Origin of the sequence: Defluviicoccus vanus (assembly GCF_014672695.1) — a bacterium.
Classification (GTDB): Bacteria; Pseudomonadota; Alphaproteobacteria; order Rhodospirillales; family Defluviicoccaceae; genus Defluviicoccus; species Defluviicoccus vanus.
The window spans coordinates 1609216-1666886 of record NZ_CP053923.1; the positions used below are offsets into that span (position 1 = coordinate 1609216).

Sequence of the window (57671 nt, forward strand, 5' to 3'; positions counted from 1 at the left end):
TGGATGATGGAAGAAGGCCTGCGCAGCAAAGCGCTGGCGGCGGTGATTGGCGAAGGCGTGACCGCCGACCTGACGGCGTCGCGTCGGCTGCAACTTGCCGCCGAAGCCGGCGGGGCGGCGGCTTTATTGTTGCCACCGGTAGCCGCGCGATCGTGGACGGCGCTGACCCGCTGGCGGGTGACCTCTGCACCGTCGCGCGACGGACCGTTCCGTCCCCGCTGGCGGGTCTTGCTCGAACGCTGCCGGGGTGGATCACCCGCAGACTGGCTGGTGGAATGGGACGATGCGACGAGTTGTTTCTGTGTGGTTCCCCCATTGGCGGACCGACGCCCACGGCTGNNGCGGCAGTGCTCGGCTGAACGGCTTTCCGGGGGAGGAGCCGCTGGCGAGCGTGCCGCCCTGGATGGCGCGGCGCGCGATCGGCCCCTCGCCCTGGTCGAGCGGACAAAAGGCGGCGTACGGCTGGCGGCTGTCGATCCGACCGCTGCCGCGGAAGGGCTCCANCCGGGAATGAGCCTTGCCGACGCCCGCGCCGCCCTGCCGGCATTGGCCGTCGCCGCAGCCAACCCGGTAGCCGATATGGAATGCCTTGGCCGCCTCGCCGATTGGTGCCATCGCTGGACGCCATGGACGGCGACCGACGGCACCGACGGGATCGTCCTCGACGTCAGCGGCTGCGCGCATCTGTTCGGCGGCGAAGCCCGCCTGTTGGAGCAGATATGTGCCCGGTTGCGGCGGTTCGGCTTCAGCGTCCGGGCGGCCCTGGCCGACACACCGGCGGCCGCCTGGGCCTGGGCTCGCTTCGGCAGCGGTGGCGTCCTCGCTCCGGGCAGCCAGGCTCATGCTCTGGCCCCGCTGCCGGTGGCGGCGCTACGGCTGCCCGCCGCCCTCGTCTACGGCCTCGAACAGGTTGGCTTGGCGACCATCACCGCCCTGGCGACCGTGCCCCGCGCGCCTCTCGCCCGGCGATTTGGCGAGACCCCGCTGCGGCGGCTGGATCAGGTCATGGGACGAGCGGATGAGCCGATTGGGCCACGACTGCCGGCCATGGACTGGAGTCGTTGCCGGAGCTTTGCCGAGCCGATCGGCCGCACCGAAGATGTCGCCGCCGGGCTGCAGATGCTGCTCGACGACCTCACCGCCGGTCTCGCCGAGGCCGGCCGTGGGGTGCGCCGGCTAGCGTTCACGCTCTATCGGGTGGACGGCTCGACCCAGGGTTGGCGCATCGGCACCGCCCGGCCCAGCCGCTCGCCCGAGCACCTGGCCCGGCTCTGTGCCGAACCACTGCAGCGCCTCGATGCCGGATACGGCATCGAAGCCCTTCGTCTGACCGCCATTGAAACCGAGCCCTTGGCCATGTCCCAGCTCGACTGGCAGGAGGGCGATGTGACACCCGAGGCCCTGGAGCAGTTGATCGACCGGATGCAGCAGCGGCTGGGAGCGGACCGCATCGTCCGCCTCGCGCCGGTGGAAAGCCATTGGCCGGAGCGGGCGGTCGCCGGCATTGCGGCGTTGGCGCCACCGCGGCGGACCGACTGGGCGATCCCCTTGCCGCGGCCACTGCGCTTGTTGCCTGTCCCTGAACCGATCACGGTGACCGCCCCGGTGCCGGACGATCCGCCGGTGGCGTTCCGCTGGCGAGACGTCTATCGCCGCATCGTCCGCGCCGAAGCGCCGGAACGGATCGCCGCCGAATGGTGGCGAGAAGCAGCGGCAACGCCGGCGCGCGACTACTACTGGGTCGAAGACGAGGCCGGGCGCCGTTACTGGCTGTTTCGCGACGGCCCCTACGTCCCCGGCCAGTCCGCNCCGCTGGTACCTGCACGGCCTGTTCGCATGAGCTATGCCGAACTCCAGGTCACCAGCAATTTCAGCTTCCTGCGCGGGGCCTCGCATCCCCAGGAACTGGTGGAAACCGCCCGCCTCCTCGGCTTTTCGGCGCTCGCGATCACCGATCACAACACGCTTGCTGGCGTCGTCCGTGCTCATACCGCGGCGAAGGCGGTGGGCCTGCGCTACGTCGTCGGCTGTCGCCTCGATCTCCACGACGATGCGCCGCACGACACCTTCTTAAGCCTGTTGTGCTGGCCAACTGATCGTGCCGCCTATGGCCGGCTCTGCCGCCTCCTCACCCTCGGCCAGCGACGGGCCCGCAAGGGCGGCTGTCGCCTCGGCTGGGCCGATCTCTGCGGCCTCGCCGAAGGGCAGATCCTCGCGGCGTTGCCGCCCGACCGCCCCAATCCCGTCTTCGGCGAACGTCTGGCGGCACTGGCGACGCTGGCACTTGGTCGCACGTATCTGGTCCTTCAGCATCGCTACCGCGGCGACGATCGACGACGGCTGGCGATGCTCGCCAACCTCGCTGCCGAGGCCGGCGTGCCAACCCTCGCCACCAACGATGTCCATTACCACATCCCCCAGCGGCGGCCGCTGCAGGACGTGCTGACCTGCATCCGCGCCGGCTGCCGGATCGACGAGGCCGGCCTGCGGCTCGCCGCCAATGCCGAACGTCACCTCAAACCGCCGGACGAGATGCGCCGGCTGTTCCGTGGCCACGAGGACGCCGTCGCACGGACCCAGGGGGTGGTCGAGCGGTGCCATTTCTCCCTCGACGAACTGCGCTACGAATACCCCGACGAACCGGTGCCGCCAGGGCGCACNCCCCAGGCCTACCTGGAGGAGCTGACTTGGCAGGGGGCAGCCACCCGCTGGCCCGAAGGCATCCCGGCGAAGATCGCAGCCGACCTGCGACACGAGTTGGCGCTGATCGGCCGGCTCGGCTACGCAGCCTACTTCCTCACCGTTTACGACATCGTCCGTGCCGCCCGCGATCGCAGCATCCTCTGCCAGGGTCGGGGATCGGCAGCCAATTCGGCGGTGTGCTATTGTCTCGGCATCACCGCCGTCAATCCGGCCGAGCTCGATCTCCTGTTCGAGCGCTTCATCAGCGAGGAACGCCGCGAGCCTCCCGATATCGACGTCGACTTCGAGCACGAGCGGCGCGAGGAGGTCATCCAGTACATCTATGAGCGCTACGGCCGCGATCGGGCCGGGCTCGCTGCGACCGTCATCAGCTACCGCTCCCGCAGCGCGGTGCGAGATGTGGGCAAGGCGATGGGGCTGAGCGAAGATGTCACCGCTCGCCTCGCCGCCACCGCCTGGGCTTCCTCCGATGAGGGGTTGGCCCTTGACCAAGTTAAGGAAGCCGGGCTCGATCCGGCCGATCGCCGCCTGTGCCAAACGCTGGCGCTCGCCCGGGAGCTGCTCGGCTTTCCCCGTCATCTTTCCCAGCACGTCGGCGGCTTCGTGCTCACCCGCGGACGGCTGGACGAAACGGTGCCGATCGGTAACGCGGCGATGGCGGATCGCACCTTCATCGAGTGGGACAAGGACGACATCGACGCTCTCGGCATCCTCAAGGTGGATATCCTGGCGTTGGGCATGCTGACCTGCATCCGCAAGGCTTTCATCTTGATCCGCGACCATCATGGCCGTGATCTGAGCCTCGCGACACTGCCGCGCGAGGACCCCGCCGTCTACGACATGCTGTGCCGGGCGGATTCGCTCGGCGTCTTCCAGGTGGAGAGCCGGGCACAGATGAACATGTTGCCCAGGCTGCGCCCGCGGATGTTCTACGATCTCGTCATCGAGGTGGCGATCGTCCGGCCGGGGCCGATCCAGGGCGACATGGTCCATCCCTACCTGCGTCGTCGCCAGGGGGTAGAACCGGTCAGTTATCCCTCCGAAGACCTGCGTCGGGTGCTCGGCAAGACCCTGGGCGTGCCGCTGTTTCAGGAGCAGGCGATGCGCATCGCCATCGTCGCCGCTGGCTTCACGCCGACGGAAGCCGACGGGCTGCGCCGGGCGATGGCGACCTTCCGCCGCGCCGGGACCATCCACGGATTCCGCAGCAAGTTCATCGCCGGTATGATCGAACGCGGTTATGCGCCCGAGTTTGCCGAGCGATGCTTCCAACAGATCGAGGGCTTTGCCGATTACGGGTTTCCGGAATCCCATTCGGCCAGTTTTGCCCTGCTGGTCTACGTATCGGCCTGGCTGAAATGCCATTATCCCGCCGCCTTCGCCGCGGCGCTGCTCAACAGCCAGCCAATGGGGTTTTACGCGCCTGCGCAGATCGTCGGCGATGCGAGGGTGCACGGCGTCGAGGTACGTCCGGTGGACGTCAACCATTCCGCCTGGGACTGCGCGCTGCAGCCAGGCGAGAATAGGCAGATGGCGCTGCGTCTCGGTTTCCGGTTAGTGGATGGTCTTGGCAAGGAGATGGCGAGCCGGCTGATCGCCGCGCGGGCTACGGGCTATCCCTCGGTCGGCTCCCTCAACCGGCGGGCCGGGCTGACGGCGGCGACGATCGAAAGGCTGGCTGCCGCCGATGCCTTTCATTCCCTCGGCCTCGATCGGCGGGCAGCGCGCTGGCAGACCCGGGCGATCGGTGAGAGCCCGCTCCCACTGTTTGCCGCGATCGAGGATCAATCGACCGAGGGTGAGGCCATGACCGAGCCGACGGTTGCCCTGCCGCCGTCGGCGCCATCCGAGCAGGTGCTCGACGACTATCGTGCCCTCGGCCTGTCGCTGAAGGCGCATCCGATGAGCTTCCTGCGGGCGAGCCTGACAGCCGAAGGGGTGGCGTCGGCCGCCACGGCGCAGAGAGCCGGCGATGGTTCCCGACTGGCGGTGGCCGGCGTCGTACTGGTGCGCCAGCGGCCCGGCAGCGCCAAAGGTGTGATCTTCATCACCCTTGAAGACGAAACCGGGGTAGTCAACCTGGTGGTCTGGCCGGCGGTGCTGCAGCAGTTCCGCACGGTGGTGATGACCAGCCGGCTCCTCCTGGCTCGCGGCCGCATCCAGCGCAGCCCTGAAGGCATCATCCATCTGGTCGCCGAGCGCCTCGTCGATCGCACCGCCGACCTCGACCGTCTCGGTGTCCGGCGGCCGTCCCCGCTCACCCATCTCGACGAGGTCGCCCGCCCCGGCCGCAACGACTACGTCGCCCCGCCGTCCCATCCCCGCCATGTCCGGGTGATCCCCAGATCGCGGGATTTCCGCTGATGGAAACACCCAACCGACTGACCTGTCACGCTTGAACCGCCGTACGTAGAAACGCCGAGATGGGTCATTGAGCGTCGGCGATGGGGCCGCGGATATCGACCCGCAGACCTCGGTTGCTTCCGACGGCCGGCGTGTCAGCTTCACTTCGGCCGCCCTGCTCGCAGTTTTCATGGTGCGTCAGTGATGGGGCTGCCCAGAGCGACCAGCGACCTTCGGGCTGCAGCCGGTTCCCCGGGCCGGAGCGTCAGCTTCCCACCGCCCGCGACGGCCGCAACTTTTGCCCACGGCCGTGACGAGGCGGCTTGAAGCGGACCTTTACCGCGACCGGAATTGCCGCCAAAAGCCTCGCTTCCGACCAGCGTCGATATATGCATGGCATTGATTGTAAGCTATTGATATGGAGCGATAAAAGGCAGAGAAGGTTCGATCCCGGTTCGGTTCGCTCCGCCAGTTTGGCTCTTCCGGCCCGTCGCGCCTGCATCTGGGAGCGTGCAGTCGGATCGAACGCCCGGGCGTCGCCTGTGTCCCACCCATCCTCCCCCGGGCAGCGACTGAGGCAATTATTTGCCCTTCTTGCCACTTTTTCGCTGGGCATTGACGGAACCTGACGCCAGGCTGGGCGTTGAGTGTTCAGAGCCCTACTCTGACGGATGGACACGCGATGAATCTGCGCGCGTTGGCCTTTGTGCTTGCCGGCGGTAAGGGGACACGGTTNAGCCCCCTGACCAAGGAGCGCGCCAAGCCGGCAATCTCCTTTGCCGGCCAATATCGCATCGTCGATTTCGTCCTCAGCAATCTGGTCAATTCGGGCATCTGTTCGATCTATGTCCTGGTGCAGTTCAAGAGCCAGTCGTTGCTGCTGCACCTGAAGGAAGGCTGGCAGTTCGCCAACATCCTCGGTAGCCAGTTCATCATTCCGGTGCCGGCGCAGATGCGCTCGCCTGGCGAAACCTGGTACCGCGGCACCGCGGACGCCATCTTCCAGAACATCAACCTGATCGAGCAGTCGAAACCGGACGTGGTCTGCGTCTTCGGCGCCGATCACGTCTACCGGATGAACATCCTCGAGATGGTGGAATTCCATCGGCAGATGACCGCCGACGTCACCATCGCGACACGGACGGTGGACCGCCGCTTTGCTGCCGACTTCGGCGTCGTCGAGGCGATGGCCGACGGCCACGTGGCCGGCTTCATCGAGAAGGACCCCGACGCCCCGGGGCTGCCGGACGACCCTAGCCAAGTGCTGGCGTCCATGGGCAACTACGTCTTTTCCACCGACGCCTTGCTCAGCATGCTGGCGGAAGACGCGGCCGATCCAAAGTCCAGCCATGACTTCGGCACCGATGTGCTGCCGCGGCATGTTGGCCGGGCGTGGATGTATGCCTATGATTTCAGCCACAATAAAATCCCGGGCGAGTCGCTCGACGGCAACAATTACTGGCGCGACGTTGGCACGGTGGATGCCTATTACGAAGCCAACATGGAGATCCTCGGCCCGCAACCGCCGCTCAATCTGTTCAACCGCCGCTGGCCGCTCCGGACCGCCACATACCCCGATCCGCCGACGCGGTTCGACATCGGCGCCGACGGCGCGGCAGGAGCGGCGGTGCACGCCATGGTCGCGTCGGGCTGCATCATCGGCGGGCGGATCGAACGTTCGGTGCTCGGCCGCAAACGTCGGGTGCATGCGCAGGCGCAGATCAGCGACAGCGTCGTCCTCGACAACTGCGAGATTGGCCCGGGCGCGGTGATCCGGCGAACGATCATCGACAAGAACGCCCGCGTCCCGGCTGGGGCACAGATCGGCGTCGACCTGGAGCGCGACCGGCAGCACTACCACGTCACCGATAGCGGCATCGTCGTCGTCCCCGGCGCCCGTTCCTCGATCGACCTCTGTAACATCGGCATCTGACCGGCGGCATTGGACTGGCGGCCCGCAAGACCTTCTCGTCCGCCTCGACCACACCGCCGAGGTTCGGGTCGCCTAGCTCCAACGCGATGTCTTGTCGTGCTTGCAATGCGGGCAACTGGCATCGGCGTCTCGACGCTTCTCGATCGTGACTCCAGCCAAACGTCGCGCCAATCCCGCGCGCACCATTCAGCTAGCAGAATAAAGAAGGAACAAAATGATTTTCGGACACGGCGGCACACCCGCCAGCGGCCAGCGCCTGCGGCACTGACGCCAAAGTGCGCCGCGACCACACGATGGCTCGCCCCCACAGCGACCGCGTCGCCATGTTTCCTCCACCTTAATGCCTGGGAGGTTCACTCCCCGATCGGAACAGACTGCGCCATCACGCCACAGATACCCGCAGGACTTCGGCGACGCTCCACGCCTGGGCGATACAGCCGCGCGGTGCAAACGGCGGCTCGGCATCGAAGATCTCGCTGATACTGCCGATACAGCCGTCGTCGAGATGCGCCCACATGCCGTCCAGCAAGGCGCGCACCTCGTGGCGACGTTCGGGATGAACCTTCAACCAGGCATCGACGTAGGGGCCAATCAGCCAGGCCCACACCGTTCCCTGGTGGTAGGCGGCGTCGCGCGCCCGCAGATCACCGTCGTATTTCGCCTTGTAATCCGGATGCTCCGCAGACAACGAACGCAGCCCCAGCGGCGTCAGCAAACGCTGCTCTACCACATCCAGCACCTGCTGCCACCGGTCGCCGTCCAGCACCGGATGCCGCAGGGAGATGGCGAAGACCTGGTTGGGACGGCAAGCGGGATCATCGCCATGCTCGCCGTCAACGACGTCGAACAAATAGCCCCCGTCGGCGTACCAGAAGCGCCGGTTGAAGGACGTCCGCGTTCGTTCGGCACAATCGGCCAACGGCGGCAGCGGGCCGGGAAGCTGATACTCCTCCACCCAGCCGGCAAGGAGGCGCAGGGCGTTGTACCACAGGGCATTGATTTCCACCGCCTTGCCCCGTCGCGGGGTCACCACCCAGTCGTCCACCTTGGCGTCCATCCAGGTGAGCTGGTAGCCCTCGGCGCCCTGACGCAGCAGGCCGTCCTGCGGATCGACGCCGATGCCGAAGCGGGTGCCATCCAGGTGATGCCTGACAATGTCCACCAGCTTCGGCAGCAGCGAGCGGACGAGGTCATGGTCGCCGGTGACAGCGTCGTAACGGTCGATGGCATGGAAGAACCACAGCGTCGCATCCGCGGTGTTGTAGAGGCCGGTGTCCTCGTGTTCGAGAAACAGGTTCGGCAGCAGACCGTCACGGATGTGCTCGGCGAAGGTGTGCAGAATGCGCGCCGCCTCCGCATGCCGACCGGTATGCAGCGTCAGCCCCTCAAGGCTGATCATGGTGTCGCGCCCCCAATCGGTAAACCAGTGATAGCCGGCAATCACCGTGCGTGCCCGCTCGTCCCGGCCGTCCAGATCGCCCGGATCGGCGCGCGGCGGCACGATGATGAAGGAGTCCGCAGCCAGCACCAGTTCGTTGGCCGGGCTGTCCCGCAAGGCCGGGTCGGCCCGCTCGATGAGCGCCGCGCGGCGGTTGCGCTCGTCGCGTAAGGCATCTGCGGGGCGCAGGCTGGCGAGAGAGTCGTCCCAGGGCTCGGTAGTCGCCAGGAGGATGACCTCGGTGGTGTCCTTGAGCGCTGCACGCAGCAGGCCCGGGCTCCACAGGGTACCGCGATAGTCGTAGCCTCGCTCCGCCTCACGCCTATAAATATTCTCGCAGCGCCGCCCGCCATCGAGGGTGAAGGACGTCCGGGTGCTGAGCAGACGCAGCCGCAAGGTCGGTAGGTCCGGGCCGCCGGTGATCTCATAATGGTTGCCGGTGGAGATGACTTGGTAAGGCGTACGAGCATCTTCGCGTACCGGGCTATCGTGCAAACGGAATTGCAGATAGGGCCGCAACTGTAGCTCCACCTGTGCCGCACCGGCGAGGAGGTGCCAAGTGATCAGTACGGTGTTCTGGCCGTGCAGCATCGCCAGACTGCGTTCGACGACGATGCCCTCGCCTTCGAAGCGCCAAATCGGCAAACCGAGGTCGAGCCAGAACGCGGTCAGTGGCAACGACTGCACCGTGTCGCCATCGCTCCGCAACACCCTGGCGCCGAGGCTGAACACCCGCCCATCCTCAAGCTGCAGGCATTCGTCGAGAGCATTCAACATCACCACCCGGCCGGTGGGTACCGGCGCCGCCGCCACAAGGTTGGCATGATAGCGCCGGGTCAGGGTGCCGCCGATGGTGCCGCTGGCATAGCCGCCAAGGCCGTTGGTCACCAGCCACTCCCGCTCGTTGCCGTTAGCCGTCGGCGCAAGCGGCACGTGACGCACCACGTGGCTCGCCGTCATCGCTTCGCTCCCCTCAGGAGCGGGGCAGTCGTGGCCGCTTCGGNNCATCGGCATCCGGTGCCAACAGGATCGCCGCCCCGCCGGCCAGCCGCCAGTTGCCTTCCGAATAGACGGGAGGAATGCCGGTACCGCCATATTGCGGATCCTCGCTCGACCAGATGACCCGCCACGTATGGCCTGGGAGTGGCGCCAGCAACGGCTCGGGCGCCGGCGAGTAATGCAGCTCAACGTCGAGGTTGATCAGCAGCAACCGATCTTCTCTTTCGCCAAAGAAGCGCAGGACGAAGGCGCTGGGTCCAATCACCGCACCGTCAACGCAGCCGATTTCGTGACGCCGCAACACCGCATCCTCGCGCCGCAAACACAGCAGGTCGCGATGAAGGGTGTAGATTTCCGCATGGCTTTCCCGCTCGCTGAAGTCGAGCTTGCAGCGGCTGAAGGTTTCGCCGTCATCAGGGCGGAGGATGGAGTCCTGCATCTCCGGCGTCGCCAGATTGGCAAACTGGCGCAAGAACTCCTTGCGTCCCGCATGGACAAGATCCGCCAAGTCCCGCTTATGATCGGCAAAGTAGAAGAAGGGAGCGGACGCACCGAACTCCTGCCCCATGAACAGCATCGGCGTCGCCGGACCGAGCAGCAGATAGGCTGTCATCGCCCGGTACTGCGCCGGACTGGTCAGCTTATGCAGGCGCAAGCCGTTGCCGGAATTGGCCACCTGATCGTGATTCTGGAGAAAGTTGACCAACCGCTCCGGATGCAGGTTCCTCGAGGGCGTGCCGCGTGGCTGCTGCTGCCAACTGTACCATTGCCCCTGGTACAGGAAGCCGTACTTGGCGGCGGAAACAAACTCCTGTGGTCGGCCGTGATAGTCGGTGTAGTAGGCTTCCCGCCGCCCGGTGAGTGCCACCATCGCCGCATGGTGCAGATCGTCGTTCCACAGGCTGTCGAGACCGCAACCGCCTTCGGCCGCCGGCAGCAACAGCGAGACATCCTGTGGTTCGTTCTCACCAACGATGAAAATGTCCCGCCCAACCGCGGCAGCACGCGCTTGGCGGCAGACTTCCGCCAAGATGTGATCACTGCTGGCGTCAAAGTCATAAATATTTTGCGTCGCATCCAGGCGCAGACCATCAAGATGGAATTCGCTGATCCAGTAGCCGGCGTTGGTGATAAAGAATTCCCGCACCGGCTCGCAGTTAGCGTCACTGAAGTTGATCGCCTGGCCCCAGTCAGTTCCGTGTTCCTCACTGAGGTAATAGGGCGAAAACTGTGGTAACATGTTGCCGACAGGTCCGAGGTGGTTGTAGACCACGTCGAGAATGACGCCCAGTCCGCAGGCGTGCGCCGCATCGACGAAGGCGCGGAAGTCGTCGGGGCCACCGTACAATCTCGTCGGCGCGTACATGTTGACCCCATCGTAGCCCCAACCGAAGCTACCGGCGAAATCGGCCACCGGCATCACCTCGAGGATCGTGATCCCGAGCGCAGCCAGCGCCGGGAGTTGCGGGATGGCATCGCGCCATGTGCCGGCTTGCGAAAAGGTGCCGATGTGCATTTCGTAGATGACGTCACCGCGGCCGGTCACCCCCTTCCAGGGGGCGTCGGTCCAGGTGAAGGTAGAGGGGTCGATCACCTGCGACGGTCCGAGCGGACCTTCGGGCTGAAAGCGCGATGCCGGATCGGCCAGCAGGTCAGCCTCGCTGTCGAGACGGTAATGGTAAAGGCTGCCGGTGCGTGCTGCAGCACTGACCCCACTGAAGTAGCCGTTACCCTCCGCCTCCAGAGTGACGGGCAACAGCTGCTCCAGGCCATCGGCGATCACCACTTCGACGCACTTTCGCTGCGGAGCCCAGACCCGGAAAGAAACACCGGCGGGCGTCACCTCGGCGCCAACCGGCAACCGCCGTCCCTGCAGCCCCCACTTCGTCGCGGCAGGTCCGCTGGCGTTTGCCGCGTGGCAAGCGGTCTTGGAAAGGTAACGGTTGGGCAGGCCATCTCGTCGCTGGCAAGTGCGGTCGATGTCGGGTCACCGTCTGGCATCGTAGGTCCCTTTTTACCAGGCCGAAGCGAAGTCAGAACGCCAACCTGCCTGTCCGGTTCCTCGCGCGGGCAGAGTGGGCGACCGCCGAGCCGACGCGTTCTGCCTATCCCTATCCAAACTTACTTTTCGGTTTTCGCGGGCTTGCTCGGCATCTTTTCCGTCGCTAGGCCGTCAGCGACGAAGGGCGTCCGCTGCTCCTTTTCGACAATTCTGGCGGCGACGCCTTTGGCCTCCTCCTCGGAGTCTTCGCTGGTCACATAGACCGTCCGCAGCGGCACCTTGTGCGGCCGACCGGAGGAGTCGGTTTTCTCCTTGTATGCGGTCACCTTCAGCGGCTTTTTCTGCGCTTCCTCTTTGTTTTCCAGCGACGCCAGCGACAGGATGCCGAGTGGCTGATGCTCACGATCGACCACAGGCAAGCGAGTGATGCCGTATTCAGCAATCAGCTCTTTCGCTTCCTCAACCGTCTGGTCGCCGAAGGCAGTGACGACTTCGACCGACATGATGTCGCGCACGCGGGCGCTCCGCATCAACTCGTCGGCCACCGACCGGACAACAATATCGCGATCGGTGATCACGCCGGCCAATCGACCGTCGGCGACGACGAACAACGCCCCGGTATCGTGATCCCGCATCAGCCGCGCCGCTTCGACGACGTCAGCGTCAGCACTCACCTTTTCAACCGGCTCGGTCGAGAGCAGTTCGATCAGCTGCATGTTTCCGTCCTCAATTGGTCGATCTGAACCGAATGAACGTGACAGCGCGTGAGCAGGTTCCCGAGTAGGGCGGACCAGCTTGCGCCGTGCATCGTCAATGCGGATTATGTCTGCTGAGGTGCATCCATTGGACCGACTTGGGGGTAGATATCTTCGTCAGCTACACGAGCAGCGACCGGGACTGGGCTCACTGGATCGCGCCGTCGAAGCGGAGGAAATGGAGACCAGAGCCGCGGCAATCCGGGCCAAGCAGTAGCTCCACCGTTGCGGCGGCAAGGGTCGTTGTTAATCTGGATGCTGCCAGCGCGAGGAAGGAGGCTGCCATGCGCTTATCGCGATGCATCCGGTTGCCGGTGGGCCTGGGGGTGGTCGCCTTGGCAATCACCGCCTCCCCGGCGTTCGCCGATCCGGCGGCGTCGCCAAGCTCGCCGGGCGACGGCGGGCGCGCCTGCGTCGAAGTGGAGATCGCCGGCGAACGGACGCCCGATTACGCCTGCCTGAGCGACGCCTTGCGCGGTGCGGTGGCGGCAGCCAGGCCGGTGGCCAACCTGCCAACCGTCGGTCGCCAGCCCGGCCCGAACGCCGTCGGCCTGATCACGCCGACGGAGGTGCGCCAGCAGTACGGACCCAACTTTGGCACCTCGGTGGTTCCCTATCGGCCGGTGGTACCCCGGCCATAGCGCCTGCACAAGCGCGGGAGCGCTGGGGGCCATTGCCGACCGATCGTGCGTCGCAGAATAATTCTCCATGGATAGGCCCTCTTTGCCGGCGCCTATGGTAGTAATTTCCCGCCAGTAAATCACCTTTGCCGTTCACTCGATAATGCGTCTCCAGGACAGAATGGCGGCAGCAGCGCGCAGGTATTTAAATACTGGTAAGGTATATTATATTTGTCACCAGACATTCATGATTAATTAACATTTACTCGTGCCATCCGTCTGACATGTTGCGCCGCGCCAAAGCAAAGCGACGCACTGGGACGAATGGGCAATGACAAGCTCGCTGACGCGCCGACCCACGGCCGACGACGCGGCAAGTCCTGCTGCGACGCATCGATCAGCACCTGCTGCGGGTACCGCCGCCGCGGCATGGCCGAATGTTCGCCACCTCGCCGCTTTCGTTGCGCTGGTTGTGACGATCCTTGGGCTGGGCGCGGTCCCCTCAGTGCAGGCGTCGAGTGAACCCGCGGCGACGACCGCGGCCAGCGCCCCCAGCCCTGCCACCTCGGCCGCCCCCGTCCCGTTCGACGCGGGCAAGGCGGATGCGGGCATCACCGGGAAGGAAGCCAGTGGGCGGGTCTTCACGGCGATGGAGTTCGACATTCGCGGGGCCACCCTGCTCGAGCGCGGCGAGATCGAAGAGGTGGTCTACCCCTTCCTCGGTCCCGACAAGACAGCCGACGACATGGAGCAGGCACGCGCGGCGCTGGAACAGCTTTACCAGCGCAAGGGCTATCAGACCGTCGTCGTCAGCGTCCCGCCGCAGAACCCGGACTCCGGTGTCATCCGGCTGCAGGTGACGGAGGCAAAGGTCGGCCGGCTGCGCGTCCGCGGCGCCCGCTATCACTCGCCGGAGCAGATCAAGTCGGAGGTTCCCTCCCTCGCCGAGGGCCAGGTGCCGAACGTGACCCGGGCCGAGCAGGAACTGATCGCCGTCAACCAACAGCCCGACCGCCGTGTCTTTCCCGTCATGCGCGCCGGCATCACCCCCGGAACGGTGGATGTGGATCTGCAGGTGGAGGACAGCCTGCCGCTGCACGCCAGCAGTGAACTCAACAATCGCCGCAGCGAGAGCACCAAGCCGCTGCGCCTCGTGACGTCGATTGGCTACGACAACCTCTGGCAGCTGGGCCACTCGATCAACTTCACCCATCAGGTGGCGCCCGAGCGTCCCAGCGACGCCCAGGTCTACTCCGGCTCCTACTTGGCGCGTTTCCCGCAGCTGCCTGGCTACGCCTTCCTCGTCTACGGCTACACCTCCGACAGCAACGTGGCGACGGTCGGCACCACCAACGTCATCGGCGCCGGCAAGGCGGTGGGTGGGCGCGTCATTCGCACCCTGCCGGGCACCACACAGTTTTTTCAAAGTGTCAGTGGCGGCCTGGACTACAAGGATTTCGATGAAAACGTCGCGCTCGGCGGCAGCGAGATTCAGACGCCGATCACCTACTACCCATTCACCATCGGCTACTCGGCGCAAGTCTTTAAGGAAAGATCCACCGTCAACCTCGGTGCTGATGTGGTGTTTTCCTTCCGCGGCCTTGGTAGCGACAACGCAGAGTTCGATCAAAAACGCTATGAAGCCAGCGACAGCTTCATTTACCTGCGCACCACCGCCGACTATACGCAGACCCTCCCCTACGACCTGGCCTTGTTCACCCGCTTTGAAGGCCAGATCGCCAACGGGCCGCTGATCAGCAACGAGCAATTGGCGGTCGGTGGTCTGGACACCGTGCGCGGTTTCCTCGAAGCGATCGTTCTTGGCGACTATGGGGTCGTCGGCAGCCTTGAGCTGCGTAGCCCGTCGGTTGGCAAGTACATCGACCCACGCGTTAACGACTGGCGATTCCACGCCTTCCTCGACGCGGCGAGCGCCAGCATCTACCAGCCCCTCCCCGGACAGCAGCAGACCTACGGCCTGGCCAGCGTCGGCGTCGGCACACGGCTCAAACTCCTTGAAGCCCTCAACGGCTCCGTGGATCTGGCGTTTCCGATCCTCTCCAACGGCGTCAACGCCAACGACGGCGAGAGCGTGCTGTTCCGTGTCTGGGGCGAACTCTAGTGCGCCGGCCACTGACAAGAGCGGTGGCGAGGCAACCCAGGCCATGACTCCTGCGGCGGAGCGACCAATGAGGCAAACGAGATCATGAACCGGCGGCTGGCAATCCTCCTCGCCCTTGTCCTGTTGGTGGTGCCGAAGCTCGCTGCCGCCTGGTGGAACGACGACTGGACACAACGCAAGTCGGTGACCATCGATGCCAGTCCGTCGGGTGTACCGCTCACCGAGCCAGTGGGCCGGTTTCCGGTGCTGGTGCGACTGCACGATGGCGTGTTTCCCTTTGCACAGGCGATGGAACGCGGCCAGGACATTCGCTTCATCGCCGACGACGATCAGACCCCACTGGCGTTTCACCTGGAGGGGTTCGATCCCCTGCTGGGTCTCGGCTTCGCCTGGGTCGACGTTCCCGGTCTGAAACCGGGAACGAAAACCAACATCTGGCTCTACTACGGCAATCCGAAAGCCGCCGACGTCGCCAACGCCGCCGCGACCTACGATGCCGACACACTGCTGACCTATCACTTCGGCGAGCGCAACACCCCTCCCACCGATGCCAGCGCCTATCACAATGCCGCCACGACGGCGGGCAAGTTCGTCGACGCGGCGCTGATCGGTCACGGCTTGCACCTTGACGGCGCAACGCCGGTTACGCTGCCGGCATCGCCGTCACTGGCGATTGCCGAAGGCGCCGCGATGACGCTGTCGCTGTGGCTGAAGATGGAGGCGCTGCAGTCGAACGCCATCCTCTACAGTCACCGCGATGGAAGCAACGCATTGACATTGGGCATCGATCAGGGCGTTCCCTTCGTCCAGGTGTCCGACGCCAGCGGTAGCAAGCGCTCCAGTGGTGGCACGCCGCTGACCGCCGGCAGCTGGCAGCATATCGCCTTGGTGGGAACCGGAAATCAGTTCCGGATCTTCGTCGACGGGGTATCAGGAGCCAGCCTCGACGCGGTCACGCAGGCCCTGGCCGGCAGCGCGACGCTCGGCACGGATGCTGCGTCGACCACCGTTCCATCCGCCGTCGACGCGACGCCGGCAGTCAAGGCCGCGCATGCCCCCTCGCATGCCCCTGGCGCGACCGGAGCCAGCAACCCGGCCCACACGCCCACCATACTCGCACCCGTTGGCTTCATCGGCGATATCGACGAGTTGCAGATTGCCAAAGTGGCACGGTCGGAGAGCTATCTGAAGGCGCGGATGGCCTCGGAAGGGGCCGGTCCTGATGCCCGGCTCGTCGCCCTCGGCGCCGACGAGGAAAGCTCCAGCTGGCTTACTGGCTATTTCGCGATCCTCATCAACGCCGTGACCCCCGACGGCTGGGTCGTCATCGGCGTTCTCGCCGTTATGTCGGTGATCAGCTGGTTGGTCATGGTTTCCAAGACCGCCTTCGTGAACCGTCAGGCTAGGGCCTGTTGAGATTCACCGTGAGTTTATGACGGCGGCGACGAGATAGATATTGGCGCTGAAGCTTTGGTCTGTTTTGTCGGCACGCATGGCGATGCGCTTGAACTCTTTGAGCTTACAGAAGAAGTTTTCGATGAGATGGCGCCATTTGTACATCTCGGCATCGAATGGGAGAGGCTTGCTCCGGCGCGGATGCTGGGAGATGACGATCTTGGCGCCGCGCTCGTTGAGCTCAGCGACGATGTCGTTGCTGTCGAAGGCTTTGTCGGCGATGAAAGCGTCGAATTGGAGGCCGTCGATGAGCGGGGCAACGCCGACGGTATCGAAGCGGTGGCCCGGCAGGAGTGCGAAGCGCACGAGATTGCCCAGGGCATCGGTCAGGGCCAGGATCTTGGTCGTCATGCCGCCTTTGGAGCGCCCTATGGCCTGGCTCTGAGTCCCCCTTTTGCGCCCTGGCCATGGCGGTGAACCTTGACGATGGTGGCGTCGACCATGGCGTACTCCATATCGGGATCATCCGAGCAAGCCTCGAAAAGCCGAATGAAAACATCGGCTTTGACCCAGTCTCGGTAGCGCTTGAAGACGGTGTTCCAGTTGCCGAAAAAGGCCGGCAAATCACGCCAGGGACTGCCCGTGCGAACCACCCACAGAACCGCCTCGACAAAGAGCCGATTGTCTCTGCCGCTGCGACCCGCGTCCGTTGGCTTGCCCAGGCAGTGCGGTTCCATTCTCGCCCATTGGGCGTCTGTCAGTACAAAACGTTCCATCCATAGCTTGAATCACAATCAAGCCAAGGATGGAATCCTGAATCTCAACAGGCCCTAGGGCAAACCAGCGCTTCCAGCACCTGTTTGATCGCGTCACACACCGCCTTGACGCCGTGCACCGCGAGGAACCTGAAGTGCTGCTGGCCAACGGCGGCACGATCAGCGCCCGCGAACGTCGGGCCTTGCACGCCTCACCGCTGTTCCGCCTGTTTGCCTTGGGTGCCGCAGAACTGCGGGGACGATTTCCGGCGACCGACAGCGAGGCGCCGTCGACGGTGCGCCCGATGTTGGAGAGCCACGCGAGCGCGACGCTGCGGTCACGCATGGATGCCCAGGTGCTGCGGGAGACGCAGGCGCTCAATCGCTCGATGGTCCTGCTGACGATCGCCATCTCCGGCGGCCCCTTCCTTGGCCTGCTGGGCACCGTCATCGGGGTGATGATCACCTTTGCCGCGATAGCAGCAGCCGGTGACGTCAACGTCAACGCCATCGCCCCCGGCATCGCCGCGGCGCTGGTAGCAACCGTCGCCGGGCTGGCGGTGGCGATCCCGGCACTGTTTGGCTACAACTACCTTTTGACCAGAATTAAAGATCTGACCGCTGATATGCGGGTATTCGTCGATGAGTACACAACACGGTTGGCAGAAGTATACCGCACATCTCCTCGCCAGATCGAATCACTACTTGCCGCTGAGTAATCGTTTATGCAGATTCAATCCGAAGATAAGCCCTACGATGACATCAACATCACACCGATGCTTGATTTGGCGTATGTCCTTCTCGTGATGTTCATCATTATGACGACGGCGGCAGTGCAGGGCATCAGGGTCGATCTGCCGAAGGCAAGCGCGACGCCAAGCCTGGCCAAACCGTCGACCAAAGCGATCAGCATCAACCAGGAAGGCAAGATCTTCCTCGATACCTTTCCGGTCACGATCGGTGAGCTGGAAGACCGCCTTCGCCAGGCGAAAGCCCAGGACCCGGACTTTCCGGTGGTGGTCAAGGGCGACGGCAAGACGCAGTACCAACTGGTCATCGACGTACTCGACCTGTTGTCGCGTCTCGACATCACCAAAGTCGGCTTGGCGACGAAAGCGCTGACTGCGGGCGGATGAGACGATGCACGACGACGAACCCGGCTGGCTGCAGCGCAATCTCGCAGGCGTGATCGCCACCGCGGCTATTTGCACCGCCATCGCGACGGCGGTGCACCTGGTACGCAATGTGGGCGACGCCAAACCGACGCTGAAGCAGGTGCAGCAGGTCACCCTTTTGAAGCCGCCACCACCACCGCCGCCGCCGCCGGAACAGCCAAAGCCCGCGGTGGAGGAGCGCAAGATTGCGGAACCGGAGATGATCAAGCCGATGGAAGCGGTGAAGGAAGTGCCACCGGCCCCCGACCTGCCGCCGCCACCGGGACCGCTTGGCCTTGACGCCACAGGCACCGGGCCCGGTGACGCCTATGGCCTCGTCGGTCAGCCGGGTGGGCGAGCCCTGGGTGAAGCCGGCTCGGGCGGCGGCGGTGCCAACGGCCCGGCCGGCTGGAGATGGTATGCCAACGCCGTCCAGGCCGAATTCATCGAGGCACTGCGTACCAACGAGAAGACCCGCTACGCCGATTTCGCCCGCACCCAGCTGGCGGTGTGGGCAACACCAGACGGACGCATCAGCAAGATCCGTCTTTATCAATCCACCGGCAATCCCGAGGTGGATGCGGCGATTGAGCAGGAAATCCCCCGTCTGGTCGTCCTGCGCCAGCCGCCACCGAAGGACATGCCACTACCAATCCGCTTTTACCTAAGCTCGCGAACGCAACGGCAGGGCTAGCAACCGTAACGTGCCGGCGAACAAGCCGGCCAAGGGATGAGGTTATACCGTGGACAGTTCACGCCATCATCTCCGCCCTGGGGACCAAGGCCTGCGTGCGCCTGTTTCAACCCTTACGCTCGCCATCGCCCTCGCCTGTGGTGGCGGCGACATCGCCGCCGCCACCACAGCGCCGACTGCAGTGCCGTCGGGGGTGGCTGCGGTGGGGGCAGCGAACGGCGGTGTCCTTGCCAATCTCATTCGCATGCTAATCCGCCAGGGCGTGATTACCGATGAAGAGGGCCATCAACTGCTGGAGGAAGCGCGCGCCGAGGCAGCCGCCAACGCCGCCAATGCCGCCGCCGCATCCGCCGCTGCGCCAGCGGCGGCCGGCGCGGCAGGAGTGGCAGGAGTGGCAGCCGGCGCGGCACAAGCGAGCGAGGACGCGGGGGCGGTGCGGGTTCCCTACATTCCGGAACCGGTGCGACGGCAAATTCGCGAAGAGGTGAAGAAGGAGGTTCTGGCGCAGGCGCAGGCGGAGAACTGGGCCGCACCCAACGAAGTACCAAGCTGGGTGCACCGCTTCACGCCCTACGGCGATATCCGCCTCCGTTACGAGCACGACGCCTTCGCCAACAACAACGCGTCGATCGTCAACTTCAACGCCATCAATACCGGACAGCCCTACAACATCGGCGCCAACCAGACGCAGAACCCGCCCTTCTTCAATACTGACGAGGATCGCAACCGGTTCCTGCTGCGCACCCGCGTCGGCGTCGAGGCGAATGTCGCCGAGCACGTCAATGCCAACATTCGCATCGCCTCGGGCAACGAGACAACGGCCCGGTCTCCACCAACCAGACGTTGGGTGCGGCGCCGACCACCGGCCAGGGAAGCAACTTCAGCAAGTACAATATCTGGCTCGACCTCGCCTACTTACGCTTTACGCCGCTCAACGGGCTGACCATCGACGCCGGCCGGTTACCGAATCCTTATTTTCATACCGATCTTATTTGGGATCCCGACCTCAACTTCGACGGTGTCGCTGCGAGCTACACCTTTGAGGCGGCACGGGGCATCAACCCCTTCTTCGTCGTCGGCGGCTTTCCCGTCTACAACACCGACTTCAACTTCTCCACCTACAACCAAGCTAAGGATTCCAGTCAAGACCGGTATCTGATGGGGTTGCAGGCGGGCCTGGACGGCAAGCCGCATACGGACCTGAGCCTCAAGGGGGCGATTGCCTACTATCAGTTTTTCAATATGCGGGGCCAGGAATCGAACCCGTGCGATGTGCTGAATCAGAGCGATCAATGCGATACAGACACCACACGACAGCAATATCAGCAGAAAGGCAATACATATTTCGCCTTGCGGAACATTATTCCGAATGCAGCGAACAACTTTGGCGCCGATAATCAGTACCAGTACTTTGGACTTGCCTCAAAATATCAGGAATTAGTCTTAACGACACGCGCCGATCTGTCTACATATGATCCGATCCACATCATCTTTGACGGAGCATTTGTCGCCAATCTCGGATTCGACAAGAATGAGATGCAAAAGAAGCCTCCGGTCAATAATACGGACAGTAATGGCAACATTGATGGCGGCAATCTCGGCTTCCAAACCAAGGTTACCGCTCATCAATCCCCTCATTTAAGCTATGTTCGTCAGTTGGGCGGTGATTGGTTTGTTTTTTAGCATTTCGAGGAACCTTTCGATCAACGGCCGGAGGCGGGGTTCGGGCATGGCCGGGATGAGGTCGTAGAGCATGCAGCCCTGGCGGAACAGGGAATGGGTTCGGCGTTTGGCGGTGTTGACCTTGAGGTGGCGGTCCATGCCGAGCGCTTCGCCGGCCTCGCCGAGCAGGGTGAGGAACAGCACGGCGAAGGCGTTGAGCAGGAGCAGGCGGTCGCGGCGCTGCGGATCGCCGATGCGCACGGCGCCGAGCCCCATGCCGAAGCGCAGATCCTGGTGTCGCGGAAGCTGGGCTCGATGGTCCAGCGTCTGGCGTAGAGGTTGACGATTTCGCGGGCCGATGCGTCTGCCTTGCTCGTCGCCAAACACCAGGGCTCCTTCATCGCCTTGGCGTGGACACAGACGACGGCGCCGACCGGTTGCGCGGCGGCAGTGACCGAGGCGCCGCGCAGATGGCGCGCCCGGCCGCCCTTGCCGACCCACTCGGGCCAGTTCGCGCTTCAGCTGGCGGATCTCGGCATCCTTGCTGGCATCGCCGGACACCACCTTCGCCAGTCGCCGCTTCCAAGCATACAGCGAATGCTGACTGACGCCGAGCCGCTCGGAAACCTCAGCTACCGGATACCCACGCTCGGTGATCTGGGCCACCGCATCACGCTTGAACTCATCACTGAAATTGGGCTTCCCCATCGTCGTCTCCTGTCCTCAAAATTAGGATAGAAGGCGTCCAGAAATCTAGGGGCTATTCAACCGCCAGCGCCCCTTATTTTATGCTCGACGGTGACAGTGCTCACTCGACGATCGGCTTCGGCGCTTTCCGTCGCGAGCGCTTGCGTCGTGTCGCAGCCGTCGCCGCCTGTCGCATCGTTTCCTGGACGAAGGCGAGGTGCGTATGCGCTGCACTTCGGGCCTCCTCCGGCTGGTTCGCAAGCACCGCATCCAGGATTTGGCGATGCTGCGCCCGAATGAGATCCATACGTCCCGCCTCGGCGTTGAGCTTGTCCAGATTATCCTTGATCGTCGAACGGAGCAGGTTGAAGAGGCCGCGCATCACCAGGGCCAGGGCGAGGTTGTGCGACGCATCTGCAATAGCCATGTGAAATTCAACGTCGGCTTCGGCGTTCAGGTCCAGATCGTCGCTTGCGTAGCTTGCTTCCAGGGCATCCCAACGACGCTGCAGCGTCTGTCGATCGCCATCACTGCTGCGCAGTGCGGCATGATAGGCGGCGACTTCTTCCAGGGCGAGCCGCAGTTCGAGCACATCAAACGTGGACTGGGCGCGCCGCTTGAGGAGATGCACCAGTGGATCGGTCACAATCTGCGCCACCACATCGCAGACGTATGCNNCGCCGCCGCCACGGCGGACCTGCAGTAGCCCCTTGGCTTCCATGATGACGAGCGCCTCCCGCAGCGACGGCCGCGAGACGTCCAGTTGCTGCGCTAGATCGCGTTCCGGCGGCAGCTTGTCACCAGTCTTCAGCGCCCCATTGAGAATCATCTCCTCAAGTTGTTCGACAATGGACTCCGAGACCTTCGACGTCTTGATACGCTTGAACTCCATGGCGGCTCCGCCAATAGCTGTCGTCAATGCCTGTACCATAACCGATAACGGACAGCCGGCAGCAATACTACCGCCACTCGTTCTTGGGTTACCGCTGCAGCGAGGCTGCGGCGAGTACAGAACCCGCTTGACACCGCCGCAGGGCGTGCGTTCATTTGGTCTGACCCTTTTACCGCTCTAGCCTCATGACGACCGGGTAAGGGTTGAATGCTATCTCCCAAACTGCGACGAGGTGACTTTATGCTTCGGCGTCGGTGGGACAATAAGAGACGATAACGTCGATCAAGAACCATCCACGAAGATGGATTGATGGGAGGTTACACGAATGAAAGTCGCACTCTTTGTGCCCTGTTTTGTCGATGCCTTCTTTCCGGAGGTTGGCATCGCTACGCTTGAGCTGCTGGAACGGTTCGGCATTGATGTCGAGTATCCACTCACGCAGACTTGCTGTGGTCAGCCCTTAGCCAATAGTGGCTGCCAGGTCGAAGCTGCTCCGGTCGAGGCGCTGTTCGTTAAGAACTTCGCCGACTATCCCTACATCGTCACCCCGTCCGGCAGTTGCACCCATCATGTGCGCCACTATCTGGACGCCATTCCTCAGACGGACGCGGTGCGCCATGTCCGGACGCACACCTTCGAGCTGGTGGAATTTCTTCATGACATCCTCGAGGTTGAGGCCTTTCCCTGGGCCGAGTTCCCGCACAAGGTGGGGCTGCACAACAGCTGCGGCACCCTACGCGGTCTGCGTCACGCGTCCATGTCGGAGCTGGGTGAGCCCTTTTTCTCCAAGCCGCTGGCGCTGCTGGGCAAGGTCAAGGGGATCGAGTTCGTAACGCCGCAGCGGCCCGACGAGTGCTGCGGATTCGGCGGCACCTTTTCCCTCTTCGAGGAACCGGTTTCGGCGAAGATGGGCCACGACAAGGTGTCGGACCACAAGGCAGCGGGCGCGGACTACATCGTCTCCGCCGATTCATCGTGTCTGATGCATCAGAAAGGCTGCGCCGAACGTCTCGGTCTTGATCTCAAGTTCGTTCACATCGCGCAAATACTCAACGGAGCGCGGGCATGAAACGCATCGATCACGCCGAGGCCGCCTCGCACTTCATCGCCGCCAAGGACAATGAAGCATTCCACGACAAGCGCTTATGGGATTTGCGGCAGAAGCGGGACCGCATCCGCGACGAGATCCCGGAATGGCAGGCGCTGCGCGACCTCGCTTCGGTGATCAAGGAACATGCGCTGAGCCACCTTGCCGGCTACCTGGAGCAGTTCGAAACGCAGGCGAAGCTGAACGGAGCGCAGGTACACTGGGCGCTGGATGCGGCCGATCACAATCATATCGTCGGCGAGATTCTCGCCGCCCGTGGCGTCAAGACGCTGGTCAAATCCAAGTCGATGCTGACCGATGAGTGCGAACTGCGTCCGCACCTGGAACGACGGGGCATCACCGTCGTCGAGACCGATCTGGGTGAGCGCATCCAGCAGCTCGATGACGAGCCGCCGAGCCATATTGTCGTGCCGGCGGTGCACAAGCTGCGCGGCGACGTCGCTGAGGTTTTCGCTGACACCATCGGCACCGACCGCAAGAACGACGACCCGCACTACCTCAGTGAGCAGGCGCGGCTCAATCTCCGCCCCTATTTTCTCGACGCCGAGGCCGGGATGACCGGCGCCAACTTCATCGTCGCCGAGACGGGCAGTGTCGTCGTCTGCACCAACGAGGGCAACGCCGACCTGAGCGCCAACCTGCCGCCGCTGCACATCGTTTCCGTCGGCATCGAAAAGGTAATCCCTCGCCTGGCGGACCTTGCGGTTTTCATCCGCATGCTGTCGCGCAGCGCTCTTGGTTCGCCCATCACCCAGTACACCTCGCACTTCCGCCAGCCACGGCCAGGCAGCGAGATGCACATCATCCTGGTGGACAACGGCCGCAGCGAGCGGCTCGGCCTAGCCGACTTCTGGACCTCGCTGAAGTGTATTCGCTGTGGCGCCTGCATGAACACCTGCCCGGTCTACCGGCGCAGCGGCGGTCTCAGTTATGGTGCCATTTACTCCGGGCCAATCGGCATCATCCTCAATCCCACCCAGGACCTGCGCAAGTACAGCAACCTCCCCTATGCGTCGACGCTCAACGGCAGCTGTACCAACGTCTGTCCGGTGAAGATCAATATCCATGAGCAGATCTACAAATGGCGACGGGTGATGAGCGAGCATGACCAGCTGCCATTCGCCAAGAAAACGGCGATGAAGATTGCCAGCCGGCTGCTGTCCGACCCCAAGGCGTATCGACGAACGATCGCTGCTACCGATGCTGCGCTCGAATACCTGCCGCGCTTTCTGCTTTACACCCGCTTTAACGCCTGGGGCAAACAGCGGGAAAACCCGGCCACCCCTGACCAGACCTTTTACGGCTGGTATCTCAAGCACCGGAGCAAGCCCAAATGAACGCTCGCGACACTATTCTCGACACGGTGCGGCGCAACCAGCCAGCGGCAGTAGAACTGCCAGTGGTCCCCATGTTCGATGCCGACCTGCCGGCGCTGTGGCCGCAGTTCATCGCCGGCCTGGAACGCATGGGCGGTAAGTTCGTCGAGCCGGCGCCGAGCGCCGATCTCAACGCCCTCCTTGCCACACTGTTTCCGCAGGCGGCGGTGATCTGCTCGGCAACGCCGGAGGTGAGCGGCAACCGCCCACTGAGCGCCGTAAGCGAGCCGAAGCAACTGGATGACGTGGACGTGGGTGTGCTGCGTGCCGCCTTTGCCGTCGCCGAAACCGGCTCGCTGTTTCTCAGCGAGATCGAGTTGGGGGTGAATGCGATCGCCTATCTGTCGCAGCATCTGATCTGCCTGCTCGATCCAGCCGATGTGATCGGCAATCTGCATCATGCCTATGCCCGTCCGGAGTTCCGCTCCGCCCGCTACGCGGTGCTGATGACCGGTCCCTCGGCCACCGCGGACATCGAAGGCGTGTTGATTCACGGCGCCCAGGGCGTGAGGAGCTTGACCGTCGTCGTTGCGCCACGCCTGCCAAACTGAAGGCGGGGTGCCTCCGGCTGCGGCAGTCCTCGGACCGATGCTGCCGGTGCCAGACGGCATCGGTTGACCGGTGTGACGGGGTTGCCGCGGCCGGCAGCCGAGCGCACATCTTCAAGGGAAGGACAATCGGGGGCGCACGGAGCGGCTTAACGGTTTGGCAGCCATGCAAGCGAGCATCGCGTCGTTGCTACTGCGGCAGGCACCGACTCTTCTGGCCGGTGGCACACTGCTTGTCGTGAGCGCATGCACCAGCGAACCGGCGCAGCTTGGTACGCCGCAATATGCCCTGGAACGGCTGTTCTCCACCGGGCCGGCACGCTCCATGGATCAACTGCTCGCCCGACAGCAGCCGCCCGTGGCCAGATCGGCAGCCACGGCGACACCCGCCGCGGCGACTGACGTCACCACTCCCGCGCTAACGACAGCACCGGCAGCAACAGCCCCAGTGGCATCCGGGGTGACCATCATCGAAATGAACGAGTGGCCGCTCTACACCACGCCGGCAGGCATCCTGAGTTACTACCCCCGTATGCCTATGCCTATCCGCGTGCACGCCTGGCTCCGCTGCACCCCGCCTATCGCCCCGGCTATTACGGGATGCGCGGTCCCTACGCTTACCGGCCCGGGCCATGCTTTGGCAGCTGCGGCGGGCTTTCCCTCTCGGTCGGCACGGGCAACACCCGCCTGCGGCTCAATGCCGCCAGCAGCAGCGTCTCCACCTCGACGATCTTCGTCCAGCCGCAGCTGCCGTAGCGCCCGAAGGATGTGGCACCCGCAGGTTGGCGAACAGCTATCCCCGCAACATGCGCTGTTTCTCGCGGTTCCAGTCGCGTTCCTTGATCGCTTCGCGCATGTCGCCCTTGGTCCGTCCCTTGGCCAGCGCCAGTTCCAGCTTCACCCGGCCGCGGCGGTTGAAGTAGAGCGACAGCGGCACCAGCGTCATGCCCTTGCGGCGAACGGCGCCGATCAGTTTAAGGATCTCCCGGGCGTGCATCAGGATTTTGCGCGGCCGCAGCGGTTCATGGCCGAAGGTCTTGGCGGCGTCGTAGGGGGAAATGTGGGCGTTGACGAGGAACAGTTCGCCACCCTTGTCGTGGGCGTAGGCCTCGGCCAGGGAGGCGCGCCGCAGTCGCAGCGATTTCAGTTCGCTACCGTAAAGCATGATCCCGGCCTCGTAGACCTCATCGATGCTGTAGTCATGGCGTGCGCGACGGTTGCGGACAATGTACTGCCGCGACTCCTCGGCCTCCTTGGTGCCACCCTTATTACCCATTGCCCACGCGTTCGCCCGCTGTTCCTAGCCGTCGTCCGCCCCGCCGCCTTCAGGCCATGAGGCCGACAGCGATCAACGCCTGACGCACCTTCTCCTTGCTGGCGTCGGCAAGCTCCACCAGCGGCAGCCGGACATCAGGATCGCAACGGCCGAGCAGGCTCAGCGCGTATTTCGCCGGCACCGGATTGCTTTCGCAGAACAGGTTGAGATGCAGCGGCATCAGCTGCAACTGCAAGGCGAGCGCCTTGGCCGCATCACCCTGCTGCCAGGCAACCTGCACATCGGCGCACAGGCGCGGTGCCACGTTGGCGGTGACCGAAATGCAGCCGTGGCCGCCGTTGGCGAGAAAGGCCAGCGCCGTACCGTCTTCACCCGACAACTGGCGGAAACCGGGCCCGATCGCCTGCAGCGTCCGCAGCGGCCGGGCCAGATCCTGCGTCGCGTCCTTGACGGCAACGATCAACGGCAGTTCGGCCAGTCGCGCCATGGTCTCGACGCTCATGTCAACCACCGAGCGACCGGGAATGTTGTAGACGACGATGGGCAGGTCGACCGCATCGACGATAGCCCGATAGTGCCGGTACAACCCTTCCTGCGTCGGCTTATTGTAATAGGGGCAGACGACGAGGGCTGCGTCGGCACCAGCCGATTTGGCAAACCGTGTCAGTTCGATCGCTTCGGCTGTGGAATTAGACCCAGTGCCAGCGATCACCGGCGCACGCCCGCGCACGGTATCTATACAGGCGCTCACCACCCGCTTATGTTCGTGGCTGAGAGTCGACGCTTCTCCGGTGGTTCCACATGGCACGAAGCCATGCGTCCCCTCACTCAAATGCCACTCGATCAGCGATCGATACGCTGTTTCGTCGAATCCACCGTCCTTGAACGGCGTCACCAGCGCCACAATCGACCCTGATAATCTGCTGTTTTCCACTATATCCGCCTTTAGCTTCGCGCCATTGCGCCGCCCACAGGGCGTTGCTTATAGCACCCGTTTGCCGGCATTCAACCGCCGCAGCGAACGCCACTCCTGCCTGCGGGCTTGGCGAAGCAGCAGCCGGTCGATCGTCGACATTGACCGCGGACGACTCCTGCACCAGGATACCCTCCTTCGCCCCCGCAGCAATCCGTCGTCGATGACCATCCTTCCAGCCTACCCTGGCCGTTTTCCCGCTTCACGGCTGCGTCGCCCCCGCCAAGCGGGATGGTGCCGTCGCCTCGTCGCCGAGAACCTGCTGACAGCAGCTGATTTCGTCTGGCCAATCTTCGTCATTGACGGTGAGGACCGCCGGGAGCCGATCCCCTCCATGCCAGGGGTGGAGCGGCTGTCCATCGATCTGGCAGAGGCAGCGGTCGCTGATGCGGTACAACTCGGCATCATCGCGGTGGCGCTCTTTCCCTACGTGGCGCCCGAGCGACGCACGCCGGACGCGCGCGAGGCGCTCAACGCCGACAATCTCGTCTGCCGCGCTGTCCGCCGGCTCAAGGCAACATTCCCGGACGTGGGGCTGGTGTGCGACGTGGCACTCGATCCCTTCAGCAGCTTCGGCCACGATGGCGTTATCCGCGGTGGCAAAATCCTCAACGACGAGACGGTGGACCTGCTCTGCCAGCAAGCGGTGGTACAAGCGGCAGCCGGCTGCGACGTAGTGGCGCCATCGGACATGATGGATGGCCGCATCGGCGCGATCCGCCTCGCTCTCGACGGTGCCGGACTGACTGACACCCTGATCATGTCGTACGCCGCCAAATACGCCTCGGCGCTCTATTCCCCTTTCCGCGACGCCATCGGCTCCGGCTCCTTCCTCAAGGGCGACAAGCGCGCCTATCAGATGGATCCGGCGAACACGGACGAGGCGATGCGTGAAGTAACCCAGGACATCGCCGAAGGCGCGGACCTGCTGATGGTTAAGCCGGGGGTGCCGTATCTCGACGTGCTCTACCGCATCGCCAGCACCTTCCGGCTGCCGACCTTCGCCTATCACGTCAGTGGCGAGTACGCGATGCTGCGCGCTGCCGAACAGGCGGGGGTGATTGATTACGCAGCGGTCCTGCTTGAGACCTTGCTCGGCTTCAAGCGCGCCGGTGCCGCCGGCATCTTCACCTACGCCGCTCTCGACGCGGCGCGCGCCTGCTGGCGGAACGCCCGTAAACGCTCACGGCGGCGCGGTAGCTACCGCGCCGCACTGAAACACCGCCGGCAGTCGCCCGGAGTTCACTCTTACGTGTGCGCCCCCACCAGTTCGCCGGTGGCGGCTAGTACCCCCGATCCTCCCGGGATTGACCCAGGCGCGAGATGTGCGACTGCAGATCCAACAGTTCGACGAAATTGTCAGCCTGCCGCCGCAACTCATCGGCAACCATCGGCGGTTGCGAGCGAACCGTGCTGACGATGGTAACGCGCACACCGCGCCGCTGCACCGCCTCAACGAGGCGGCGAAAGTCGCCATCGCCTGAGAACAAAACCACGTGATCGATATGCTCAGCCATTTCCATGACATCGATCGCCAGTTCGATATCCATGTTGCCCTTGATCTTGCGACGGCCGAACGCGTCGGTAAACTCCTTCGTCGGCTTCGTAACCATCGTGTAGCCGTTATAGTCTAACCAGTCGATCAGCGGCCGGATCGGTGAATACTCCTGATCCTCAATAAGGGCTGTATAATAAAATGCCCGAATGAGTCGACCCTTTGTCGCGAAAAGATCCAGCAATCGTTTGTAGTCTATATCAAAATTCAAGGCGCGCGCTGAAGCGTAAAGGTTTGCACCATCAATGAAGAGCGCGACTTTTTCTTGGGGGTAAAAAAGCATGGGGATGTCCGAACCTATACAAGCGGATAAAGACGGGTAGCGTTACAGTGTGTTCCCGCCAGCCTTCATAGCGGCCGCGGGCACTTCCCTCCCAGCTAATTACCTAGGGCGATTGTCATGACGGTGCAAGTCCATCCTTTGCAATGCAGCATTTTCAGCGGCGATGGCTAAAGTTATGAGCCTTGTAGCGATCGGTATTGGTAGTAATCTCCCTGCTGCTGGCAAGGGCGGTCCTTTGCAAGTGGCGAGAGAAGCTGTAGCAGCACTCGACACGGAGACGATTCGGGTCGTCCATCGTTCGTCCTGGTACTGGAGTGATCCTGTCCCACCCGCACTCCAGTCTTTATACGTTAATGGCATTGTGCTTGCCGAGACCGTGTTCGACCCGGGAACACTTTTGCGCCGATTGTTCCACATCGAACATCAATTTGCGCGCTTAAGAACGGCGGCGAACCAAGCGCGAACGCTTGATCTTGACCTGCTCATTTATGATGCACTCGTGATTGACACCGTTGATCGACGGCTTATCGTCCCCCACCCCCGCCTGCATCGTCGCGCTTTTGTCCTGCAACCCTTGCATGAAGTCTGGCCGGCGTGGCGCCATCCCGTTTCCGGACTGTCGGCCAGTCAACTCCTGCAGCAGCTGGCAGGCGATCAATGGCTCTGCCGCATCGGGTGCTGAGTGCTGAGATTGCGCCCTGCATCTTCCTTCGCCGCCGCTTGCCTCGCGCCGCACAGCATGACCAAATAGGTGATGGGCCGCCGTGGCGCCGGGAAACCCTCCGGGCGCGCAACGGCCCGGCGCCATCGGGGTCAAGGATCTGGAATAAACACTTCATGTCGTTCGGTTTCCTCGCGCTTTCGGTCGAACGATGATCCGCCAGTACGAACTTGTCGAGCGGGTGAAGTCCTACGACCCCTGTGCCGACGAGGACTCGCTCAACCGTGCCNNTCACGTCTATTCGATGAAGGTGCATGGGTCGCAGACACGCGCCAACGGCGATCCGTATTTTCTCCACCCACTGGAAGTGGCCGGTATCCTTACCAGCTACCGGCTCGACGTCGCCTCGATCGTCACTGGCCTGCTGCATGACACCATCGAAGACACTTCGGCCAGTTTCGACGACATCAAGCGCCTGTTCGGTGACGAAGTAGCGCGCCTGGTCAATGGCGTAACCAAGCTAAGCCGGATCGAACTCAATTCCAACCAATCGAAGCAGGCGGAAAACTTTCGCAAGCTCGTGCTTGCCATGTCGGAAGACATCAGGGTGCTGCTGGTCAAGCTTGCCGACCGGCTGCACAACATGCGCACACTGCATTTCATCCGCGAGGAAGAAAGGCGCAAGCGGATCGCCACCGAAACGATGGAGATCTATGCGCCACTCGCCGAGCGCATCGGTATGCAGGAACTGAAGAATGAGCTGGAAGACCTTTCCTTCAAGGAGTTGAACCCGCTCGCCCGCGACTCGATCCTTGCCCGCCTCACCCTCCTGCGTGAACAGGGCAGCGGCATGATCCGTCGGGTGATCTCCGAACTGCGGGCGACGATCAATGACAGTGGCCTGAATGCCGACGTGATCGGTCGGGAAAAGACGGCCTTCTCCATCTGGCAGAAGATGAAGAAGAGCAACCTGAACTTCGAGCAATTGTCGGACGTGATGGCGTTCCGCGTGGTGGTAGCCAGCCTTGAGGATTGCTATCGCGCGCTCGGCGTCGTCCATGGCGCCTATCCGGTCATTCCCGGCCGGTTCAAGGATTACATCTCGACGCCGAAGCCGAACGGCTATCGCTCGCTGCATACCGGCGTCTTCGGGCCGGAGCGGCAGCGGATCGAGGTCCAGATCCGCACCTTCGACATGCATGAGGTGGCGGAGTATGGCGTCGCGGCGCACTGGCGCTACAAGCAGAGCGTCCACACCACCGACGGCCGGCAGTATCGCTGGCTGCGCGAGNNGCTGCTGGAAATTCTCGAGCACGCCGGTGGCGCCGAGGAATTTCTCGAACACACCAAGATGGAGTTCTTCAGCGACGAGGTCTTCTGCTTCACGCCGAAGGGATCGCTGATCAACCTTCCGGTTGGCGCAACACCGGTCGACTTCGCTTACGCCGTCCATTCCGAGATCGGCGACCGCTGTGTCGGCGCCAAGATCAATGGCCGGCTGATGCCGCTGAAGACACGGCTGCAGAACGGCGACCAGGTGGAGATCATCACCTCGAAGGCGCAGACGCCCTCNCCCGCCTGGGAGCGGTTCGTCGTCACTGGCAAAGCGCGGGCGCGCGTCCGCCGCTTCATCCGCCTGCGCCAACGCGATGAATACCTGAGCCTGGGACGCGGCATCCTTGAGCGCACCTTCGGGCAGGAAGGCTACTCCCTTTCTGAGAAGGCACTGGAGGAGGCAGCGAAGAGCTTCAAGCAGCCCGCTGTGGACGATCTGGCGGTGCAGGTGGGGATGGGAAACCTGCAGGGGCGCTCGGTGCTGGAGGCGGTCTACCCGGCGGTCAAGCGCAAGCGGAGCTTCTACGAGAAGGTGGTGCCCATTGGCCGCCACCGCAGCAAACCGGAGCCGCCGAAAACCAGCAGCGTGCCGATTCATGGTCTGATCCCCGGCATGGCGATGCATTACGCTGCCTGCTGCCATCCGTTGCCAGGCGACCGCATCGTCGGGCTGGTGACCTCCGGTAAGGGCGTCACCATTCACACCATCGATTGTGAAACGCTTGACATGTTTACCGATCAGCCGGAGCGCTGGATCGACGTTGCCTGGAACGTGGATGAAGAGACAAAGGAAGCGTATGTCGGCCGGGTATTTGTTATTCTAATCAACGAGCCAGGAAGTTTGAGCAACCTGACGAGCGTGATCGCCAAGAACGATGGTAACATTACCAATCTGCGTATTGTTTCGCGAAGTCAGGATTTTTTTGATTTGTTTATCGATATTGAGGTTCACAACGCCAAGCATCTGACCGAAATCATTGCTGCGTTGCGTGCAACTGCTGCGATTCACTCGGTCGATCGAACGCGCCAGTAACCTCTTCGACGTTCGGGCCGCTGTTCACCGGACAATTTTTCCTTGCCGGTTCGTGGCGGTGACAGATCTCGCCAACCAGCCCAAAGTCGCGTGCGTTCGCACCCGCGACATCCTTGAAAGCCTGCCCAGAATGCTTAATGTAGGGCTTATTATTCGCGCGTGCGCGCAACGAAGAGAGTGTGCAACAGGGCTTTCATCCACGCTCACGCCTATCACAGGGCGCGGAGAGCGCGGCGTTAAGAATTAATTGATGTGAGGGACAGTGATGACCGCTTCAGGACCGACGAAAAACGCGAAGCTGCTCGCGTGGGTGGACGAATGGGCAGCCCTGTGCAAGCCGGATCAAGTGCATTGGTGTGATGGCTCGCAAGAAGAATACGATCGCCTCTGTGAAGAGATGGTGCAATCGGGCACGTTTATTCGCCTGAACCCCGAGAAGTATCCGAACAGCTTCTTGGCGCGTTCGCACCCCAGTGACGTCGCCCGCGTTGAGGATCGGACCTACATCTGCTCGAAGACGAAAGAAGAAGCCGGCCCGACGAACAATTGGGAAGACGCGGAGAAGATGAAGGGCATTCTCCGTGGCCAATACGACGGTTGCATGCGCGGCCGGACGATGTATGTGATCCCGTTCTCGATGGGGCCGCTCGGCTCGCCGATCGCCAAGATCGGGGTGCAGATCTCAGATAGCGCCTACGTCGCCACCAACATGCGGATCATGACCCGCATGGGACAGGCGGTGCTCGACGTCCTCGGCAATGGCGACTTCATCCCTTGCGTCCACTCCATCGGTGCACCGCTCGCCCCGGGTGAAAAGGACGTGGCGTGGCCGTGCGAACCGGACATCAGCCGCAAGTACATCTGCCACTTCCCCGAGACGCGCGAGATTTGGTCGTATGGCTCCGGCTACGGCGGCAATGCGCTGCTTGGCAAGAAGTGCCTGGCGCTGCGCATCGCCTCGACGATGGCCCGCGATGAGGGCTGGCTCGCCGAGCACATGCTGATCCTCGGCCTCGAGTCGCCGCAGGGTGAGAAGACCTACGTCGCCGCCGCGTTCCCGTCGGCCTGCGGCAAAACCAACCTCGCCATGATCCTGCCGCCGGAAGGCTTCGAAGGCTGGAAGGCCTACACCGTCGGCGACGACATTGCCTGGATCAAGCCCGGCCCCGATGGCTCCTTGCGCGCCATCAACCCGGAATACGGCTTCTTCGGCGTCGCCCCCGGCACGTCGTATTCGTCCAATCCGATGGCGATGGACACCATGAAGCCCGGCAACTGCATCTACACCAACGTGGTGCTGACCGATGACGGCGGCGTCTGGTGGGAAGGCATGGGCCCGGCACCGGCACACGGCATCGACTGGAAGGGTAACGACTGGACGCCGGAGTCGGGCACCCCGGGTGCGCACCCGAACGCCCGCTTCACCGCTCCGGCCGGCCAATGCCCGACCATCGACCCGGCGTGGGAAGACCCAGCTGGCGTGCCGATCTCGGCGTTCCTGTTCGGCGGTCGCCTGTCGAAGACCTTCCCGCTCGTCTACGAGGCCCTCGGTTGGGATCACGGCGTGTTCATGGCCGCGACCATGGGCTCGGAAGCCACCGCAGCCGCCATCGGCCAGGCCGCCATTCGCCGCGACCCCTTCGCGATGCTGCCGTTCATCGGCTACAACATGGCGACGTACTGGGGTCACTGGGTCAAGACCGGCACCAACAAAGCCCTCAAGCTGCCGTCGATCTTCCGCGTCAACTGGTTCCGCAAGGACGAGAATGGCAAGTTCATCTGGCCGGGCTATGGTCAGAACATGCGCGTTCTGAAGTGGATCGTCGATCGCGTCCGCGGCCGCTCCGGTGCGGTGGAGAGCCCCTTCGGTCTCAGCCCACGCTACGAGGACATCACCTGGGCCGGTCTCGATTTCTCTGCCGACAAATACGCGCACATCATGGACATCACCCGTGAAGGCGCGCTGGCGGAAGCCGCCGAGATCAAGAACTACTTCGCGACCTTCGGTGCAGCCTTGCCGCCGGAACTCGAAGCACAGCGTAAGCTTCTCGAGGAGCGTGCCACCAAGTCGCCCAAGGTGTGGACGATTTCCTCCGCCGCCTAAATTTGCGGTAACGCAAAGCAAAAAGAAGCCGGCCTTCGGGCCGGCTTCGTTGTTTGTGGAATAAGCCGCGCCACAGTTTGACTGGTGGCAACCGGTTGTGTGCAGTCTAAGTAGGTATCGGCGATAGCCGATGACGGGCGTGCTTCGGGTGCCCAGCATCATCAATTCCTTTCGCCTACCTGCAGCGGGTGCTGCCGTAGCATGCGTCGATCGCAGCCGTCGCGGCGACACCAGAGTTCAGCCGCGATAGTTCGCCGATAAGAATGCGAAACGGGTGCTCTCCTGCATGGCCATCAGCGCGGCATCGTACCCGTCATTAAACTGCACCATGTCGGGTCCGCTCTCTTGCTCATTGCGGGAACTGATCTTCCCCTGGAAAAGGTGTGCCGGTTGCGGACATCTGCCGCCGGGCGGGGATCAGTCAGGCGACCTACTTTAACTGGAAGAAAAGATATGAGGGGATGACGCCGCCGGAGATGCGGCGGCTGAAGCAGCTGGAGGATGAGAACGCCAAGCTGAAGAAGCTGGTGGCGGACCTGTCGCTGAACCGGGAAATGCTCCAGGATATCGTCCGCCGNAAAAATCTGAGGCCTGGTCCCAAGCGCAAGCTCGTTGACGAGACGCGGCATGAGTGGGGCGTATCGATCCGGAGAGCCTGCGGGCTCGTCGAGTTCGACACTTCGACCTACCACTATCGCTCTCGCCGACCCGATCAGGCCGCACTCAAGGCCCGCATGAAGGAAATCGCCGAGACGCGCGTCCGTTATGGCTATCGCCGCGTGCATGTTCCGCTTCGCCGNGAGAGCTGGACGGTGAACCACAAGCGAACCTATAAGCTCNNTCACAAGGCGTTGGGTCTCCAGCTCCGCAGCAAGGTGCCGAAGCGCCGGGTCAAGGTGAAGCTCCGCAAGGATCGCCAAGCTGCGGTTCGCCCGAACGATGTCTGGGCGATGGACTTCCTTCACGATCAGCTTGCCACCGGGCAGAAAATCCGCGTCCTGACGATCGTCGACACGTTCTCTCGCTTCTCGCCGGCGCTGGATGCGCGGATGAACTAGCGTGGCGAGGATGTCGTCCAGACCCTTGAGCGGGTCTGCCTGGACGTCGGCTATCCCCAGTCCATCCGTGTGGATCAGGGCAGCGAGTTCATCAGCCGTGATCTCGATCTGTGGGCCTATGCCCGTGGTGTCATCCTCGACTTCTCCCGGCCAGGCAAGCCGACCGACAACGCCTTTGCCGAGGCTGATCTATCGTCTGGCACTAACCGGCGATGGGGCGTCTCGGCTCAGATCACGCCGGAGAGCCTGCAGGGGTTCGCACTGTCCGCGCGTCGGAAGCTAAAGAACAAAGAAGGATCATATCGCAGGGACCACCTCCGGCCGCTGACGTTCGCAGTTTTATACCGAAGTGGCGCACCCGACAGGATTCGAACCTGTGGCCTCTGCCTCCGGAGGGCAGCGCTCTATCCACTGAGCTACGGGTGCCGCGCAACGCGGACGATAGCGCCACAAACCGCCTGGGGCAAGCACCAGACATCTTAGGCGGTGTCTCCGTTTGCTCCTCTGCCGCGTTTGCTTGGAACTGTAATCATCCGGCGGATTGGTGGGTACTGAACCGCGCCCGGTTTGCCGGAGGCNNTATTTGGTTTGAGTCACGCCACCAGCTTCTGCTTGTTGAGCATGGCGCAGTAGCGTGCCTCGGCTTCGGCCGGCTGGATATTGCCGATGGGCTCCAGCAGACCGCGATTGTTGAATCAATCGACCCATATCAGCGTCGCAAATTCGACGGCTTCGAAGCTTCGCTACGGCCCGCGTCGATGGAGCACCTCGACCTTGTAGAGGCCGTTGATCGACTCGGCGAGAGCATTGTCATAAGAGTCGGCGACACTACCGACGGACGGATCGATGCCCGCCTGCGCCAATCGCTCGGTATAGCGATTGCTGACGTATTGCGATCCGCGATCCGCGTGGTGCACCAGACCAGTTCTGTGGGCGGGCCGCCGTTCGTGCAGCGCCTGCTCCAGCGCATCGAGCACGGAAGCTGGCANTGCTGTCTTGTTCACGCGCCAGCCGACGATCCGGCGGGCGTAGGCGCAGATGACGAAGGCCACGTAGACGAAGCCTGACCAAGTGCTGACATTNNAGGTGAATTCAGATAGCCACAGCATGTTCGGCGCGGGTGCGTGGAACCGACGGTTCACATGGTCGAGCGGACACGGCGCCGTCTTGTCCTGCACGGTCGTCCGGACCGGCTTGCCGCAGATCACCCCTTGAAGGCCAAGCTCAGCCATGAGTCGCTCCACGGTGTAGCGCGCGACGGCAAAGCCGTCGCGCATAATTTGCCGCCAAACCTTCCTCGCGCCATCGACCTCGAAGTTCTCGGCGAAGACGCGTGCGATCTCGGACTTCAGGGCCACGTCCCGTCGCGCCCGTGCCGAAAGCTTCCCCGGATCGGCCCGCTTGGCGACATGGTCGTGGTCGGTCGGCGCGGCGATCGGCAGCACCTTGCAGATCGGCTCGACCCCATACGCCTCGCGGTGATCTTCGATGAAGGCGATCATCGCTTGAACCGGCGGTCGAACTCCGCCTGGGCNAANATAGGTGCTCGCTTTGCGCAGGATCTCATTCAATCNGAGGTCCTTCAAGCGAGCCGTCATGACGGTCGGCACGCCCACCCGCTTGCCAACATCGACCTCGGCCTTCTCCCTCCACTCGTTCAGCGTCTGTCCCGTGCAGCCGATCTTGGCAGAGATCGAAATGACCGCCGCCCTGTGCAAGGGACGCTCGTGTTCGTGATCCAGCACCAGCCGCATCGCACGCTCGCGAACTTCCGGGGAGAACTTCTTCGTCGTCTTGCTCATGATGGCTCCACCTGCTCAAAAGTTGGAACCTCCGGCAAACCCGGGGCAGTTCATGGTCCATTGGGACAGATTGCGACAAAGCTGGGCATCCCGCCGTGGGGTTCGGCACGAGCTTGCGCCCCGAACCCCAGCCGGTGAACCAGCAGGCGCAATACAACACGCCGCTGGTTCCCTAACCAACATCAAGCCACTAACAGTTCGCTATCCTGCGGGACCTTATTGAAGACCACCGCAACCTTGCCGGCACTCTGCCAGTCGAGGCCACGCAGGCCATAGGCCAGCGTATCCGCTCGGCCACCCTCGGCCAACGTCACCACCAGCATTTGGTCGGCCCGCTGCACCAGTCGGCAGGCATGCTTGGTGGAGGACAGGGGTGGTGCATCAAGGATGAGCACGTCATAGCGGGTCCGCAAGTGATCGAAGGCCTGCTCGATCGCCGCCATTGACTGGTAGTCAAGAGCGTTGGCATTGATGCCGCATTAGCTGAGAATCTGCAGCCCGTGCTCATCGGCAACCCAGATCGCGCTCTCCGGATCAATGCCCTGGCGCGCGCAATCGACGAGGCCGAGATGTCCCGTGCCGCCGAACAGCTGCGTCACCGCTCGATCGGTATTGAGCTCCACCAACAGCGTCTTGAGGCCGACCCCGCGACACATCAGCGCCAGCGACACCGCCACGCTAGTGCCGCCGTCACCCTCCTGCAGTGGGGTCACAACAACGCTTCCCATGCCACTTGAACCGATACTGAGGGTCGTCGCCAGATCGAGCAGGATGCGCGCGTAGTCCGAGTCCATGCTGACATTGTCCGGCACCACGCCTTCGCGCTGTAACGGCAATGCGGCAACGACCGGAAAGCCCGCGATCGCCTCGAAGGATTTGACTTGGTTCATGGTGCCGATCCTGCGGTCGCGGAGCGCGCGGATGGCGATGAACAGGAAAGCAAAGCCGGCACCAGCGAAAGACGCCGCCCCGGTAATCAGGCTTCTTCGGGTATATAGGTGCGTCAGGTGCGACCGCACGCGACACGAACGATGCGGCCGACTGTTCGAGACCGACAGCGGTTTCGATCGCGTCGATTTGCGTGTCGAGCGTGTTCAGCGACGTCTTCGTTCCCTCTGCTTCCGTCTGCAACCGTGCGAGTTGGACGCGGCTTCCAGTTCCTTCAACGGCTTCGCTTTGCACGTCCTGCATCCGCTGACGCAGCTTGTCCACCTTCGTCTGCAGCACACGCTCCTCATTGCGTACCGTCGAGCTCAGGCTGTTGAGCTCCTGGTCAATTGAGCGGTCGATCTTGTTGAGACTCTCCTGCTTCTTCAGATATTCGGGATGGCGTGGTCCGAACACTTCCCCAGCCTCTGCCAATTCCACATAGGCCTGTGCCCGCTTTTGCCGCAGCGCCTGAATAAGCTCTGAGAAAGCAACGTTGGTAAGCTCTCCGGCGCCAGAGCCGGCGGTTCGGGCACGGTCAATGATCTGCCGCTTCGCCGTCGCTGCGGAAAGATCGGATTCGCTCACGATCAGCTGCTGACGAATGTTGGCGTACACGTCACCGGCAACATCGCTCGTTTCGCCGAAGACCAGCTTTGAGCCGGAACGGACGCGAACGATGTTCTGTTCAAGCCCACGCAAACGATCGCTCAACTCGTCGCGTTGCATCGTCAACGCATCGAGTGCCTGCAGGCGCCGTCCACGCGCGGTCAGAATTTGCTCTTCGATAAACGCTTCGCCAATGGCATTCGCAGTGCGCGCTGCCATCCATGGATCGGACGTTCGCACCGCGATCTCAGCGACACCGGATTGTCCGAGCTGGGTGACACTGAGTGCCCCGACGAGACCGGCCAAGGTGGTCCGCTCAGCGGCGCTCATCCCGTCTTCGCTCGGAAGCACTGGCGACTGACTCTTTTGACCCGACTTGCCCGCACTTGCCAACGCGCCGTTGAACTCGGGATAGTATCGCAGACCAGCCGCATCGACCGCCGCACGCAACACCGACAGGCCGGTCAGCGCCTGCACCCAGCTCTGCACCCGCACCGGATCGACATATTGAGTCGGCGCGCGCTTGTCCTCTTCAAGGATGCCGAGGCCGTCACCATCGACCCGGACCAAGGCAACGGCCTGATATTTTGCCGGCAGCAGTGACGCGAACGCCCAGCCAAAACTACCGGCAACCAGGCCAGCGGTGACGATCGACCGCCAGTGGCGCCGGACTGCATCCAGCACCAGCGAGAGGTTGAGCGAATCGCGTTCGGTCGTTCCCGGCGGAACCACCCACGGCGTCGCTGGCAGCGCCGCCACACCACCGGCAGGATGCAGAGCCCGGAACGGGTCTGCCGGTGCGGGTGTCAGGTCATGGGTCATCGCTGTCGTGTCCTTCCTGCTTGCATCGTCTGTCAAACGGGCCGCGCCTGTCGTCGACAGATTGGTTCGGGCCATCCGTCCGGGAGATTGGTCCAGATCTACCCATCCGGGCCGTAATACGCCCGAGGCGCGCACCAGAACCATTTTCTACACCTCTCCACCTTCCCCGTATGTGACGGCCGTCATGCCCAAGCGCCGTGGAATACGTATGATCAGTCGCCGTACGAGCCCGCAGATCGCGTTCCGGTTGGACTCGAACGTTTGGAAGTGATGCGTCACTGCATCCCCGCAGCGTTCGTGCCCGGCGAAACGCATCGGCTTGGTAGTAGCCGTGAGAGACAATCAGTAACACTTGCCCAATTGAGGGGTGCCGGTCACCGTGACGTCAAAGCTCCCTGCTGTTCTGGTGCGACTTCTCGCCGCGCTCGGCGTTGAACACCGTTACGTGCTGATCAACGGTCTTGGCGTCATTCTGGCCCGCGGCGTTGGTTCTGGGCTGATTTTGCTCATCACCGTCCTGCTGATGCGTACACTTGGCGCCGAAAACTACGGTCGCTTCGCGTTCTTCCTCTCGGTTGCCTTTCTCGCTGTCCTATTCGGTGGGATGGGTGTGCCTGTCGCCGCCAATTGTCTCCTCCCCCGCTATCGACAGAAGGGACCGGCGCATCGCCGCAGCCAGTTCTTTCTGGTCGGCTTAGTCGCCGTTTTCTTCGGTAGCCTCGCCGCCGGATTGATTTCGGTTACGATCGTGCGCCTAATCCATGGCGGTACGGCGATGATCCCGTTTCCGCTCTGGGCCGCCGCCGCCTACATCACCGCCACCGCACTCTGCAACTTTCTTGCCCCTGCCTGCCGGGCAATGGACATGCCGACGACGGCAGCTCTGGTCGACAACATCTACCCCCGCGTGATCATCCTCGCGGGCATGGGGGTGCTGACGGCTGGCGGCTACCAACTGGATCTCGACAGCCTGCTGATCCTGTGGGTGATCGGCGGCTATGGCGCCGTGGCGATTGCAATATTTTCGTTGGCACGCAGAACTGAACTATCATTGCGCATCCCACGGCAACTTCGCTTCCGTCAACTGCGCGTCTGGTTGTCCTTGTCGACGACCATGATGGTTACGCCGATGTTTTACTTTGTCCTAAGCGAAACGGACATACTGTGTCTTGGCTTCTTTTCGACGCCAACGGATGTCGGTGTTTATAATGTAGCGCGCCGGCTCGCTGAATTGATGCAATTCGCTTATGTCTCGGTCAATACACTGCTACTGCCACGCATCGCCGCCGCCCATGGCGAACGAGACCGCCAGCGGATGCAGTCGATTATCGACACGATGAACGTGGTCGTGCTCGTTCCGGCGGGGGCGTGCTCNATTGCCCTGGTCGGCTTCGGCCCGCAGGTGCTGTCGCTGTTCGGCAGCTCCTTCGTCAGCGGTTACGTCGTCGTCCTGATGCTGGTGGTGCCACGCTTTATCGACCTGTTGCTCGGCCCGGCCTCGGAGGTGCTGATGATGACAGGCGATCAGAAGCTGGTTGCGCGTGTCAACATCGTCGCAGGCGTAGCCAATCTCGGATTGAACCTGCTGCTCGTTCCCTTCTGGGGCGCGGTCGGGGCAGCCACGGCGACCGCAGTGACGATGATTTCCTGGAAGACTTACCTCTTCGTCCTCTGTCGCCGCCGGACCGGAGTGCAGACCAGCCTGGCGACACGGCTGCGGGCGCTGTTTTTCAACCTCAGTGGCGCGCGCCGAGCCCAGGCCTAGGCGCGCAGAGAGTGGGAGAAAGGCTTCAGCCATGGATCACGTAAAGGCTCCGGTGGAACGCGCCAAAAAACCGAGGATCTCCGTCCTCATCCCGACGTTTCGTCGGCCGCAGCTGCTGCCGAAAGCGCTCGCCAGCATCCTTGCGCAGCAAAACTGCTCGCTCGACGCGATCGAAGTCATCGTCGTTGACAATTGCCCCGACGCATCGGCGCGGCCAAGTTTCGAGCGTGCCCGGGAAAGTGCCGGCGGCCGCCTCGGTCTACGCTACCTGCATGAGCCGCGGCCAGGCATCAGCCACGCCCGCAACCGCGCCCTCACCGCCGCCCGTGCGGACCATGTGCTGTTTCTCGATGATGATCTAGAGGCGGCGCCGCAACTCATTGCCACTTTCCTGCAGGCGCTAACGCAAACCAGTGCGGCGATCCTCGTCGGTCCGATCGAGCCGGTGTTCGAAGCGACAAGCGATGGCAGCGGCGACATTGCCGACGCCGACATGCGCAACTATTTTTCCCGCCGCTACGCGGTGCCCAACCTCGCCGACATCTCCGACGACATCGCCCGCCTCGGCACTGCCAATGCCCTCTTCGATCGACACGCTTGCTTTCCCGATTTCGACCCCTTCGAGCCGTCGCTCGGCCTTCTCGGCGGTGAAGATACGCTGATGTTTCGCACCCTACAGCAACGCGGCTTGCGGTTTGCCTGGGTGCAGGATGCTGTCGTCCTCGAGTTCGTGCCCCGGCAACGACAGACCCAGGCATACGTACGCCTGCGCCGCTTTCGCAGCGGCCAAATCCGGGTGCTCACCGCGCTGCGGATGAGTCCCCCCCGCCCTGTCGACGTCGTCCGCTGGATGGCAATCGGTGCCGTGCAGGCGCTCGGCTATGGCCTGATCAGTGCCGTCTTCCGTGCCGTCGGCAATCCGCGTTGGCGCCACATGTTGAGTCGCGCCTACGGCGGCGCTGGCAAGTGTCTGTGGACCGAACGCTTCTTGTTCCCGGCCTACGGCGCGACCTCTCGTCTTGGCAAGTAACGAGAGCACCAGCGCAGCATCTGCATCGCCTCGCGCCGCCTGCCCTCGCGGCGCTGCCGCCGCTGCCGGTTCGTTCCAACCGGCGCGGCGTCAGAGGCGAGCGGCGCAGCCTCGCTATGTCTTTCCTCCTCGGTGTAATCCGCTGCAGCGGCGCTTCATCGTCGAGGACCACGTCTGCCGGCGGTCGCGGCCGCCGTCGCTGCGGGCGGTGTTCGGTACCGAACGACCACGCATGAACGGTAACATCGAGCGCTTTGCCGTTGCCAGTGGCCCCTCCGGCGCGCTAACGAAGATGGTTGAACTCCATCAACCGGGTTGGCGCCTGCAGCACCACCAGGAGTAAAGCGTGGATCCTGAGAAGTCTTTCGAGCCGGGCGAGCCCGCTGACGGCGCGCCGCGTGTAGCCTCTTACACAATCCTTCGTCCGACCGAGCAGACGACGCCCTTCGTCTTTGCCTCACCACACAGCGGCTGCGACTACCCGCCCGAATTCGTTGCCGAGACAAAGCTGAGCGTTTCGGCGTTGCGTCGCTCCGAGGATGCGTTTGTCGATCAGATCTATGCCGCGGCACCTGCGATCGGCGCACCGCTCTTGCGCGCCCACTTTCCCCGTGTTTACGTCGACCCGAATCGTGAGCCCTTCGAACTCGATCCGCGGATGTTCGATGGACCATTGCCCGATTACGTCAATGGCCACTCGCCCCGGGTCGCCGCCGGACTTGGTACAATTGCCAAGGTCGTTGCGACCGGCGAGACCATTTATGCGCAAAAACTCCGGTTTGCCGAGGCCAAACAGCGAATCGAATCGCATTANCTTCCCTACCATCGCGCGCTGACGGATCTCCTCGACCAGACCTTTCAGCGCTTCGATTGCTATCTGCTGATCGACTGCCACTCGATGCCCTCCGTTGGCGGGCCGATGGACGCTGATCCGGGCACCCGTCGCGTCGATTTCGTCCTCGGCGACTGCTACGGGACCTCGTGCTCGCCCGCCGTCATCAATTTGGTGCAAGCAACCCTGCGCGATCTCGGCTACTCGGTGCACCGCAATGTCCCATACGCGGGTGGATTTACCACGCGAAACTATGGACGCACGGACGAACGCAAACACGCGCTGCAGATCGAAATCAATCGCGGCTTGTATATGGACGAGCAGCACATCGCGCCGACCGCAGGCCTGCAACAGGTCAGCCAGGATCTGACCCGGCTGATGACAGTGCTGGAAACGGCCGGACGGCCGATGCTGCTCGGTCGATGACCAGGCCCGGCCGCGCCGAACCGCCGTCCACCCGCCGCCTCGACAGGCGCAACGACAGCGCCGCCGGCTTCGACGACCAGACAGGGCAGGCCGGGCCGATGGTGTCGCTTGTTCGCCCCGCCAGGGATGCCGATCTTATAGCCATCCAGCGGATCTACGCCCATCACGTTCAAACAGGCACCGGTTCGTTCGAGGAAATAGCCCCCTCGCTGGCGGAAATGGCCGAGCGACGTGCCGCCATTCTGGCGCGCGGCCTGCCCTATCTGGTCATCGAGGACGATGGCACCGTCGCCGGCTTCGCCTACGCCGCACTCTTCCGGCCACGTAGTGCGTATCGCTTTACCGTCGAAGACTCCATCTACATTGACCCAGACCGGATCGGCCGGGGCATGGGTCATCTGTTACTCGCGGCGATCATTGACGCCTGCACCACCCTCGATTATCGGCAAATGGTCGCGGTTATCGGTGATGCCTCCAACGCGGCATCCATCGGCCTACATGCGTCTTTCGGTTTCGGCGAAGCGGGCCGGTTGAGCGCGGCGGGATACAAGTTCGGCCGCTGGTTGGACGTTATCTTCATGCAGTTGACACTCCTGCCGTCTTCAGCGAGGTGAACCGGCCCACCGCGGACAGCTCATCGTTCGCACCCAGCCGACGACGCGCACGCGTAGGGCTGGCGAGCGGGCAAAAAAAAGGGCCGTTTGTCACGGCCCAAGTTTTGGGAGGAAACGTCCAAGAAGCACGGTGCAGCCCGGATCGAAGTCGATCGCCGTGCTGCACCGCACAAACAGGAAGATAATTGTTCGCATCTCAGATTTCAAATGGGAAATTTATGTGCAGCCGCGCTACAAGCCGCGGCGCAATCCAAGGTTGCCGGCCATCACTCCAACCCATTGATTTTAATGTGGTATTTTTAGCACAGCAGAAAATTCTTCGAAATATACTACTTTTGCGTTTCCGCACGGCAGCAAGCGTGCAGCACCGGAGACTCGTCTTACCTTGGCAACTGCACGTTCGTGGGTGCATTGCACAAACTATGACCGGACAAACGACTGTCTTTGCGGCAGTCAACGCCGCCGAGCGAGAATCTCGGGACCCGACACTGGATGGCAATATTGCACGTCAAGTCGGCTGCAAACGCCGCCCAGCCAAACACCGGAGGAGACGATGAAAGGCTTGATCGCCGATATCGGCGGAACGAACGCCCGGTTTGCACTCGCTGACACCAACGGCAAGGTGCAGCAGGTGAAGCACTTTCCCTGTCGTGATTTTCCCCGCCTCGCTGACGCCTGCGAGGCATACCTAACCGAGCTTGCGGCTACCGAGACCGACTTCGTGCGGCCGCGTGCCGCGGCCATCGCCGTAGCCTCTCCAGTCGACAGTGACGACGTGCGGATGACCAATCACGTCTGGTCCTTCTCGATCGAAGAGACGCGCCGGCAATTGCAGTTCGATACCCTGCAGGTGATCAACGACTTCGTCGCTGTCGCGCTGGGACTGCCACACCTGACCGACGACGACGTGCTCCAGGTGGGCTCGGGTATTCCGGTGGCACGCCAGCCGATGGCCGTCCTCGGCGCCGGCACCGGGCTCGGCGTTTCGGCGATGCTGCCCACGGGATTGGGATGGGCGCCGCTCAGCAGCGAAGGCGGTCACGTCACCGCCCCGGCGGTGAACGAGCGTGAGGCCGCGGTACTGGCGGTGCTGCGCGGTCACTTTGGCCACGTTTCGGCTGAGCGGATCATATCCGGACCGGGTCTGGTCAATCTGTCGCGGGCGATCGCGGAACTGGACGGCGTCGGCATCGACCCGGACCTGACCCCGGCCGACTGCACCAGCCGCGCCCTTGACCAATCGTGCCACGTCTCAACCGAAGCCTTGAACATGTTCGCGGCGATCCTTGGGACCGTCGCCGCCAATCTCGCCGTCACCCTGTGCAGCCGTGGTGGCGTTTACATCGCCGGTGGCATCGTGCCCCGCCTTGGCGATTGGTTCCTCACCTCGCCGTTTCGCCAGCGCTTCGAGGACAAGGGACGCTTCGGTGGCTACCTTGCGGCGATTCCCACCTACGTGGTCACCAACTCCCACCCGGCCTTCGTCGGCCTCGCCTCGCTCGTAACGGGTCGCGGTCGTTAGGGTACTGACGTCTTGAGGGGAGGCAACTTACGGTCTGGCCGTACGCCCTCGTCGGCATGCTCCAGATCGTCAGCGTGATCGTGGCGCCGAGGACCGCGCACGCGTGGCCGCAATCATCCGCGCCTCTGGAGATTGCCTTGCCTGAAAGGGGGATGGCAACGGTGCCACGGACACCCTCGGTCGTTACAGGAGCTGTTGTCACAGGACGCCACGGACGCGCAACTCGTCCACCTCGTCCGCCGACAGGCCAAGGAGATCGCGGAACACCCTCGCGTTACCGCTGCCAAGCGCCGGGCCAATTCGGTCAATCCGCCCAGGGGTGGCGGAAAGGCGGGGGATCACGTCGGGAATGACGCAGGTGCCGACGTCGGCGTCGGTGATGCCGACCAAATTGCCCCGGGCGGCAACCTGCGGATCGTTGACGATGTCGACGATGGAGTTCAGCGGCCCGACGGGCACCTCAGCGGCGAGGCAGCGGCGCATCACCTCCTCCAAATCAAGGCTGCCGGTCCAGGCGGCAACCAGCCGATCCACCGTCTCGCGCGCCGCCAGCCGCACCGTCTGCGGGCCAAATGCAGTCGCATCGGCGAGCTGCGGGCGGTCCATCGCCGTGGCGAGGCGGGCAAACATCTTGTCGGTGGTGCAGGCAATCGCCACCCATCGCTCGTCGCGGGTGGGAAAGTGACCGTGCGGACAGGCGTTGCGGGTGCCGGCACCCTCGCGGTCACGGACGACGCCAGCGTGAATATAGGCAGGCGCCAGCTCGTCGAGAACGCGGAGCACCGCCTCATAAAGGCCGATGTCCACCACCTGTCCCCCTCCGCCGCGCCGCCGATGGATGAGAGCGACGAGCACGCCCACCGCGGCGTAGAGACCGGCGAGATAGTCACCGAGCGAGGTGGAACCGGGTGTCACCGGGATTTCCCCCGGCATCCCGGCCAGCTGCGACAGGCCACCCACCGCGTGGGCGATGCGGGCGAAGCCGGGACGGTCGCGATAGGGGCCGGTCTGGCCATAACCAGTGACACGTAGCAGCACGAGGTCCGGATTGACCGCACGCAGTTGCTCCCAGCCGAGCCCCCAGCGTTCGAGCGTCCCCGGACGGAAGTTCTCGCAGATCACGTCCGAAACCGCCGCCAGCCGCCGGAACAGGGCCGCCCCCTCCGGCCGGCTGAGATCGAGGGTGATCGAGGTCCGGTTGCGCGCCTCCGACAACCAGCAATAGCTGGAATCGGCACGCGGGCTTGGCGTGCCGAAACGGCGGAGCGGATCACCGCTGCCGGGATGCTCTACCTTGATCAGCTCGGCGCCGAACTCGCCGAGCAAGGTGGCACAGGTGGGCGCGGCAATGAAGGTGGCGCAATCAAGCACGCGGACGCCGGCGAGTGGCCGGACGCCGGCGTCGACCAACGACGTAGGCAGGGTCCTGGGCTGCATCTCGGGCGCTTCCGGCTTGCCGCTCATGCTCCCCAGACTCGCTGCACGATTGACTTGTGACTGCCGATCAGGAACAGCGCGGCGCAGCGGGCGAAGCGCACCAGTTCCTCCAGGTATTGCCGCCACCATTTCAGGCGCGAGGTGGAGGGCTGGCGTGCCACCCCGTCCCCTTCCACCGCCAGGCCCAGGCGGCGAAAACAGTAGAGCGCGCGCGGCAGGTGGAAGGCATCGGTAACGAGAACCGCCCGCCGCAAGCCGTCCCGCCGCAGAATCCGGCCGACGTAGACCGCGTTCTCGAAGGTGTTGCGCGATTGGTCCTCGACGATGATCCGTTCGTTCGGCACGCCAGCCGCGAGGGCGATCTCGCGCATCAGCGTTGCCTCGGCCGGCGGCGCGGCAACGATGCCGCCGGAAACGACGAGATAGCGGGCATGCCGGGCAAAATAGACCGCCAGGCCGTGATCGATCCGTCGACGCAGTGCATCGCTCGCCACTCCGGGCGCCAGCACCGCTGCGCCGAGCACGATCACCGCATCGGCAGCAGCGTCAGTGCCGCCCTTCGTAGCAACCATCGTCCGTCCCCTCAGCCGCAAAGCCTTGACACACCCCGCCCCGGCACCATACGTGCGTTAAAGCTCAATCCCGCATACGCCCGGATCGGCTGTGATTCGGTGACCGACACAGCAATGCAGGCGATCGCTGGTCAGCACGGCCGATTCTGCGTCCCGGCAGGTTTTTCGGTGAGGCCAACCCATGGCGAAGCATGGTGCTCATGCTATACATCTGCGCATGGTGGGTGGAGCCGCTACGATCGGGCTGCCGAACCACCTCGACAATGGCGCCAGCGGCGCGGTAGCGGAGAGCGCTGCTGCCGGCTAGCTCCGGGATCGACGCGGCAAGAAAGCCGGCCCCGGTCAGGCGGTTGACGGGCGGCTCGTGATGGTCGCGGCCTGTGTCGAGGTGCCGCCGACCATTGCCAGTGAAGCCTCGGCAACGGGGCACGCAGGCGCGGGAACGTCTTCAAATGTTTCCGTCATGGGCAAACTTGGCTACAACAGGGAATACTGGGAAGGATTAAAAAAATGCCTGACGCATTCTTAGCCCAGCGGGCATCGGACAACCAGCAGGTCAACGAGGAAAGAAGTATGGAAAGGCGATCCAGCCTCGATGTCATGGAGGAACTGCTCCCCCTGCGCGGAGCGACTCGTCGACGTCGGATGCGGCGATGGGTGGTTGACTCGCTTACTGACGAAGCGCGGGGTGCACGTAACCGGCATCGAGGTCAGCCCGCGCCATCTGCAGGAGGTGCGGTCGAAGCCTCACGTCGGCGACGAGCATTATATCCAAGGCCTCGCCGAAGACCTGCCGATCACCTCGCGATCGGTCGATATCGTGCTGTATTTCAATAGCTTGCATCACATCGACAAGGACGGCCTGCCGAAGGCGATGGTTGAGGCGGCGCGGGTACTCAAGTCGGGTGGCATTCTCTACGTCTGCGAACCGCTTGCCGAGGGCGCCTACTTCGAGGTCATGAAGCCGGTGCACGACGAAACGGCAGTCCGGCAGGAGGCGCTGGCGATTCTCCGCCTTGCTCCCGAGTTTGGCCTGCTGTTGGAAAAGACCGTGAACTACACCGATCTGGTCAAGCTGCGCGATTTTGACGCCTTTCACGATCGGCTCACCTCCATCAACCCGCATGTCCGCGAGCGGTTCATCGAGCTCGAAGATGTGATCCACGCCAATTTCAATCGCCTTGGCCAGGAAACGGCCGACGGCTGGGCATTCGAGCAGCCGATGCGGGCCTGCCTGCTGCGGCGCGTCTAAGCGAGCCGCCAGGGTGGCAGCCACTGGCTCTGCCGTGGTTTGCCGATGACACTCTTTGACGTTTCGCCGTGCGTCTGCAGCGCAGCCGACACACGGCGAAACAGTGGGCGTAAGGGCGCAAGGGTCTGCCGCCGCACGAGCGTACCCGTGCTAAGTGGTATGCTTCCCAACTCAGCCCCATAGCGCCGGCCCGCAGGGTGCAATCATCCCATCGACGATGGTCAGTCCGGGATCACGGTCGTGTGCCAGCCACACCGGACCATCGAGATCAACCAGATCGGCCAATCCTGTGAGCAGCATTGCCGGTGCGATGCCGAGCGAGGTTGCCACCATGCAACCAACCATGACCTGCAAACCGCGCCGCCGCGCCTCGCCGACCAGGCGCCTGGCTTCGGTAAAGCCGCCGGTCTTGTCGAGCTTGACGTTGATCATCCGATAGCCCGTCGGCAGGCGCAGGAGGTCGCGGGTGGTGTGGCAGGACTCGTCGGCGCAGAGCGTCACCGGTGAGACGAAGCCGTCGAGGGCCGCGTCCTCCGCCGCCGGCAGCGGCTGTTCGATCACCTCGACGCCTAGCGCCGCCATGGCCGGCAGCAGGTCGCACAGCAGTTGCATCGACCATCCTTCGTTGGCATCGACGATCAGCCGCGCCGCCGGGGCCGCCCGACGCACCGCCGCGAGGCGACCGATGGGATCGTCGGCGGCGAGCTTGACCTTGAGCAGCGGCCGACTGCGCAATGCCGCCGCTTGCTCCGCCATCGCATCGGCCGCATCCAGGCTAATGGTTTCGGCGGTCATCGTCGCCTTCGGCGGCGGCAGACCGGCGCGGTACCAGACGGGCTCGCCGCTGATCTTGCTTTCGAGGTCCCACAGAGCACAGTCGAGGGCGTTGCGGGCCGCTCCCGCCGGTAGTCGGCTCTGCAGCGTCAGGCGATCCAACCCCGATGCCGCCGAAGCCGCATGCGCACGCAGGCAGTCGAGGACGTCCGGCACCGTTTCGCCGTAGCGGGCGTAGGGAACCGCTTCGCCGCGACCGCGGTGGCCATAGGCTTCCGCCTCCACCACCACCACGTCAGCGCTGGTCTTGCTGCCACGGGCGATGGTGAACGGACGTGCCAGCGGCCAGCATTCGTGCCGCACACTGAGTCGGGCGGGGATCATGACAACATCCTGTCCACGATCGCACCGACGCCATCCAGCAGCGGATCGACACAGGGCAATCCCGTGGCCTCGCGCAACTGACGGAGATAGGCGGAGCGCGCCTCGACCGCCAGACCACTGCTGTTCACCGCAACACCGACACACCGCGCTGATGGGCAGGTCAGCCGCGCCGCTTGTTCGTTGGCGATAATACAGCTGACGAGATCGGGGAGCGGCTGGTGCGGCAGGCCGCGCATATGGGTGCGGGTGGGCTCATGGCAGATGACCAGCGCCTCGGCTTGTGCGCCGTGGAGCAGGCCGAGGCTGACGCCGGCGTAGGACGGATGGAACAGCGATCCCTGACCCTCGATCAGGTCCCAGTGCTCCGGCTGTTGGGCCGGTGTCAGCCATTCGGTGGCGCCGGCGATGAAGTCGGCGACAACGGCATCGACCGAGACGCCGTCGCCGGCGATGAGAATGCCCGTTTGGCCTGTGGCGCGAAAATCAGCCTCCATGCCGCGGACGCGCATCTCCCGCTCTATGGCCAGCGCGGTGTACATCTTGCCAACGGAGCAGTCGGTGCCAACGGTAAGCAATCGCCGGCCGGATCGCGGCAAACCGGTTCCCACCGGAAACGATCGTGCCGGAACGCGAACTTCGACGAGACTGCGGCCAGCAGCCAGGGCAGCGTCACGGAGGCGCGCGATTGCATCAAGCCGGTCGTGCAGGCCGCTCACCACATCGAGTCCCGAGAGCAGTGCCGCCTCAAGCGTATCGATCCAGGCGGGCGGAATAACGCCGCCGGCATTGGCGACGCCGATGACGAGGGTGCGCGCGCCGGCGGCCACACCGTCTGCCACCGTCATCTCGGGAAGATCGAGCATGGCGGAACAACCGGGCAACCGAAGCTGACCGAGGCACCAATCGCGCCGCCAAGCAAAGAGTCCAATGGCGGTTTTTGCCGCCAGTTGATCGCGCGCGTCGCCGAGAAACAACAAGTACGGTCGCTGCAGCATGCTTGTCCGCCTGCCCGTGGTTGTCACCGCAGAGATATGGTCGGCGAACGCGACCTCTGCGCGGTTTCGCGCACGCAAAAGACGAGAACACTCCGACGTCGCCCGTCTCTCTTTACCGCTGTTGCCAGTGGCTGTCGCCACCCTCGTCACCACCCGCCGGCTTCTATGGCGGGACAGCCTCGCAACTCAGTATATGTCTGCAATAGTGATTTAGATCACAGTATAGATGCATTGACGATTAACATTCGTCACTCTGCAAGGCCTCATTCGCCGATGGCGAGCAGATCGTCGTTGACACAATACGGCAAGAGCGTATTGTGTAGGGCATTATTACTGTGTCCGTAAAGAGCGGATGACGCAATATCTTGTAGGAGAAGAAGCAGGCCGCAGCAAGGCCAACCATTGCTCGGGAGGTACGATGCAACGCAACACAGGCCTGATCTTCGCCTGCGCCACAGTCGGCGCCATGCTTTGGGCATTTGTGGTTTTTTTGCCGACTAAACCGGTGGCTATGCCCTTGGGTGGCCCGGACCCGACGCTTCTCGAAGGCGAGGAAACGGGCGCCCCGATCACCCCGCTCACCGAAATTCCCCGCGCCATGCGTGAGCGTCTGGCTAACGCCAGCCCGGATCTGCTGCGCGAATTCAAATGCCTAGCCCTCAATGTCTATTGGGAGGCTAAGGGCGAACCGCTGGTTGGGCAAATGGCTGTGGCCGCGGTTACCCTCAACCGGTTGGGCAACCCCCGATTCCCTAAGAGTGTCTGTGAAGTTGTCTGGCAAGGCGTCGAGAGCGGTCGAGCCAACTGCCAGTTTTCGTGGGCCTGCGACCAGCGGGGTGATCGCCCACTCGAAGACATTCCATGGCAGCGGGCACAACAGGTGGCGTATCGCGCCATGTTCCTGGACCCCTTCGATCCTACCAACGGTGCCCTCTACTTCCACGCCATCTACGTGCGGCCGCAGTGGGCAGATGAGAAGGCAAGGATCATGCGCATCGGTCGGCACATCTTCTATGGTGAGAACCCGACCCTGCCCAGCCTCATCAACGTCGCCAATCGCTCCTGAGGCTACGCACGGCAGCCCGGATACCCAGACATCGCTTTTTTCCTGGCGATCCAGTTCCCAAAGACGCGGCGTTGCGCCACCGCCATGATCACCGCCACGGGTGCACCGCGATTGCGACGGCCTCAGCCTGCTCCACCGCTCCCCGCTCCCTGTCGGGATGTGTTTGACGGTTTCGCCTGCGCTTACGGGTGGAAGTGGCCTTCCTGGCAGTGCTGCAATTCGTGATGCACCACCTGCCAGCGACTGGCGTCGTCGTCGGCGCGTGGTGAGCGCGTCCAGATGATGCACTGACGGAATTCCTTATCCCAGGCGGCCATCCCCTCGCAGTTCGCCCGTTGACCGTGCTCGCGGCAGAGCTTTGCCATCTCCTGATCGCTGACGATGTTCCAGGTGAGAGAGCGCGGTTCGATCGCCACCGCGTGCGCCAGCGATGCGGCCGATGACGCAAACTATTGCGATAGCTATCATCTGCGCGATCTTTTTACCGACATTTTATCCCCTCACTACATCCTATGCGTTAATAAAGGTAAATATATACCCGTAACGGGTAGCGCTTAAGCAAAAACTCTCATTACGAGTTTTTGTTTTCAAATAACACGCGTTTTGAGAGTATTTTCAGCTCTGGCCATCGCCCCGAAGGCGGCGGTAACGTGCCGCCAAGCAACACGTTACCGAGGTGAACGGGCGCCGGGATAAGCTGGCGCCGGAATGAGGATGGTTCGGACATCATGGACTTTGATCTGATCGCTCGCTGCCTACACGTTCTGGGCGTCGTGTTCTGGATTGGCGGCGTCGCCCTGGTCACCACGGCCGTGCTGCCGGCCGCAGTCGCCCGCCAGCCGGTTGCGGCGCAGCTGGAGCTGTTCGAGGTGATCGAGCGTCGCTTTGCTCCCCAGGCCCGCATCGCCACCCTGATCGTCGGCGCGACCGGTTTCTTTCTCGTCGCCCGACTTGACCTCTGGTCCCGCTTCAGCGACCCCACCTATTGGTGGATGCACGCAATGCTTGGACTATGGCTCGTTTTCATGCTGATGCTGTTCGTGCTCGACCCCTTCGTCTTTCACCGTATCGTGCCGCGGCTGGCGGTAACGCATCCACGCCTGACCTTTGCCGCTCTCGCCGCCCTGCATTGGGTTCTCTTGCTGGCCGGCGTGGTCACGATCGCCGGAGCCGTTGCCGGCAGTCATGGCGGCAATCTCTGGTGAAGCACTCAGGTGCTGGTAAAGCCGCCGGAAAGCGCCTCGCGCCACGCTCGTGCAGGCGCCTTGGAGGCGTTAAGCTGACTGCCGAGGAAGGGAATTCACCGCATGTCTATTGCATCGCCGCTCACCCGCCTTGCCGCCACTTTCGTTCTCGCCCTGGGCATTGCCGTCGGCGGCTGGCAGATCGGCCACGGGTTCATCGCCGGCCGTGAGCAGCCGCGGGTCATTTCCGTCAAGGGTGTCGCCGAGCGGGAAGTGAAGGCGGATCTGGCGCTCTGGGCGTTGCGTTTCGTCGCCACCGGCAATGACTTGGCCCGGGTGCAGCAGCAGGTCAGTGCCGACGAGAAGCGGGTGCGCGCCTTCCTGACGGCAGCAGGGCTACCGGCAGCAACGACCGAGGTCCAGGGATTGGAGGTGGTGGACCTCCTGGCGCAGGCCTACCGCTCCGGGCCGGTGGATAGCCGGTTCATCATCACCGAGACGCTGCTGGTCCGCACCGCCGACGTGCACGAGGTGGCGGAGGCGAGCCAGCAATTGGGTGATCTGGTTGCCGCAGGCGTCGCCTTGAGCGGGCAGACCGGCGGGCCGATTCAGGGACCGGTCTACCTCTATACGCGTCTGAACGATGTCAAGCCGGCGATGATCCAGGAAGCGACCAGGAACGCCCGCCTCGCTGCCGAGCAGTTTGCCACCGACGCCGGGAGCAAGCTCGGAGGCATCCTGCGGGCATCACAGGGATTGTTTCAAATCCTGCCGCGCGACGCCGTGGATGGCGCGAACGAGCAGGCCCAGGCGGCAAAAATCGTCCGGGTGGTCAGCACGATCGATTATGGCCTGGTGCCGTGACAGCTTCGCCGCCTTAGCCAAGCAGTCAGCGCAAACCCAGCCGGCAGGTGCACGCAGCCGACGTAGATCCCCGGTTAAGCGTGATCGGCTGGGCCTGAGCGGCCGCGGCCTGCAAAGGTGCGCCCGGGCCGCATGCGTGAAACGAAATGCATGTCCCGCCTCCCTGGCAACGGACGGGGATGCTCAGCCGCCGAAGGGTGCCAGCGAGCGTCACACGGTCGATGCGAGCCCGGGTACAGTTTTTTAACCCATTTGGGTTGTTTCTGCCACCCCTTGATCATTGTGAGGATGATGTGCGCTGGCATGCTCGGCCTTGCTGCTATCCGCAATCAGATCGATGAGCCGGCTGGTGATCAGCCGCACCAGAAACAGGCCGAACTCCGGATGTTCCAGGTAAAGTTCGGTCGCTTTCTTCCCCGTCAGGGCAAAAAGCACGCAATCGGTTTCGCACACCGCGGTTGCCGTCCGCCGACGCTCCGGCGAAAATAGGGCGATCTCGCCGATCAAATCGCCTGCATGGCACACCCGGTCGATCTCGATGATCCGNNAGATCGCGCCGCGCGCGATATAGTACATGATCTCCGCCGGTTCACCGCGGGCAAAGAGCTCGCTGCCCTTACGCTGCTTGACCTCCAACATGAATGGTAAAAGCGGATCGATCGACAACTCTTCGTGCATTGCCCTTGCCGCGCGCTGGCGCGTCTGCCACATCTCGATCAGTCGATAAATGTTGAGTGGAAGTTGTACCAAGTGGGCGACCCACAGCAATTCAATGCCGGCAAGATAACCATAAATGGCAAAGACCACGTTCATCGCCACCGCCAGCGCGCGTAGCGGTATCATGCCCTTCGCTGCAAAGGTGGCGATGGCCAGGGTTGCTGCCAGATATCCTACGACCTCGGTCCACATCGAGCCGTCGCCTCCACTGCTACTCTGTTCAATATCCGACTCGGGTCGTGCAGGCGCTCAGACGGTGATCGAGCAGCCTGCCGCCACTATCACGTCGGGCGCGACCAACCGCAAGATCCGCGGCAGGCGGTCGCGGTGATGATGACGCAACTGCACCGAACCTTGACGTTGATCGCCGCCGTCGTTGGCGCCGCGGCAGCGATCGTCATCTTCTCGCGCATCCTGCTGACGCTGGACGACCTGCAAACCCCGGAAATTCGCCTCGCCTATGGCCTCGGCGTCGTGGCCATCCTCGCCGCCGCCGGTGCCCTGCTCTATCGGCGTGGGCGGGCGGCGCGGCCGGAGCGACGACCGCCACCACAACCGCCACGCGCTAGCGTCGAACAGCGCTTGGATCGCATCTATAGCCACAATGGCCTGCAGACCGATAGCGCCGCCCTGTCGCCCGCGCGGCGACGCGGTCGGGGCGAAGCGGCGACGATCGTCCTCTGTGGGCTGCCGCGAACCGGCAAGTCGCGCGTGGCCACGGCGCTCGAAGCGGCCCTTCCCGACCGCCTCAAAGGCCAGCCGCTGCGACTGGTCGAAACCCCAGCCTCGGCACCGACTTCGCTGCCAATCTGGAGCGGTTGACGGCGGCGATCGAAGCCGATGTCTGCATCTTCGTCGCCGACCAGGACCTGCGCGACTACGAATTCGCGGTGATCAAGGCGCTGGTGGAACGCGGTGCGGCGCCGATCATCGTCCTCAACAAGGCCGACCAGCGCGATGCTGGCGCCCGCGGCGAAACCCGCGCCGCGGTGGAGCGGCGACTTGAAACGCTGCTGCCGCCCGGTGATATCGTCGATGCCGCGGCCGATCCGCTGCCGGCGACGCGTATCAGTAGCGATGCCGAAGGACAGTCGGTGGAAGAACAGGTCAGCCGCCCGGCCGACATCGACCAATTGCTAGCATGCATTACCGCCCGCCTTGATCCCTCATCCCGCGCATGACCGGCTGGCCCCATGACCGAACCTGACCGCCGCTACGAGGACACGCTGGCAACGCTGCGCCGGCTGGCCCACTCCAACGAACTTCGCGAGAGCGAACGCGCCGCCGTTGCCGAGGACCTCAAGGATATCGATACGATGCTGGCGAAGCTNGGGTCCGGTGTCGTCGAGATCGCCGTTTTCGGCGAGATCAACTCCGGCAAGAGTTCGCTGCTCAATGCGCTGCTCGGCAAGAAGGTGTTCGCCACCTCGGCCGAGGGGGGCAAGACGCGCGAGCGCAGCCGACACGACTGGACACCGGACCTGAAGGCCTTTGCCGGTCTCGCCGACAGCCGCCTCGTCGTCGTCGACACCCCCGGCCTGAACGAAGTGGGCGGCCTCGACCGGGCGGTGCTGGCACACAAGGTGGTGCGTTATTCCGATCTGGTGTTGTTCGTTTCCTTCGGCGATCTCAACGACAACGAGTTCGCCGCGCTCAGGATGCTGCATGAGTTGGACAAGCCGATCATCCTCGTCCTCAACAAGATCGACCTGTTCCGGCGCGAGGAGGTGGAGGCCACCTTGGCGGCGGTGCGCACCCGCGTCGACGGACTGATCGGCGATGCCGACATCGTCTTCACCGCTGCCGATCCAAGGCCGGTGCTCCGCCTCGTGCATCTGCCCGACGGCAATCAGCACGAGGAGGAGATCCGCCGGCCACCCATCGTCGAAGACCTGCAGGCGCGCATTCTCGAAATCCTCACCCGCGAAGGCAAGGCGGTGGTGGCGCTGAACGCCAACCTGTTTGCCGCCGAGGTGTCCGAGCGGATCACGCATCTGAAGGTGGAGGCGCGGCAGAGCGAGGCGGAGCGGCTGATCAACCGCTTCATGTGGGTCAAGGCCTGCGCGGTGGCGCTTAATCCGATCCCCATCGCCGACATTGCCGGTGGCGCGCTCTCCGATGCGGTGATGGTACAGCGGCTGGGCGAGGTCTATGGCCAGTCCTTCTCCCGCGCCAACGCCCAGCGATTGATCCGCGACATNCCTCGGTGCCTGGGGGTGGCGGTGACGGTGGAATGGGTGACGCATCTGGCCGCCGGGGCATTGAAGACGACGGTGCCGCTGGTGGGGCACGCAGTGGCAGCGGTACCGCAGGCGATGGCGGCAGCCTGGACCTGCTATGTCGTCGGCCAGGCGGCGACGCGCTACTTTCGTGACGGTGGCTGGGGTCCGCACGGCGCCAAGGCGATCGTTCGTGAGATTCTCGACGGCTTGGACCAGGACAGCGTTCTTAGGCCGCTGAGGGAACGCCTCCTCACCCGTCTCGCCAGCCGCGAGGGGTAGAGGCGCGAGTGGTAGAGGACAGAGTCCTGGCGCTCACTGAAGGAAAGATATCCTACAAAACCGGCTCGGTCAACTCGCCGCACCGGCCGTCTTTGCGCCCGCCGGCTTCTTC

Annotated in this window: 48 protein-coding genes, 1 tRNA gene, 4 pseudogenes and 1 other annotated feature (1 of these 54 running past the window's edge); of the genes and pseudogenes, 32 read left to right on the forward strand and 21 right to left on the reverse strand. The window is 63.4% G+C overall.

Annotation, left to right across the window (positions count from 1 at the left end):
- The first annotated feature begins 6 nt into the window (after positions 1 to 6).
- Together HQ394_RS21460 and glgC are read left to right on the forward strand one after the other, a co-directional pair.
- Entirely contained in the window at positions 7 to 5067 is a 5061-nt protein-coding gene (locus HQ394_RS21460) for an error-prone DNA polymerase (RefSeq protein ID WP_456151556.1), read from the forward strand.
- A 661-nt stretch (positions 5068 to 5728) separates the two neighbouring features.
- Positions 5729 to 6979, forward strand: coding sequence for a glucose-1-phosphate adenylyltransferase (gene glgC, locus HQ394_RS07295; RefSeq protein WP_190262694.1), 1251 nt, complete (start codon positions 5729 to 5731; stop codon positions 6977 to 6979).
- A gap of 382 nt (positions 6980 to 7361) precedes the next feature.
- Here glgC and HQ394_RS07300 read toward each other — a convergent pair whose 3' ends face one another.
- The 3 genes from HQ394_RS07300 to HQ394_RS07310 all read right to left on the reverse strand — a co-directional run bounded on the left by HQ394_RS07300 (position 7362) and on the right by HQ394_RS07310 (position 12134).
- Entirely contained in the window at positions 7362 to 9377 is a 2016-nt protein-coding gene (locus tag HQ394_RS07300) for an amylo-alpha-1,6-glucosidase (RefSeq protein ID WP_190262695.1), read from the reverse strand.
- 13 nt (positions 9378 to 9390) lie between these two features.
- Positions 9391 to 11259 (reverse strand): malto-oligosyltrehalose trehalohydrolase, encoded by a 1869-nt coding sequence (gene treZ, locus HQ394_RS07305; protein ID WP_456151557.1) that lies wholly within the window; start codon positions 11257 to 11259, stop codon positions 9391 to 9393.
- 278 nt (positions 11260 to 11537) lie between these two features.
- Entirely contained in the window at positions 11538 to 12134 is a 597-nt protein-coding gene (locus HQ394_RS07310; RefSeq protein WP_190262696.1) for a CBS domain-containing protein, read from the reverse strand.
- Positions 12135 to 12457: 323 nt separating this feature from the next.
- Here HQ394_RS07310 and HQ394_RS07315 point away from each other — a divergent pair, with 323 nt between their 5' ends.
- From HQ394_RS07315 to HQ394_RS07325, 3 genes are all read left to right on the forward strand, one after another.
- On the forward strand, positions 12458 to 12814 hold the full coding sequence (locus HQ394_RS07315) for a hypothetical protein (protein WP_190262697.1): 357 nt from the start codon (positions 12458 to 12460) through the stop codon (positions 12812 to 12814).
- A gap of 310 nt (positions 12815 to 13124) precedes the next feature.
- Positions 13125 to 14915 carry a ShlB/FhaC/HecB family hemolysin secretion/activation protein gene (locus HQ394_RS07320; RefSeq protein ID WP_190262698.1) on the forward strand — a complete coding sequence of 597 codons (1791 nt, stop codon included), beginning with the start codon at positions 13125 to 13127 and terminating at the stop codon, positions 14913 to 14915.
- Positions 14916 to 14999: 84 nt separating this feature from the next.
- Positions 15000 to 16331, forward strand: coding sequence for a DUF2341 domain-containing protein (locus tag HQ394_RS07325; protein WP_190262699.1), 1332 nt, complete (start codon positions 15000 to 15002; stop codon positions 16329 to 16331).
- 3 nt (positions 16332 to 16334) lie between these two features.
- On the opposite strand, the gene HQ394_RS07330 is transcribed toward HQ394_RS07325, so the two are convergent.
- A protein-coding gene (locus HQ394_RS07330; protein WP_190260594.1) for an IS5 family transposase occupies positions 16335 to 17086 on the reverse strand; the annotation gives its coding sequence in 2 pieces (ribosomal slippage) (positions 16335 to 16756 and positions 16756 to 17086; 753 coding nt in all).
- A 134-nt stretch (positions 17087 to 17220) separates the two neighbouring features.
- On the opposite strand from HQ394_RS07330, the gene HQ394_RS07335 reads away from it, so the two are divergent.
- From HQ394_RS07335 to HQ394_RS20435, 5 genes are read left to right on the forward strand one after another with little or no spacing between them, the layout of a single operon-like run.
- A complete protein-coding gene (locus HQ394_RS07335; protein ID WP_223291930.1) occupies positions 17221 to 17784 on the forward strand; it encodes a MotA/TolQ/ExbB proton channel family protein in 564 nt (187 codons plus the stop codon).
- Between the two features lie 6 nt (positions 17785 to 17790).
- Entirely contained in the window at positions 17791 to 18201 is a 411-nt protein-coding gene (locus tag HQ394_RS07340; RefSeq protein WP_190262700.1) for an ExbD/TolR family protein, read from the forward strand.
- Positions 18202 to 18205: 4 nt separating this feature from the next.
- Positions 18206 to 18913, forward strand: a complete 708-nt coding sequence (locus HQ394_RS07345) for a TonB C-terminal domain-containing protein (RefSeq protein WP_190262701.1) — start codon at positions 18206 to 18208, stop codon at positions 18911 to 18913.
- Between the two features lie 49 nt (positions 18914 to 18962).
- Positions 18963 to 19856, forward strand: coding sequence for a putative porin (locus HQ394_RS20430; RefSeq protein WP_190262702.1), 894 nt, complete (start codon positions 18963 to 18965; stop codon positions 19854 to 19856).
- Positions 19757 to 20596 (forward strand): putative porin, encoded by an 840-nt coding sequence (locus HQ394_RS20435; RefSeq protein ID WP_190262703.1) that lies wholly within the window; start codon positions 19757 to 19759, stop codon positions 20594 to 20596. The genes HQ394_RS20430 and HQ394_RS20435 overlap by 100 nt, the downstream gene beginning before the upstream one ends.
- 477 nt (positions 20597 to 21073) lie before the next feature.
- On the opposite strand, the pseudogene HQ394_RS07360 reads toward HQ394_RS20435, so the two are convergent.
- Together HQ394_RS07360 and HQ394_RS07365 are read right to left on the reverse strand one after the other, a co-directional pair.
- Positions 21074 to 21283, reverse strand: a pseudogene (locus HQ394_RS07360) (transposase); the annotation flags it as partial.
- Positions 21284 to 21383: 100 nt separating this feature from the next.
- The gene (locus tag HQ394_RS07365) at positions 21384 to 22193 is read right to left on the reverse strand and encodes an FCD domain-containing protein (RefSeq protein WP_456151499.1); all 810 of its coding nucleotides are present in this window, start codon (positions 22191 to 22193) and stop codon (positions 21384 to 21386) included.
- A 286-nt stretch (positions 22194 to 22479) separates the two neighbouring features.
- Here HQ394_RS07365 and HQ394_RS07370 point away from each other — a divergent pair, with 286 nt between their 5' ends.
- The 4 genes from HQ394_RS07370 to HQ394_RS07385 all read left to right on the forward strand — a co-directional run bounded on the left by HQ394_RS07370 (position 22480) and on the right by HQ394_RS07385 (position 25942).
- Entirely contained in the window at positions 22480 to 23223 is a 744-nt protein-coding gene (locus tag HQ394_RS07370; protein ID WP_190262705.1) for a (Fe-S)-binding protein, read from the forward strand.
- Complete coding sequence (locus HQ394_RS07375; protein ID WP_190262706.1) at positions 23220 to 24599, forward strand: lactate utilization protein B; 1380 nt, start codon at positions 23220 to 23222, stop codon at positions 24597 to 24599. The genes HQ394_RS07370 and HQ394_RS07375 overlap by 4 nt, the downstream gene beginning before the upstream one ends.
- Positions 24596 to 25189 (forward strand): LutC/YkgG family protein, encoded by a 594-nt coding sequence (locus HQ394_RS07380; protein WP_190262707.1) that lies wholly within the window; start codon positions 24596 to 24598, stop codon positions 25187 to 25189. The genes HQ394_RS07375 and HQ394_RS07380 overlap by 4 nt, the downstream gene beginning before the upstream one ends.
- 480 nt (positions 25190 to 25669) lie before the next feature.
- A complete protein-coding gene (locus HQ394_RS07385) occupies positions 25670 to 25942 on the forward strand; it encodes a hypothetical protein (RefSeq protein ID WP_190262708.1) in 273 nt (90 codons plus the stop codon).
- A gap of 37 nt (positions 25943 to 25979) precedes the next feature.
- On the opposite strand, the gene smpB is transcribed toward HQ394_RS07385, so the two are convergent.
- Positions 25980 to 26462: an SsrA-binding protein SmpB gene (gene smpB / locus HQ394_RS07390; RefSeq protein WP_190262709.1), complete on the reverse strand. Its 483-nt coding sequence runs from the start codon at positions 26460 to 26462 to the stop codon at positions 25980 to 25982.
- 49 nt (positions 26463 to 26511) lie between these two features.
- On the reverse strand, positions 26512 to 27396 hold the full coding sequence (dapA, locus tag HQ394_RS07395; protein WP_190262710.1) for a 4-hydroxy-tetrahydrodipicolinate synthase: 885 nt from the start codon (positions 27394 to 27396) through the stop codon (positions 26512 to 26514).
- Between the two features lie 202 nt (positions 27397 to 27598).
- Here dapA and hemB point away from each other — a divergent pair.
- Positions 27599 to 28582 (forward strand): annotated as a pseudogene (gene hemB / locus HQ394_RS07400) (porphobilinogen synthase); the annotation flags it as partial.
- A 136-nt stretch (positions 28583 to 28718) separates the two neighbouring features.
- Here the strand turns inward: hemB and HQ394_RS07405 are convergent.
- Positions 28719 to 29273, reverse strand: a complete 555-nt coding sequence (locus tag HQ394_RS07405; RefSeq protein ID WP_190262711.1) for a LabA-like NYN domain-containing protein — start codon at positions 29271 to 29273, stop codon at positions 28719 to 28721.
- Positions 29274 to 29436: 163 nt separating this feature from the next.
- Here HQ394_RS07405 and folK point away from each other — a divergent pair, with 163 nt between their 5' ends.
- The 4 genes and pseudogenes from folK to HQ394_RS07425 form a co-directional block, all read left to right on the forward strand.
- Positions 29437 to 29955 (forward strand): 2-amino-4-hydroxy-6-hydroxymethyldihydropteridine diphosphokinase, encoded by a 519-nt coding sequence (gene folK, locus HQ394_RS07410; protein ID WP_190262712.1) that lies wholly within the window; start codon positions 29437 to 29439, stop codon positions 29953 to 29955.
- Between the two features lie 190 nt (positions 29956 to 30145).
- Positions 30146 to 32302, forward strand: a complete 2157-nt coding sequence (locus HQ394_RS07415; protein WP_190262713.1) for a RelA/SpoT family protein — start codon at positions 30146 to 30148, stop codon at positions 32300 to 32302.
- Between the two features lie 265 nt (positions 32303 to 32567).
- The gene (locus HQ394_RS07420) at positions 32568 to 34406 is read left to right on the forward strand and encodes a phosphoenolpyruvate carboxykinase (GTP) (protein WP_190262714.1); all 1839 of its coding nucleotides are present in this window, start codon (positions 32568 to 32570) and stop codon (positions 34404 to 34406) included.
- Positions 34407 to 34783: 377 nt separating this feature from the next.
- A pseudogene (locus tag HQ394_RS07425) lies at positions 34784 to 35650 on the forward strand (IS3 family transposase); the annotation flags it as partial.
- A 164-nt stretch (positions 35651 to 35814) separates the two neighbouring features.
- On the opposite strand, the gene HQ394_RS07430 reads toward HQ394_RS07425, so the two are convergent.
- The 5 genes and pseudogenes from HQ394_RS07430 to HQ394_RS07450 all read right to left on the reverse strand — a co-directional run bounded on the left by HQ394_RS07430 (position 35815) and on the right by HQ394_RS07450 (position 39624).
- Positions 35815 to 35890: transfer RNA gene (locus HQ394_RS07430), tRNA-Arg, on the reverse strand.
- Positions 35891 to 36057: 167 nt separating this feature from the next.
- Positions 36058 to 37266, reverse strand: a pseudogene (locus tag HQ394_RS07435) (IS3 family transposase).
- Positions 36892 to 37009: a sequence feature (AL1L pseudoknot), on the reverse strand. (Overlaps the previous pseudogene by 118 nt.)
- A gap of 182 nt (positions 37267 to 37448) precedes the next feature.
- Positions 37449 to 37709, reverse strand: coding sequence for a P-loop NTPase family protein (locus tag HQ394_RS07440; protein WP_190262715.1), 261 nt, complete (start codon positions 37707 to 37709; stop codon positions 37449 to 37451).
- A 36-nt stretch (positions 37710 to 37745) separates the two neighbouring features.
- A complete protein-coding gene (locus HQ394_RS07445) occupies positions 37746 to 37979 on the reverse strand; it encodes a P-loop NTPase family protein (protein ID WP_190262716.1) in 234 nt (77 codons plus the stop codon).
- The gene (locus HQ394_RS07450; protein WP_190262717.1) at positions 37957 to 39624 is read right to left on the reverse strand and encodes a GumC family protein; all 1668 of its coding nucleotides are present in this window, start codon (positions 39622 to 39624) and stop codon (positions 37957 to 37959) included. Before HQ394_RS07450 ends, HQ394_RS07445 begins: the two co-directional genes overlap by 23 nt.
- Before the next feature lie 445 nt (positions 39625 to 40069).
- On the opposite strand from HQ394_RS07450, the gene HQ394_RS07455 reads away from it, so the two are divergent.
- From HQ394_RS07455 to HQ394_RS07480, 6 genes are all read left to right on the forward strand, one after another.
- The gene (locus tag HQ394_RS07455; protein WP_456151558.1) at positions 40070 to 41389 is read left to right on the forward strand and encodes an oligosaccharide flippase family protein; all 1320 of its coding nucleotides are present in this window, start codon (positions 40070 to 40072) and stop codon (positions 41387 to 41389) included.
- Positions 41390 to 41420: 31 nt separating this feature from the next.
- Positions 41421 to 42419, forward strand: coding sequence for a glycosyltransferase family 2 protein (locus HQ394_RS07460; protein WP_190262719.1), 999 nt, complete (start codon positions 41421 to 41423; stop codon positions 42417 to 42419).
- Complete coding sequence (locus tag HQ394_RS07465; protein ID WP_190262720.1) at positions 42409 to 42762, forward strand: hypothetical protein; 354 nt, start codon at positions 42409 to 42411, stop codon at positions 42760 to 42762. Before HQ394_RS07460 ends, HQ394_RS07465 begins: the two co-directional genes overlap by 11 nt.
- Positions 42763 to 42765: 3 nt before the next feature.
- Complete coding sequence (locus HQ394_RS07470) at positions 42766 to 43677, forward strand: N-formylglutamate amidohydrolase (RefSeq protein ID WP_190262721.1); 912 nt, start codon at positions 42766 to 42768, stop codon at positions 43675 to 43677.
- A complete protein-coding gene (locus HQ394_RS07475; protein ID WP_317629012.1) occupies positions 43674 to 44291 on the forward strand; it encodes a GNAT family N-acetyltransferase in 618 nt (205 codons plus the stop codon). The genes HQ394_RS07470 and HQ394_RS07475 overlap by 4 nt, the downstream gene beginning before the upstream one ends.
- A 553-nt stretch (positions 44292 to 44844) precedes the next feature.
- Positions 44845 to 45813, forward strand: coding sequence for a glucokinase (locus HQ394_RS07480; RefSeq protein WP_190262722.1), 969 nt, complete (start codon positions 44845 to 44847; stop codon positions 45811 to 45813).
- Positions 45814 to 46011: 198 nt separating this feature from the next.
- Here the strand turns inward: HQ394_RS07480 and HQ394_RS07485 are convergent, their stop codons facing one another.
- Together HQ394_RS07485 and HQ394_RS07490 are read right to left on the reverse strand one after the other, a co-directional pair.
- Positions 46012 to 47277: a CaiB/BaiF CoA transferase family protein gene (locus HQ394_RS07485; protein ID WP_317629013.1), complete on the reverse strand. Its 1266-nt coding sequence runs from the start codon at positions 47275 to 47277 to the stop codon at positions 46012 to 46014.
- Positions 47274 to 47822, reverse strand: coding sequence for a YdcF family protein (locus HQ394_RS07490; RefSeq protein ID WP_190262723.1), 549 nt, complete (start codon positions 47820 to 47822; stop codon positions 47274 to 47276). The genes HQ394_RS07485 and HQ394_RS07490 overlap by 4 nt, the downstream gene beginning before the upstream one ends.
- Before the next feature lie 595 nt (positions 47823 to 48417).
- Here HQ394_RS07490 and HQ394_RS07495 point away from each other — a divergent pair.
- On the forward strand, positions 48418 to 49074 hold the full coding sequence (locus HQ394_RS07495; protein ID WP_223291931.1) for a class I SAM-dependent methyltransferase: 657 nt from the start codon (positions 48418 to 48420) through the stop codon (positions 49072 to 49074).
- A gap of 171 nt (positions 49075 to 49245) precedes the next feature.
- Here HQ394_RS07495 and dgcA read toward each other — a convergent pair whose 3' ends face one another.
- Positions 49246 to 50232, reverse strand: a complete 987-nt coding sequence (dgcA, locus tag HQ394_RS07500; RefSeq protein ID WP_190262725.1) for an N-acetyl-D-Glu racemase DgcA — start codon at positions 50230 to 50232, stop codon at positions 49246 to 49248.
- Positions 50229 to 51227 carry an N-acetyltransferase DgcN gene (gene dgcN / locus HQ394_RS07505; protein WP_190262726.1) on the reverse strand — a complete coding sequence of 333 codons (999 nt, stop codon included), beginning with the start codon at positions 51225 to 51227 and terminating at the stop codon, positions 50229 to 50231. Before dgcN ends, dgcA begins: the two co-directional genes overlap by 4 nt.
- Positions 51228 to 51744: 517 nt before the next feature.
- Between dgcN and HQ394_RS07510 the strand changes: the two genes are divergently transcribed.
- Positions 51745 to 52293, forward strand: a complete 549-nt coding sequence (locus HQ394_RS07510) for a cell wall hydrolase (protein WP_223291932.1) — start codon at positions 51745 to 51747, stop codon at positions 52291 to 52293.
- Positions 52294 to 52475: 182 nt separating this feature from the next.
- Here the strand turns inward: HQ394_RS07510 and HQ394_RS07515 are convergent, their stop codons facing one another.
- Positions 52476 to 52709 (reverse strand): hypothetical protein, encoded by a 234-nt coding sequence (locus HQ394_RS07515; RefSeq protein ID WP_190262728.1) that lies wholly within the window; start codon positions 52707 to 52709, stop codon positions 52476 to 52478.
- A 312-nt stretch (positions 52710 to 53021) separates the two neighbouring features.
- Here HQ394_RS07515 and HQ394_RS07520 point away from each other — a divergent pair, with 312 nt between their 5' ends.
- Complete coding sequence (locus tag HQ394_RS07520) at positions 53022 to 53498, forward strand: hypothetical protein (protein ID WP_190262729.1); 477 nt, start codon at positions 53022 to 53024, stop codon at positions 53496 to 53498.
- Positions 53499 to 53600: 102 nt separating this feature from the next.
- Positions 53601 to 54341 (forward strand): SIMPL domain-containing protein, encoded by a 741-nt coding sequence (locus HQ394_RS07525; RefSeq protein WP_190262730.1) that lies wholly within the window; start codon positions 53601 to 53603, stop codon positions 54339 to 54341.
- Positions 54342 to 54584: 243 nt separating this feature from the next.
- Here the strand turns inward: HQ394_RS07525 and HQ394_RS07530 are convergent, their stop codons facing one another.
- A complete protein-coding gene (locus HQ394_RS07530) occupies positions 54585 to 55250 on the reverse strand; it encodes a Crp/Fnr family transcriptional regulator (RefSeq protein ID WP_456151500.1) in 666 nt (221 codons plus the stop codon).
- 138 nt (positions 55251 to 55388) lie between these two features.
- Here HQ394_RS07530 and HQ394_RS07535 point away from each other — a divergent pair, with 138 nt between their 5' ends.
- From HQ394_RS07535 to HQ394_RS07545, 3 genes are all read left to right on the forward strand, one after another.
- Positions 55389 to 55880 (forward strand): hypothetical protein, encoded by a 492-nt coding sequence (locus HQ394_RS07535; RefSeq protein ID WP_190262732.1) that lies wholly within the window; start codon positions 55389 to 55391, stop codon positions 55878 to 55880.
- Positions 55877 to 56239: a P-loop NTPase family protein gene (locus tag HQ394_RS07540; RefSeq protein WP_190262733.1), complete on the forward strand. Its 363-nt coding sequence runs from the start codon at positions 55877 to 55879 to the stop codon at positions 56237 to 56239. Before HQ394_RS07535 ends, HQ394_RS07540 begins: the two co-directional genes overlap by 4 nt.
- 135 nt (positions 56240 to 56374) lie before the next feature.
- Complete coding sequence (locus HQ394_RS07545; RefSeq protein ID WP_456151559.1) at positions 56375 to 57559, forward strand: DUF697 domain-containing protein; 1185 nt, start codon at positions 56375 to 56377, stop codon at positions 57557 to 57559.
- A gap of 69 nt (positions 57560 to 57628) precedes the next feature.
- On the opposite strand, the gene HQ394_RS07550 is transcribed toward HQ394_RS07545, so the two are convergent.
- Positions 57629 to 57671: the 3' portion of an FUSC family protein gene (locus HQ394_RS07550; protein WP_456151501.1), read on the reverse strand. Its footprint extends 2192 nt past the window's final position; only the last 43 of its 2235 coding nucleotides appear in the window; its start codon lies beyond the right edge, outside the window — the gene reads right to left on this strand; the stop codon is at positions 57629 to 57631.

What these genes read in the sequence shown, in the direction of transcription:
- HQ394_RS07300 (WP_190262695.1), bottom strand. Translation starts at nt 9,377, where the DNA reads ATGACGGCGAGCCACGTGGTGCGTCACGTGCCGCTTGCGCCGACGGCT.
- HQ394_RS07310 (WP_190262696.1), bottom strand. Translation starts at nt 12,134, where the DNA reads ATGCAGCTGATCGAACTGCTCTCGACCGAGCCGGTTGAAAAGGTGAGT.
- HQ394_RS07315 (WP_190262697.1), top strand. Translation starts at nt 12,458, where the DNA reads ATGCGCTTATCGCGATGCATCCGGTTGCCGGTGGGCCTGGGGGTGGTC.
- HQ394_RS07320 (WP_190262698.1), top strand. Translation starts at nt 13,125, where the DNA reads ATGACAAGCTCGCTGACGCGCCGACCCACGGCCGACGACGCGGCAAGT.
- HQ394_RS07325 (WP_190262699.1), top strand. Translation starts at nt 15,000, where the DNA reads ATGAACCGGCGGCTGGCAATCCTCCTCGCCCTTGTCCTGTTGGTGGTG.
- HQ394_RS07340 (WP_190262700.1), top strand. Translation starts at nt 17,791, where the DNA reads ATGCAGATTCAATCCGAAGATAAGCCCTACGATGACATCAACATCACA.
- HQ394_RS07345 (WP_190262701.1), top strand. Translation starts at nt 18,206, where the DNA reads ATGCACGACGACGAACCCGGCTGGCTGCAGCGCAATCTCGCAGGCGTG.
- HQ394_RS07370 (WP_190262705.1), top strand. Translation starts at nt 22,480, where the DNA reads ATGAAAGTCGCACTCTTTGTGCCCTGTTTTGTCGATGCCTTCTTTCCG.
- HQ394_RS07375 (WP_190262706.1), top strand. Translation starts at nt 23,220, where the DNA reads ATGAAACGCATCGATCACGCCGAGGCCGCCTCGCACTTCATCGCCGCC.
- HQ394_RS07380 (WP_190262707.1), top strand. Translation starts at nt 24,596, where the DNA reads ATGAACGCTCGCGACACTATTCTCGACACGGTGCGGCGCAACCAGCCA.
- smpB (WP_190262709.1), bottom strand. Translation starts at nt 26,462, where the DNA reads ATGGGTAATAAGGGTGGCACCAAGGAGGCCGAGGAGTCGCGGCAGTAC.
- HQ394_RS07405 (WP_190262711.1), bottom strand. Translation starts at nt 29,273, where the DNA reads ATGCTTTTTTACCCCCAAGAAAAAGTCGCGCTCTTCATTGATGGTGCA.
- folK (WP_190262712.1), top strand. Translation starts at nt 29,437, where the DNA reads ATGGCTAAAGTTATGAGCCTTGTAGCGATCGGTATTGGTAGTAATCTC.
- HQ394_RS07420 (WP_190262714.1), top strand. Translation starts at nt 32,568, where the DNA reads ATGACCGCTTCAGGACCGACGAAAAACGCGAAGCTGCTCGCGTGGGTG.
- HQ394_RS07440 (WP_190262715.1), bottom strand. Translation starts at nt 37,709, where the DNA reads ATGGCGGCGATCGAGCAGGCCTTCGATCACTTGCGGACCCGCTATGAC.
- HQ394_RS07450 (WP_190262717.1), bottom strand. Translation starts at nt 39,624, where the DNA reads ATGACCCATGACCTGACACCCGCACCGGCAGACCCGTTCCGGGCTCTG.
- HQ394_RS07460 (WP_190262719.1), top strand. Translation starts at nt 41,421, where the DNA reads ATGGATCACGTAAAGGCTCCGGTGGAACGCGCCAAAAAACCGAGGATC.
- HQ394_RS07475 (WP_317629012.1), top strand. Translation starts at nt 43,674, where the DNA reads ATGACCAGGCCCGGCCGCGCCGAACCGCCGTCCACCCGCCGCCTCGAC.
- HQ394_RS07480 (WP_190262722.1), top strand. Translation starts at nt 44,845, where the DNA reads ATGAAAGGCTTGATCGCCGATATCGGCGGAACGAACGCCCGGTTTGCA.
- HQ394_RS07485 (WP_317629013.1), bottom strand. Translation starts at nt 47,277, where the DNA reads ATGAGCGGCAAGCCGGAAGCGCCCGAGATGCAGCCCAGGACCCTGCCT.
- HQ394_RS07490 (WP_190262723.1), bottom strand. Translation starts at nt 47,822, where the DNA reads ATGGTTGCTACGAAGGGCGGCACTGACGCTGCTGCCGATGCGGTGATC.
- HQ394_RS07495 (WP_223291931.1), top strand. Translation starts at nt 48,418, where the DNA reads ATGTCATGGAGGAACTGCTCCCCCTGCGCGGAGCGACTCGTCGACGTC.
- dgcA (WP_190262725.1), bottom strand. Translation starts at nt 50,232, where the DNA reads ATGATCCCCGCCCGACTCAGTGTGCGGCACGAATGCTGGCCGCTGGCA.
- dgcN (WP_190262726.1), bottom strand. Translation starts at nt 51,227, where the DNA reads ATGCTGCAGCGACCGTACTTGTTGTTTCTCGGCGACGCGCGCGATCAA.
- HQ394_RS07520 (WP_190262729.1), top strand. Translation starts at nt 53,022, where the DNA reads ATGGACTTTGATCTGATCGCTCGCTGCCTACACGTTCTGGGCGTCGTG.
- HQ394_RS07525 (WP_190262730.1), top strand. Translation starts at nt 53,601, where the DNA reads ATGTCTATTGCATCGCCGCTCACCCGCCTTGCCGCCACTTTCGTTCTC.
- HQ394_RS07535 (WP_190262732.1), top strand. Translation starts at nt 55,389, where the DNA reads ATGATGACGCAACTGCACCGAACCTTGACGTTGATCGCCGCCGTCGTT.